This is a genomic window from Limnohabitans sp. (genome assembly GCF_044373035.1).
Taxonomy (GTDB): domain Bacteria; phylum Pseudomonadota; class Gammaproteobacteria; order Burkholderiales; family Burkholderiaceae_C; genus Limnohabitans_A.
In genome coordinates this window covers 1-46,131 of the sequence record NZ_JBILQU010000010.1, presented here as the reverse complement: position 1 = coordinate 46,131, position 46,131 = coordinate 1, and the positions used below count along the sequence as shown (strand labels likewise).

Annotated in this window: 45 protein-coding genes and 1 pseudogene; 7 read left to right on the top strand and 39 right to left on the bottom strand. The window is 60.4% G+C overall.

The window, feature by feature from the left end; genetic code table 11:
- The 12 genes and pseudogenes from ACIQ47_RS03225 to ACIQ47_RS03170 form a co-directional block, all read right to left on the bottom strand.
- On the bottom strand, positions 1-1,142 hold a 1,142-nt coding region (locus ACIQ47_RS03225; protein WP_396436821.1), incomplete at its 3' end, for an acyl-CoA dehydrogenase family protein.
- Positions 1,143-1,165: 23 nt separating this feature from the next.
- On the bottom strand, positions 1,166-2,047 hold the full coding sequence (locus ACIQ47_RS03220; RefSeq protein WP_396436820.1) for a MaoC family dehydratase N-terminal domain-containing protein: 882 nt from the start codon (positions 2,045-2,047) through the stop codon (positions 1,166-1,168).
- Between the two features lie 79 nt (positions 2,048-2,126).
- Positions 2,127-3,674, bottom strand: coding sequence for a class I adenylate-forming enzyme family protein (locus tag ACIQ47_RS03215; protein WP_396436819.1), 1,548 nt, complete (start codon positions 3,672-3,674; stop codon positions 2,127-2,129).
- Between the two features lie 3 nt (positions 3,675-3,677).
- Positions 3,678-4,661 carry a Bug family tripartite tricarboxylate transporter substrate binding protein gene (locus ACIQ47_RS03210; protein WP_396436818.1) on the bottom strand — a complete coding sequence of 328 codons (984 nt, stop codon included), beginning with the start codon at positions 4,659-4,661 and terminating at the stop codon, positions 3,678-3,680.
- 60 nt (positions 4,662-4,721) lie between these two features.
- On the bottom strand, positions 4,722-5,699 hold the full coding sequence (locus ACIQ47_RS03205) for an NAD(P)H-dependent flavin oxidoreductase (RefSeq protein ID WP_396436817.1): 978 nt from the start codon (positions 5,697-5,699) through the stop codon (positions 4,722-4,724).
- Between the two features lie 13 nt (positions 5,700-5,712).
- Positions 5,713-6,879, bottom strand: a complete 1,167-nt coding sequence (locus ACIQ47_RS03200) for an acyl-CoA dehydrogenase family protein (RefSeq protein ID WP_396436816.1) — start codon at positions 6,877-6,879, stop codon at positions 5,713-5,715.
- A gap of 18 nt (positions 6,880-6,897) precedes the next feature.
- Positions 6,898-8,082, bottom strand: a complete 1,185-nt coding sequence (locus ACIQ47_RS03195) for a thiolase (RefSeq protein ID WP_396436823.1) — start codon at positions 8,080-8,082, stop codon at positions 6,898-6,900.
- A 120-nt stretch (positions 8,083-8,202) separates the two neighbouring features.
- Positions 8,203-8,520, bottom strand: a pseudogene (locus tag ACIQ47_RS03190) (Zn-ribbon domain-containing OB-fold protein); the annotation flags it as partial.
- A 96-nt stretch (positions 8,521-8,616) separates the two neighbouring features.
- Positions 8,617-9,537, bottom strand: coding sequence for an SDR family NAD(P)-dependent oxidoreductase (locus ACIQ47_RS03185; protein WP_396436815.1), 921 nt, complete (start codon positions 9,535-9,537; stop codon positions 8,617-8,619).
- 273 nt (positions 9,538-9,810) lie between these two features.
- Positions 9,811-10,620, bottom strand: coding sequence for an enoyl-CoA hydratase/isomerase family protein (locus tag ACIQ47_RS03180; protein ID WP_396436813.1), 810 nt, complete (start codon positions 10,618-10,620; stop codon positions 9,811-9,813).
- 2 nt (positions 10,621-10,622) lie between these two features.
- Entirely contained in the window at positions 10,623-11,042 is a 420-nt protein-coding gene (locus ACIQ47_RS03175; RefSeq protein WP_396436812.1) for a MaoC family dehydratase, read from the bottom strand.
- Between the two features lie 10 nt (positions 11,043-11,052).
- Complete coding sequence (locus ACIQ47_RS03170; protein WP_396436811.1) at positions 11,053-11,496, bottom strand: MaoC family dehydratase N-terminal domain-containing protein; 444 nt, start codon at positions 11,494-11,496, stop codon at positions 11,053-11,055.
- Positions 11,497-11,772: 276 nt separating this feature from the next.
- Between ACIQ47_RS03170 and dapD the strand changes: the two genes are divergently transcribed.
- Entirely contained in the window at positions 11,773-12,750 is a 978-nt protein-coding gene (gene dapD / locus ACIQ47_RS03165) for a 2,3,4,5-tetrahydropyridine-2,6-dicarboxylate N-succinyltransferase (protein WP_396436810.1), read from the top strand.
- On the opposite strand, the gene ACIQ47_RS03160 is transcribed toward dapD, so the two are convergent.
- The 7 genes from ACIQ47_RS03160 to ACIQ47_RS03130 form a co-directional block, all read right to left on the bottom strand.
- Positions 12,673-13,152, bottom strand: a complete 480-nt coding sequence (locus tag ACIQ47_RS03160) for a BrnA antitoxin family protein (RefSeq protein ID WP_396436809.1) — start codon at positions 13,150-13,152, stop codon at positions 12,673-12,675. The genes dapD and ACIQ47_RS03160 overlap by 78 nt on opposite strands.
- Positions 13,139-13,306 (bottom strand): BrnT family toxin, encoded by a 168-nt coding sequence (locus ACIQ47_RS03155; protein ID WP_396436822.1) that lies wholly within the window; start codon positions 13,304-13,306, stop codon positions 13,139-13,141. The genes ACIQ47_RS03160 and ACIQ47_RS03155 overlap by 14 nt, the downstream gene beginning before the upstream one ends.
- Before the next feature lie 58 nt (positions 13,307-13,364).
- Positions 13,365-13,763 carry a putative toxin-antitoxin system toxin component, PIN family gene (locus ACIQ47_RS03150; RefSeq protein ID WP_396436808.1) on the bottom strand — a complete coding sequence of 133 codons (399 nt, stop codon included), beginning with the start codon at positions 13,761-13,763 and terminating at the stop codon, positions 13,365-13,367.
- Complete coding sequence (locus ACIQ47_RS03145; protein WP_396436807.1) at positions 13,760-13,987, bottom strand: hypothetical protein; 228 nt, start codon at positions 13,985-13,987, stop codon at positions 13,760-13,762. Before ACIQ47_RS03145 ends, ACIQ47_RS03150 begins: the two co-directional genes overlap by 4 nt.
- A 134-nt stretch (positions 13,988-14,121) precedes the next feature.
- Positions 14,122-16,242 carry an acetoacetate--CoA ligase gene (locus ACIQ47_RS03140; RefSeq protein WP_396436806.1) on the bottom strand — a complete coding sequence of 707 codons (2,121 nt, stop codon included), beginning with the start codon at positions 16,240-16,242 and terminating at the stop codon, positions 14,122-14,124.
- A gap of 60 nt (positions 16,243-16,302) precedes the next feature.
- Complete coding sequence (locus ACIQ47_RS03135) at positions 16,303-16,644, bottom strand: hypothetical protein (RefSeq protein WP_396436805.1); 342 nt, start codon at positions 16,642-16,644, stop codon at positions 16,303-16,305.
- A 4-nt stretch (positions 16,645-16,648) separates the two neighbouring features.
- The gene (locus ACIQ47_RS03130; RefSeq protein ID WP_396436804.1) at positions 16,649-17,215 is read right to left on the bottom strand and encodes a cob(I)yrinic acid a,c-diamide adenosyltransferase; all 567 of its coding nucleotides are present in this window, start codon (positions 17,213-17,215) and stop codon (positions 16,649-16,651) included.
- A gap of 199 nt (positions 17,216-17,414) precedes the next feature.
- On the opposite strand from ACIQ47_RS03130, the gene ACIQ47_RS03125 reads away from it, so the two are divergent.
- Entirely contained in the window at positions 17,415-18,842 is a 1,428-nt protein-coding gene (locus ACIQ47_RS03125) for an FAD-binding oxidoreductase (protein WP_396436803.1), read from the top strand.
- A gap of 31 nt (positions 18,843-18,873) precedes the next feature.
- Here the strand turns inward: ACIQ47_RS03125 and ACIQ47_RS03120 are convergent, their stop codons facing one another.
- The gene (locus ACIQ47_RS03120) at positions 18,874-20,043 is read right to left on the bottom strand and encodes a benzoate/H(+) symporter BenE family transporter (protein ID WP_396436802.1); all 1,170 of its coding nucleotides are present in this window, start codon (positions 20,041-20,043) and stop codon (positions 18,874-18,876) included.
- Positions 20,044-20,304: 261 nt separating this feature from the next.
- On the opposite strand from ACIQ47_RS03120, the gene iaaH (ACIQ47_RS03115) reads away from it, so the two are divergent.
- Entirely contained in the window at positions 20,305-21,714 is a 1,410-nt protein-coding gene (gene iaaH, locus ACIQ47_RS03115; RefSeq protein WP_396436801.1) for an indoleacetamide hydrolase, read from the top strand.
- Here the strand turns inward: iaaH (ACIQ47_RS03115) and ACIQ47_RS03110 are convergent.
- Positions 21,705-22,484, bottom strand: coding sequence for a LuxR C-terminal-related transcriptional regulator (locus tag ACIQ47_RS03110; RefSeq protein WP_396436800.1), 780 nt, complete (start codon positions 22,482-22,484; stop codon positions 21,705-21,707). The two genes, iaaH (ACIQ47_RS03115) and ACIQ47_RS03110, sit on opposite strands and share 10 nt — an antisense overlap.
- Before the next feature lie 178 nt (positions 22,485-22,662).
- Between ACIQ47_RS03110 and ACIQ47_RS03105 the strand changes: the two genes are divergently transcribed.
- The gene (locus ACIQ47_RS03105) at positions 22,663-23,619 is read left to right on the top strand and encodes a Bug family tripartite tricarboxylate transporter substrate binding protein (RefSeq protein WP_396436799.1); all 957 of its coding nucleotides are present in this window, start codon (positions 22,663-22,665) and stop codon (positions 23,617-23,619) included.
- 81 nt (positions 23,620-23,700) lie between these two features.
- Here the strand turns inward: ACIQ47_RS03105 and iaaH (ACIQ47_RS03100) are convergent, their stop codons facing one another.
- The 10 genes from iaaH (ACIQ47_RS03100) to mnmG all read right to left on the bottom strand — a co-directional run bounded on the left by iaaH (ACIQ47_RS03100) (position 23,701) and on the right by mnmG (position 35,404).
- The gene (gene iaaH / locus ACIQ47_RS03100) at positions 23,701-25,329 is read right to left on the bottom strand and encodes an indoleacetamide hydrolase (RefSeq protein WP_396436798.1); all 1,629 of its coding nucleotides are present in this window, start codon (positions 25,327-25,329) and stop codon (positions 23,701-23,703) included.
- A gap of 101 nt (positions 25,330-25,430) precedes the next feature.
- On the bottom strand, positions 25,431-26,165 hold the full coding sequence (locus tag ACIQ47_RS03095) for a response regulator transcription factor (protein WP_396436797.1): 735 nt from the start codon (positions 26,163-26,165) through the stop codon (positions 25,431-25,433).
- A gap of 113 nt (positions 26,166-26,278) precedes the next feature.
- Positions 26,279-28,021, bottom strand: a complete 1,743-nt coding sequence (locus ACIQ47_RS03090) for an ATP-binding protein (protein ID WP_396436796.1) — start codon at positions 28,019-28,021, stop codon at positions 26,279-26,281.
- Entirely contained in the window at positions 28,018-29,724 is a 1,707-nt protein-coding gene (locus ACIQ47_RS03085) for a hybrid sensor histidine kinase/response regulator (RefSeq protein ID WP_396436795.1), read from the bottom strand. Before ACIQ47_RS03085 ends, ACIQ47_RS03090 begins: the two co-directional genes overlap by 4 nt.
- A gap of 50 nt (positions 29,725-29,774) precedes the next feature.
- Positions 29,775-30,683, bottom strand: coding sequence for a ParB/RepB/Spo0J family partition protein (locus tag ACIQ47_RS03080; RefSeq protein WP_396436794.1), 909 nt, complete (start codon positions 30,681-30,683; stop codon positions 29,775-29,777).
- 2 nt (positions 30,684-30,685) lie between these two features.
- Entirely contained in the window at positions 30,686-31,264 is a 579-nt protein-coding gene (locus ACIQ47_RS03075) for an RBBP9/YdeN family alpha/beta hydrolase (protein ID WP_396436793.1), read from the bottom strand.
- A gap of 20 nt (positions 31,265-31,284) precedes the next feature.
- Positions 31,285-32,055 (bottom strand): ParA family protein, encoded by a 771-nt coding sequence (locus ACIQ47_RS03070; protein WP_396436792.1) that lies wholly within the window; start codon positions 32,053-32,055, stop codon positions 31,285-31,287.
- Positions 32,056-32,070: 15 nt separating this feature from the next.
- Positions 32,071-32,685 (bottom strand): LysE family translocator, encoded by a 615-nt coding sequence (locus tag ACIQ47_RS03065; RefSeq protein ID WP_396436791.1) that lies wholly within the window; start codon positions 32,683-32,685, stop codon positions 32,071-32,073.
- 92 nt (positions 32,686-32,777) lie between these two features.
- The gene (gene rsmG, locus ACIQ47_RS03060) at positions 32,778-33,425 is read right to left on the bottom strand and encodes a 16S rRNA (guanine(527)-N(7))-methyltransferase RsmG (protein WP_396436790.1); all 648 of its coding nucleotides are present in this window, start codon (positions 33,423-33,425) and stop codon (positions 32,778-32,780) included.
- Positions 33,422-35,404: a tRNA uridine-5-carboxymethylaminomethyl(34) synthesis enzyme MnmG gene (gene mnmG / locus ACIQ47_RS03055; protein ID WP_396436789.1), complete on the bottom strand. Its 1,983-nt coding sequence runs from the start codon at positions 35,402-35,404 to the stop codon at positions 33,422-33,424. The genes rsmG and mnmG overlap by 4 nt, the downstream gene beginning before the upstream one ends.
- Before the next feature lie 268 nt (positions 35,405-35,672).
- Between mnmG and ACIQ47_RS03050 the strand changes: the two genes are divergently transcribed.
- Entirely contained in the window at positions 35,673-36,983 is a 1,311-nt protein-coding gene (locus ACIQ47_RS03050; RefSeq protein WP_396436788.1) for a Glu/Leu/Phe/Val dehydrogenase, read from the top strand.
- Here ACIQ47_RS03050 and ACIQ47_RS03045 read toward each other — a convergent pair whose 3' ends face one another.
- Positions 36,984-37,460 carry an Lrp/AsnC family transcriptional regulator gene (locus ACIQ47_RS03045; protein ID WP_396436787.1) on the bottom strand — a complete coding sequence of 159 codons (477 nt, stop codon included), beginning with the start codon at positions 37,458-37,460 and terminating at the stop codon, positions 36,984-36,986.
- A 119-nt stretch (positions 37,461-37,579) separates the two neighbouring features.
- Here ACIQ47_RS03045 and ACIQ47_RS03040 point away from each other — a divergent pair, with 119 nt between their 5' ends.
- Entirely contained in the window at positions 37,580-41,116 is a 3,537-nt protein-coding gene (locus ACIQ47_RS03040; RefSeq protein WP_396436786.1) for an indolepyruvate ferredoxin oxidoreductase family protein, read from the top strand.
- Between the two features lie 94 nt (positions 41,117-41,210).
- On the opposite strand, the gene minE is transcribed toward ACIQ47_RS03040, so the two are convergent.
- The 7 genes from minE to ACIQ47_RS03005 form a co-directional block, all read right to left on the bottom strand.
- Positions 41,211-41,471 carry a cell division topological specificity factor MinE gene (gene minE / locus ACIQ47_RS03035; RefSeq protein ID WP_296293223.1) on the bottom strand — a complete coding sequence of 87 codons (261 nt, stop codon included), beginning with the start codon at positions 41,469-41,471 and terminating at the stop codon, positions 41,211-41,213.
- Positions 41,472-41,474: 3 nt separating this feature from the next.
- Positions 41,475-42,290 (bottom strand): septum site-determining protein MinD, encoded by an 816-nt coding sequence (minD, locus tag ACIQ47_RS03030; RefSeq protein ID WP_396436785.1) that lies wholly within the window; start codon positions 42,288-42,290, stop codon positions 41,475-41,477.
- 29 nt (positions 42,291-42,319) lie between these two features.
- Entirely contained in the window at positions 42,320-43,084 is a 765-nt protein-coding gene (gene minC, locus ACIQ47_RS03025) for a septum site-determining protein MinC (protein ID WP_396436784.1), read from the bottom strand.
- 286 nt (positions 43,085-43,370) lie between these two features.
- Positions 43,371-43,580 carry a DUF2788 domain-containing protein gene (locus ACIQ47_RS03020; protein ID WP_396436783.1) on the bottom strand — a complete coding sequence of 70 codons (210 nt, stop codon included), beginning with the start codon at positions 43,578-43,580 and terminating at the stop codon, positions 43,371-43,373.
- The gene (locus ACIQ47_RS03015) at positions 43,580-44,464 is read right to left on the bottom strand and encodes a DUF2189 domain-containing protein (protein WP_396436782.1); all 885 of its coding nucleotides are present in this window, start codon (positions 44,462-44,464) and stop codon (positions 43,580-43,582) included. The genes ACIQ47_RS03020 and ACIQ47_RS03015 overlap by 1 nt, the downstream gene beginning before the upstream one ends.
- A 125-nt stretch (positions 44,465-44,589) precedes the next feature.
- A complete protein-coding gene (locus ACIQ47_RS03010) occupies positions 44,590-45,075 on the bottom strand; it encodes a Spy/CpxP family protein refolding chaperone (protein WP_396436781.1) in 486 nt (161 codons plus the stop codon).
- A 112-nt stretch (positions 45,076-45,187) separates the two neighbouring features.
- Positions 45,188-45,385, bottom strand: a complete 198-nt coding sequence (locus tag ACIQ47_RS03005) for a heavy-metal-associated domain-containing protein (protein ID WP_396436780.1) — start codon at positions 45,383-45,385, stop codon at positions 45,188-45,190.
- A 76-nt stretch (positions 45,386-45,461) separates the two neighbouring features.
- Between ACIQ47_RS03005 and ACIQ47_RS03000 the strand changes: the two genes are divergently transcribed.
- Positions 45,462-46,131: cation transporter (locus tag ACIQ47_RS03000; protein WP_396436779.1), on the top strand; the 670-nt coding region annotated here is incomplete at its 3' end.

Sequence of the window (46,131 nt, the reverse complement as noted above, 5' to 3'; positions counted from 1 at the left end):
CCGAGGATGTGCTCGGCCACGTAGCTGAAGATCATGTTGGTGGAAACCGGGGCGACTTGGTACAGGCGGGTTTCGCGGAACTTGCGCTCGATGTCGTACTCACAGGCAAAACCAAAGCCGCCGTGGGTTTGCAGGCAGACGTTGGCCGCTTCCCAGCTGGCCTTGGCCGCGAGGTACTTGGCCATGTTCGCTTCGGCCCCGGCGTTTTGCATGGCGTCGATTTTTTCGCAGGCTTTCCAGCGCATCAGGTTGGCGGCTTCGAGCTCAATGAAAGCGTCGGCAATCGGGAACTGCACGCCCTGGTTTTGGCCAATCGGGCGGCCAAAGACCACGCGGTCCTTGGCGTATTTGGTGGCGCGGTCGATGAACCAGTAGCCGTCGCCAATGCACTCGGCGGCGATCAAGACGCGCTCGGCGTTCAGGCCGTCGAGCAGGGTCTTGAAGCCCTTGCCTTCTTCGCCCAAGAGCGCGTCTTCGGGGATTTCGAGGTTGTCAAAAAACAGCTCGTTGGTCTCGTGGTTGACCATGTTCAAAATCGGCCGCACCGTGAGGCCGTTGCCGATGGCCTGCTTCAGGTCGATCAAGAAGCAGGACAAACCTTCGGAGCGCTTGGTGACCTGGTCGGCGGGCGTGGTGCGGGCCAGCAAGATCATCAGGTCGCTGTGCTGGATGCGCGAGATCCAGACCTTTTGGCCGTTGATGACCCAGCGGCCGTCTTTGCGCACGGCGGTGGTTTTGAGCTTGGTGGTGTCCGATCCGGTGGTGGGCTCGGTCACGCCCATGGACTGGATGCGCAACTCGCCAGTGGCGATTTTGGGCAAGAGCGTGTTCTTTTGCGCGTCAGAGCCGCTGCGCACGATGGAGTTCATGACGTACATCTGACCGTGGCACGCGCCCGAGTTGCCGCCCGAGCGGTTGATCTCTTCCATGATGACCGAAGCCTCGGCCATGCTCAGGCCAGAGCCGCCGTATTCCTGCGGAATCAGCGCGGCCATCCAACCAGCCTTGGTCAGTGCGTCGACAAACTCTTCCGGGTAGCCGCGTTTTTCGTCGACCTTGCGGTGGTACTCGTCAGGAAACTGAGCGCACAGGGCGCGCACGGCGTCGCGGATGTCTTGGTACTGGTCGGGTGTGGTTTGCATGGTGGTGGTATGGGTAAAAAATCTCAGGCCAAAGTGGCTTGCGCTTGCAGGGTGAGCCAACCTTCGTGGTCGCTGGCCCAAAGGTCAATGGTTTTGCCGTCGGCAGACGGTCGGCCGTTCAGGCGGAAGGGGTGCAGGTCAAAGGTGGGGCGCACGGCACGAAACTGGAACGAGGCCAGGCGGGCACCGGGCACTTGCCTGCGCACCAAGTCCACCAACAAAGTGGCGATCAGCGGGCCGTGCACGATGAGACCGGGGTAGCCTTCTTCTTGCGTGACGTAGCTGCGGTCGTAATGGATGCGGTGGCCGTTGAAGGTGAGCGCCGAATAGCGAAACAGCGACACCGGATCGGGCACAAACTCGCGCTGCCAAGGCGCGCCGATCTCGGCCGCGATGGGCGGCACTTCCGGGGCACCAGGCACTACTGCTGCGCGGTACACGATGTCGTGCGTTTCGGTCAGGCATAAGCCCTGAGCATTGCTGAAAGCGTGCTCGACTTCGACAAACAGCAGGTCACCTGTGCGGCCCGCCTTGTGCTTGACCGAGGCGATGCGCGAATGCTTTTGAGCGGCGTCGCCCACGCGCAGTGGGTTGTCGGTTTGCCACTGCAGGCGACCGCCTGCCCACATGCGGCGCGGCAGTGGCACCGGCGGCAAAAAGCCACCGCGCACAGGGTGGCCGTCGGGCCCGATCTGGCTTTGCCGCGCTTGCGGCAAAAAGTACAGCCAGTGCCACAGGGGCGGCACTTCGCTGCCTGCGCCTTGGCGGGTGTCATCGCGGTCGAGCAAAGCGCTTTGGCCGCGAAGTGGCGCGGCCACGATCTCGTCGGTCAGCGTTTCGCTGCGGCCTTCCCAGCTGCGCAGGTGGGCCACTTGTTCGTTGTCTAGATTTGAAAAGCTCGTCATAGGCTCGATCTTCGCGCAGTTGGAGCTGGAAGGCCGTCTGTCTTTGTGAAAGTCCGCCTTTACAAGTCAAGAAGCGGGGTCATGCCTTGTGCGCCTGGGCTGCGGTCCATTGTTCAAGCAGCTCACGCTTGAGCACTTTGCCGCTGAGCGTCATGGGCATGTCGGGCACCAAGGCCATGACCGAGGGCCGCTTGTAAGGCGACAAATGTTCATGGGCATGGGCTTTGAGGGCCTGCAGGTCCAGCTGCACGCCGGTTTTGGCTTCGATGAAGGCCAGGATGTCCTCGTTGCCATCGGCCGCTTTGCGCCCGACCACCGCCGCTTTTTGCACACCGGGCCAGGCCAGCAAAATCGCCTCGACCTCGCCGGGGTACACATTGAAGCCGGAACGGATGATCATCTCTTTCAGACGCCCCACCACCTGCAATGCGCCATCGGCGTCTTGTCGGCCCAGATCGCCGCTGGCGTACCAGCCGCCAGGTTGGATGACCTGCGCGGTGATGTCGGGATCGCGGAAATAACCGGCCATCAAGCCCACGCCGCGCATCCAGATCTCGCCGGTCTCGCCTGCTGGCAAATCTTGCCCGTGTGGGCCGATGATGCGCAGCTCGGCCCCTTCGACCAAATATCCTGCGCTGGAGTCCGCACGCCGTTCGTTCAAACGGCACAGCGTCAAGGCGCCTGCGTATTCCGACAGGCCATAGCCGTGGTGCAAGACTTTGCCAAAGCGCGCTTCGATCGCTTGCTTGACGCTCAGGTCCAGCGGGGCAGCACCAGAGTAAACGTAACGCAAATCAGGCGCGACCGGATGCGCAATGCCCTGACCGTCGAGCCAGGTCAGCAAGCGGGTGAACATGGCGGGCGGGCCTTGCAGCTGGGTCAGGCCCTGATGGGCCAGCGCATCCAACACATCGGCCGGGTCAAACTGGCTGCGCATGAGCAGGCCCGAGCCCGCGTGCAGCGAGGCCATGAACACCGTGCCCAAGCCAAAGATGTGGGTCATGGGCAAATACGCGTACGACCGGTCCGACGGCCCCAACAGGCGCGACTGCGCCGAGACCCGCGCAAACTGCAGCAATCCCGCGTGCGTGAGCATCACGCCCTTGGGCTGGCCGGTGGTGCCCGAGGTGAAGATGATCGCGGCCACCTGCTCCGCCAGGTCGCCCGTCTGCGCGGTGGCCTGCGGCCTGACAGCTGCGCGCTGCAAGCCCGGCAACACGCTCGCTCGCGTGTCGTGCTGCGCCGCATGCTGACGCGCCGCCTCAGACACACCCACCGTGAAATACAGCAACCGTGCATCGGCCTTGTCGGCAAAGCCCGCGAGTTCTGACGCCGTCACGCGGGCATTGACCCCGCAAGCCCAAGCCCCCACGCGGCTGCAGGCCAACACCAAAGCCACATGCTCGGGGCAATTTTCTGCGGCCACCAGCACCCGGTCACCCACGCGCACACCAGCATCGCGCAACTCGGCTTCCAGAGCATCCACTTGCTGCGCCAACTGCACCAGCGTCATCACCCCCTGCGTCAGATACAGAAAAGGATGGTCTGGAGCCTGTGCAACGCGTTCGTCAAACAGGTGGTGAATGCGCGTATGGGTGCGGGTGTGGGGGGTCAATTGCAAAGACATGGTTTATTCGAAAGTCATGCCCTTGGTGACTTCGGCCCACAGCGCGTGTTCTCGGCGCATGCGCTCGGCCAGGTCGGCGGGCTTGGCATTCCAGATGACGTAGCCTTGGTCCACCCAGCGCTTGTTCAGCTCGGGGTCTTGCAGGGCGCGCGCTGTGGCGGTCGTGATCTTCTGGCTGAGTTCGGCGCTCATGCCCAGCGGGCCATACAGACCGTACCAGCCGCCCACGTCGTAATCACGGACGCCCAACTCGCTCATGCTGGGCAGCTGCGGCAGCGCCGGGTTGCGCTCTTTGGAGGTCACGGCCAGGGGGCGCACTTTGCCGCCGTCGATGTGGACCTTGGCACCGCCCACGATGTCAAACATCATCTGGATCTGCCCGCCCATCACGTCGGTCATGGCCGGGGCGTTGCCCTTGTAGGGCACATGCGTCATGGTGATGCCTGCACGCCGTGCAAACAACTCGCCGCTCAGGTGGTTGGATGCGCCCATGCCGGCCGAGCCGTAAGCCAGTTTGCCGGGATTGGCTTTGCCAAAGGCCACCAACTCGGGCAAGGTTTTGAAAGGCTGGTTCTGGTTGATGACCAGCACGTTGGCATAACTGAGGATGGTGGCCAGCGGGGTCATGTCCTTGAGCGGGTCAAAGGCCATGGCTTTGAGCACATGGGGGCTGATGGTCATGGTGGGGCTGGCGGCATAAAAAATTTCCAGGCTGTTGGGCGAGGACCTGACCACGGTGTTGCCTGCCACCGCGCCACCTGCGCCGGGCCGGTTTTCCACGATCACGGGCTGGCCCAGTTCGCGGCTGAGCACCGGCGCAAACACGCGCGCCGATGAATCCACAGGCCCGCCCGGGGCGTAACCCACGATGAGCTTGACGGTGTTGTTGCCTGTGGACTGGGCCCACAGGGGCAGGGCGGATGTGGTACACACCGCCCCCAAAAGGGCCATCAGCAAGCGGCGCTGGGTGGATGGGGTTTTTGTCATGGTTTGTCTCCTGGGGTTTTTAAGGTTGCTGGCTTGGGGGGTGAACAGTTGGGGCGGCGCTCAAGGGGGATGCGACCAGGCCTGCGCGCGCGCAAGCGCAGCGCGGCAGTCGGCCACCATGCGTTCGATCAGGTCGGCGCAAGTGGGCACATCGTCGATCAGGCCAATCACCTGGCCTGCTGCGACCACGCCACCGTTGACGTCGCCCGATTGCAGGGCCTGGTTGCCACGTTGGCCTGCGACCAAGTGGCGGATGTCTTCAAAGCTGCAACCGCCTTCGCGGTTTTCGGTGGCGACCACTTCTTGCGAGACGGCGTTGCTCCAGGCGCGGGTGGTGTTGCGCAGCGTGCGGAACATCAGTTTCGTGTCGCGTTCGGTGGCACCCACCAAGGCTTGTTTGATGTTGTCGTGCACCGGCGCTTCTTGTGTGACCAAAAAGCGGGTGCCCATGTTCACGCCCTCGGCCCCGAGCGCCATGGCTGCGGCCATGCCGCGCCCGTCGGCAATGCCGCCCGAGGCGATCACCGGCACACGCAGCGCCTGGCAAGCCAGCGGAATCAAGACCAGTCCGGGCACATCGTCTTCGCCAGGATGGCCCGCGCATTCAAAGCCATCGATGCTGATCATGTCCACGCCATTGCGCTCGGCGCTCAGGGCATGGCGCACCGAGGTGCATTTGTGCACGATGGTGATGCCCGCGTCCTTCATGCGGCCAATGAAGTCCTTGGGGCTGTTGCCCGCCGTTTCCACGATCTTCACGCCGCTGTCGATGATGGCCTTCAGGTACTCGGCATAGGGCGGCGGGTTGATCGAGGGCAAGATGGTCAGGTTCACACCAAAGGGCTGGTTGGTGAGCGTGCGGGTACGGGCGATCTCGAGCGTCAAGGCTTGCGGGTTGGGCTGGGTGAGGGCCGTGAGCACGCCCAGGCCCCCCGCGTTGGACACGGCCGAGACCAGCTCGGCCTTGCCCACCCACTGCATGCCGCCCTGGATGATGGGGTAACGGATACCCAATGCTGCGGTGACGCGGGTTTTCATGGTCTTGCTGGCCTCAGGCGCGCGCTTCGCGCACCATGTTGCGGCCAATGATGATTTGCTGGATTTGCGTGGTGCCCTCGTACAAACGGAACAAACGCACATCGCGGTAAAAGCGCTCGATGCCATACTCCGAGAGGTAACCTGCGCCGCCCAAGATTTGCACCGCACGGTCAGCCACGCGGCCACACATCTCGGACGCGAACATCTTGCAGCACGATGCCTCGGTGGACACGTTGCGGCCTTCGTCGCGTTTGCGGGCGGCATCGATCACCATGCACTCGGCGGCGTAAAGCTCGGCTTTGCTGTCGGCCAACATGGCCTGCACCAGCTGGAACTCGGCGATCGGCTGGCCGAACTGCTTGCGGTCGATGGCGTAGCGCAGCGCGTCATCGAGAATGCGCTGGGCCACGCCCACACACACGGCGGCCAAATGGATGCGCCCCTTCTCGAGCACCTTCATCGCGGTCTTGAAACCCTGGCCCTCTTGGTGACCGATCAGGTTGGCTGCAGGCACACGCACGTTGTCAAACATCACGTCGCAGGTGTGCGCGCCTTTTTGGCCCATCTTCTTGTCGTTTTTGCCCAAGCTGATGCCCGGCGATTGAGCGTCGACAATGAAAGCAGACACACCGCCGGCGCCCTTGTCGGCCGGGTTGGTGCGCGCCATGAGTGTGAAAATTTTGGAATGCGGCGCGTTGGTGATGTAGCGCTTGGTGCCGTTGACGATGTAGTGCTCGCCCTCACTGTCCGTGCCTCGGATGGCCGTGGTGCGCAGCGAGGCCGCATCCGAACCCGCTTCAGGTTCGGTCAAAGCAAACGAGGCCGACAACTCGCCCGTGGCCAACTTGGGCAGGTAGTAGGCTTTTTGTGCTTCGGTGCCGTCCATCAAGATGCCTTGCGAGCCGATGCCCACCGTGGTGCCGATCACCGAGCGGAAAGCGGGCGAGGTCTTGCACAGCTCAAACAAGAGACGCGACTCTTCTTCCATGGTCAGCTCCAGGCCGCCATAGGACTCGGGGATGGTCAGGCCAAACAGGCCCATCTCGCGCATCTCTTGCACGATGGCTTCGGGGATCTCGTCGGTCTCGGCCACTTCGTTTTCGGCAGGCACCAGGCGCTCGCGCACAAAACAGCGCACGGAGTCGAGCAGGGCTTCAAAGGTTTCGGGGTCTCGGATCATGGTGAATGCGAGGCGTATTTACAGGGTTTCAAAAGTGCCGAGGACGGCGGTGGACTGGCTCGACAGCGTGCCGCCGTTGCCGTGGGCCAGCGCGGTCTGCACGCCTTGCACTTGGCGCTCGCCGCCTTCGCCGCGCAACTGGCGCACGGCTTCGATCACGGTGAAGATGCCGTACATGCCGGGGTGCGTGCACGACAGGCCGCCGCCGTTGGTGTTGACCGGCAGGTGGCCACCGGGTGCGATGCCGCCGCCTTCCACAAAGGCACCGGCTTCGCCTTTTTTGCAAAAGCCCAGGTCCTCCAGAAACAGCAAGGTGTTGATGGTGAACGCGTCATACAGCTGCACCACACCCATGTCGGCAGGCGCGAGGCCCGCCATGGCAAAAGCCTCGCGGCCGGACTGGCTGGCGGCAGTGACGGTCAGGTCGTGCATGGCCGAAATCTGGCGGTTCCAGTTGGCAGTGGCGCTGCCCAGCACGTAGACCGGCTTTTGGGGCAGATCACGCGCACGGTCGGCGCGCACCAGCACAAAAGCACCACCGCCATCGGTGACCAGGCAGCAGTCGCGCACCGACAAGGGATCGGACACCATGCGGGCCTTGAGCACATCGTCGATCGACAGCGGATCGCGCATGAAGGCTTCGGGGTTGCGCTGCGCCCAGGCGCGGGCGGCCACGGCCACTTCGGCCAGCTGGCGGCGGGTGGTGCCGTACTCGTGCATGTGCCGACGCGTGGCCAACGCATACGCACTCAGCGGCTGCATCGGGGCGTAGGGGGTTTCGTGAGGCTGCGGGTCCATCACGCGGCGCGCCTGCGCGATCTCGGCGCGGCCAAAGGTGGAGGTGCGCTGCGTGCTGCCGTAGCAGACCAGCACCGCGTTGCACTGGCCCGACTGCAAAGCCATCATGGCGGGCAAAATGTGCGCCACAAAGCTGGAGCCGCCCAGCATGGTGCCATTGATGTAACGGGGGTTGATGCCCAAATACTCGGTCACGGGCATGGGCCACATGGTGGACAGCACACTGGCGGTGCACAGGCCATCGATGTCGCTCATCTTCAGGCCGGCATCGGCCACCGCTGCGCGCGCAGCGCGGGCCAGCACTTCCATCTCGGTAAAACCCGTGGCCTCCCCACAACCAAAGGTGGCCACGCCCGCAATGGCGGCGCTGCCGCGCAAGGCTTTCAGGCCCGACGAGGTGTGCACCGCTGCCGATGCGGCCGGGCCGCGGGGCACGGGCTTGGCCGCTCTGGCCGCTGCCGCCGCTGTGCTGACCGGGTCAAACACCACCAAGCCTTGGCCCTTCTCGACCACCACACGGGCCTGCACACGCTGGCCCACCTGCACGGCGTCGACAGGGTCCATGTCCACGCGGCTCATCAGGCGCACGCCTTCGTCCAGATCGATCAGACAGACGTTGTAGTCGCCACCCGCGTCCGGTTTGCGGCGCACAGTGGTCACGGAATACACCGTGCCCAAGCCTGTGGGGGCCACCAGCGCGAGGTCGTCGCTGCCGCAATGCGGGCAAACCTCACGGGGAAAGTAAATGTGCTGGTCACAGCCCTTGCAATGCTGGACCATGAAGCGGCCTTCATCAAGGGCGGCTTGGTGCTGCGCGAGCACACCTTTTGCGTTGTCGCTCATCGCTGTTCTCGGCCAGGCCGCCCCAAGGAGGACAGCACCCCCTCAGGGGGCAGTGAGTACACAAAGTGACGAACGTGGGGGCTCATGGTTATCTCCTCAGATCGGGTCCCAGCTGAACACATCGCCCGAACGCTCCAGGTCAAAGAAGCTCGACTTGAGCGCGGGCATGGCTTGGTCCAGCACCGACTGCGGCGTCCAGCCCTCGCTGCGGTGCACCGAGCGGATGGGGCGCGGCTGGCTCATCAAGAAGATTTCGTTGTTGCGCACGGCAAAGACCTGGCCGTTCACATGGGCCGAGTCGTCACTGGCCAGGGCCACGGCCATGGGCGCGATCTTGGCGGGGGTCATCTGCTTGATGCGCGCCACGCGGGCCTTCTCTTCGGGTGTCTCGGTCGGGATCGAGCCGATCATGCGGCTCCAAGCAAAGGGCGAGATGCAGTTGGAGCGCACCTTGAACTTTTGCATGTCGAGCGCGATCGACTTGGACAGTGCCGTGACGCCCAACTTGGCCGCCGAGTAGTTGGCCTGACCGAAGTTGCCCACCAGCCCCGAGGTGGACGTCATGTGGATGTAGTTGCCGCTTTCTTGCGCCTTGAAGTGCGGGGCGGCTGCGCGGCTGACGTAAAACGCGCCATACAGGTGCACCTTGAGCACCGCATCCCACTCGTCCATGCTCATCTTGTGGAAGAAGCGGTCGCGCAAGATGCCTGCGTTGTTGACCACCACGTCGATGCGGCCGAAGCTGTCGATGGCCGTCTGAATGATGCGGGCCGCGCCTGCCGCGTCAGACACGCTGTCGGTGTTGGCGGCGGCCTGACCGCCCATGGCCTGGATTTCGTCAACAACTTTTTGCGCAGGGCCTGCATCCTGGCCTTCGCCTGACACCGAAGCGCCGATGTCGTTGACCACCACCTTGGCGCCCTCACGCGCCATGGCCAGCGCGATGTCGCGACCAATGCCGCCGCCAGCGCCGGTGACCACGACGACTTTGTCCTGAACCAATCCTGTTTTGCTCATTTTTTCTCCTTCGGGTCATGGGACGAACATCCAACGAGCCAGCGTCACCCCACTGGGGGTTGATGCATCTTGCGACGTCTCGTGATTCTGAACAATCTTCGAATGCTGAACCGGGTCTTTCGGATTGCCGAACTCAGGGATTGCCCTTGGTATGGGGCCTGCCCATGCGTATGCAAGGCTTTGTTTGGTAGGCGCCCACCCGTGGGCGATGGGCGTGGAACACGTCCTGAATCCCTTCGAGCACAGGGTGGACCCCTACAGAGAACTTACTTGTCAAGTTTTGTCCTGCGCTGGCCAAGCAAACAAGGGCGGCTGTTTGTTCAGAAACCGTCCCACGGCTTCGCGGTGTTCGGCGGTGCCTGCGGCCAGAGCTTGCGCCTGCGCTTCGGCGCTCAGCATGTCTTGCAAGCCGCCGCCCAAGGCGTTGTTCAGGCTGCGCTTGATGAGCGCCACGGCAGCAGGCGATGCGCCCACAAAGCTGCGCGCCAGGGCCTGCGCACGGGGCAGCAACTGGTCCGGCGCGTGCAGCTCCATCACGATGCCCAGTCGCAAGGCCTCTTGCGCGTCGATGTCGCGGGCCGAGAGCATGATTTCTTTGGCCCGCTGCACACCCACCACGCGGGGCAGTGTGTAGAGCGCGCCCACGTCGGGCACCAGGCCGACCTTGAGGAAGGACATGTTGAACCAAGCGCGAGGCGTGGCCAGCACGAAGTCGGCCGACAAGGCGAGGCTAAATCCCGCTCCGGCAGCCGCACCATCGACTGCCGCGATCACCGGGCGGTCGAGTGTCAAAAGCACCTGTAGCCAATCGTGCAAAGTCTGCATGCGGGCCAGCCAGCCGCTGTTGTCCAGATTGGCCGCGGCGATGTTTTTCAGGTCACCGCCCGAGCAGAAGTGCCCGCCTGCCCCGGTGAGGACCAAGGCGCGGATGGTCTTGTCTTGCTGAATGTGTTGCAGGGCCACGGCCAGCTCGTCGCGCATGGCGGGCTCGAGCGCGTTGCGTTTGCTCGGGCTGTCAAAGGTGATGGTGGCGACCTGGTCGCTCACCTCGAATTGGAGCAAGGATGTGTGGGTCATGGCCATGGTCATGTCAGCGCAAGCACGGCTTCTCCGGACAATTTGATCTGGCCTTCGGCGTTCACCGTGGTCAACGACAGGCGCACGCGGCGTTCGCCATCGACTTCGAATTTCTCGGTCACCTGGCCGGTGCAGGTGATCTTTTCGTGCACCTGGGTCATGGCGGCAAAACGCACGCTGTAGTCGCGGATCGCGGTTTGTGGCACCCAGTTGGTGAGCAAGCGTGCCAGCCAGCCCATGGACAACATGCCGTGCGCGATCACGTCGGGCAGGCCTGCGAGGGCGGCAAAGTCGGTGTCGACGTGGATCGGGTTGTGGTCGCCCGAAGCGCCGCAGTACAGCGCCAGCGTCAGGCGCGAGACGGGTGGCAAATCCAGCGCGGCAATGGTATCGCCCACTTGCAGAGCATCAAAGGATGGGAAGGTCATGGGAGTTTCCTTATCCGTGGCGCAACACGGTGACGGCGCGCAGATCGGCCACATGCTCGCCACGCTGGTTGCTGACACGGGTTGTGCGGACGACAAATTCGAGTGCGCCGCCCTTTTTGTCATAGATGTCTTCGATGCGCTGCTCAAAGCGCAGCACATCGCCCGCGTAGGCCATGCGGTGAAAGGTGAAGCCCTGCTCGCCGTGCAGCAGCTTGCGGTAGTCCATGCCCAGCAGATTGCGGATCTCGGCCGGATCGGGCGACTCCATCTCCAGGCAAAACAAAAACGTGGGCGGCACGGGCAAGCCCGGGTGGCCTGCGGCGTGGGCGGCGGCTTCGTCGGTGTAGACCAAGTCGGTCTGGCCCGTGGCCTTGGCGAAAAAGCGCAGGCGGCCTTTTTCGACCAAGACCTCGAAGGGCGGCATGGTGTGGCCGATGTATTGGCGGTCGATCATGGTTCACCTCGGGATTTGTATGACGGATGACTCAGAGGAAGTGCCCAGCGCCAATACCGAGACGCTGGGTGTTTAAGGCCTCGCACAGCATCATCGATGAAGATCTGCTTCCCTACCCTGGGTGGAATCCTAAAGCAGCTGTGCGGAGCATGGTGGTCTCAGGTGTCACCAAGGTTTGGGGTCTGACCCACAACACCCTAAACACCCCCCCACTGGTCAGAACAAATGTCCTCCCCGATAATCGAGCGTTTTAAGCATTAGCAGCAAAGTACATCCATGAGCACATTCCAAACCACCGGCGCACGCGCCACGGGCCTGGCCACCATCGCCGCTGACGGCACCGTGCTGGACACCTGGTTCCCGGCCCCCGAACTGGCTGCCGACGTCGCCGCCAGCGGCAGCACCCGCCTGACCCTGGCCGAAGCCGTCGCCGCTTTGGGCGCAGACGTGGCTCAGGCCTTGGTCGCCTGCAGCGTGCGCAATGCCACCGTGGTGGCGGTTCGCACCGAGATCAAAAGCCTGGCCGACGCGCCCGCCGACACGCACGACGCCTACCTGCGCCTGCACCTGCTGAGCCACCGCCTGGTGTTGCCGCACGGTGCCAACGTGACCGGCATCTTTGGTCTGCTGCCCAACGTGGCCTGGACCAACTTTGGCCCCTGCGCCCTGGCCGATGTGCCCGCTGCCCGCCTGAAAGCCCGTGGTACCGGCCGCGTGCTCGAAATCAAGGGCTTGGACAAGTTCCCACAAATGACCGACTACGTGATCCCGTCGGGCGTGCGCATTGCCAACGCCGACCGCGTGCGCCTGGGCGCGCACCTGGCCAGCGGCACCACCGTCATGCACGAAGGCTTTTGCAACTTCAATGCCGGCACGCTGGGCGCCAGCATGGTCGAAGGCCGCATCAGCGCCGGCGTGGTGGTGGACGACGCCAGCGACATCGGCGGCAGCGCGTCCATCATGGGCACGCTGTCGGGTGGTGGCAAAGAAGTCATCAAGGTCGGCAAGCGCTGCTTGCTGGGCGCCAACGCCGGCATCGGCATCTCGCTGGGCGACGACTGCATTGTGGAAGCCGGTTGCTACATCACCGGCGGCAGCCGCGTGCAAATGCCCGACGGCTCGGTCATGAAGGCCAAAGAACTGTCCGGCAAAAACGGCATCTTGTTCCGCCGCGATTCACAGTCCGGCGCGCTGCACGCCATTCCGCGCAACAAGAGCTGGGGCGAGTTGAACGCCGAGTTGCACAAGAACTGAGTTTTCTCGTTCTTTCAAAACAAAACGGCGTGCCTGCGCAAGTGGGCACGCCGTTCGTCTTTTCCGATCACCGCCCGGCAAGGGCAATACGCAAAGAGCCAGAGACATCCAACAGTGGGTGATCGGGTGCTCGGCGATGTATTGGCGCAAGGCCAAATCCATCCGGGTCTGCCAACCCTCTCCTGTGGCGCGAAACTGCGTCACCACGTCACGGGAGAGTCGAATGGTGATGCGTTCTTTGGTCACCTCTGCCTTCGGGCGTCCGGTACGCAACGTTGGCTTGAGCGCCTCCCACTGCGCATCCGTGAACGGCAAGGCATCAGGGTCTGATATCGCTGCCGCAGTGATCGCGGCATCTTCTGTGTCGGTAACAGAAATATGGTTCGGTTTAAGTTTCGGCATAGCGTCTCACCTCACTTTGGTTCGCCTTTCGCAGGCTGATGATTCGTCGCGCCTCGCCACGGGCAACGAACACCACATAAAAAAACCGGTCGCCAATGTGGCCAACGACGCGTAGAAAGCGATACCGCGAGGATTGGTCGATTTCAACGGTCAGTCGATGGGGTAGCCATCATTTTCCAACGCGTACCTGCACGGCCTACTTCGGCGCTTTTTCAAGCGCCATCATTGCCCGCAAACAACTGCATCCACGCATTTCGGGGGCTCAGGATTTGCATGTTGCCTTCGCAGCCCCAGGACAGCACGCGCTTATCGCCGGTGACGAACACCTCGGCACCAGCCAAGCTGGCCGCTCTGACCAGCCTGACGTCGTTGTCATCTGCTGGCTCGTCCAGGTCTTGCACGCAGGTGGCTTCTGACCAGATGACGTCAAACAGTGCCTGTGATTGTGGCAAGTGCGGAAATTTACGCTTCAGCACTTCGTGGGCCTCAGCCTGCACCAATGGGGTGGTCAATAGCCCGTCGCGTTGATGGCACTCGATCAAGATCGCCTCACACAAGCCCGCAAACACCGAGGCCGACAACCAGACGTTGGTGTCGAGAAAAACCTTCACGACTCATCCTGCAGGATGTCTTCTTCGGTTAGCCAACCTGCCTGGCGGGCTGCGCCGCCCAGTTCTGTGTGTGCTTTCTGCAAGGCCTGACGAAGACGATAGCCACGTAAGGACTCTGCCAGCAAGTCACGCACGACCTCACTTTTGGTTTTGCCGGTCTGCTCGCAGGCCAGCTGCAAATCGCGTTCTTCCCGATCGGTTAAGCGCACAGTCAATGAACTCATGTCGTTACTTTCTGGGGACAAGGTTATGGCCCACCCTGTAAGACACTGTAATACATCATTGCAAAAGATGCAATGTGGCCTGCTCGAGGCCTAGGGAAGATCGCGCTTTATGTACTGGGGGTTGGGCGGGCATATCAGGCCCTGGCCAAATGCGCTTTGGCCAGAGCCACATACCAATCCAGACACCCCGGGTTGGCCATGGCGTCACGGTTGACGACCTTTTCCAGCGGTTGGCCGAGCATGAGTTTCTTGATCGGCAGCTCCTGCTTTTTGCCCGAAAGGGTGCGCGGGATCTCGGCGACTTGGAAGATCTCGTTCGGGATGAAGCGCGGGCTGAGCGCCACTTTGATGGCGTTGTTGAGTTTGGCCTTGATCGCCTCGTCAAACGCCGTACCCGGACGCAGCACCACAAACAGCGGCATGTAGCTTTCTTTGCCCAGGTATTCCAAATCCACCACCATCGAGTCCATGACTTCGGGCAGGGCCTCGACAGCGCTGTACAGCTCGCTGGTGCCCATGCGCAGGCCGTAGCGGTTGATGGTGGCGTCGCTGCGGCCAAAGATCACGCAGCCTTCGCCCACGCCTTGGGTATCGCCAATGCGCAGCCAGTCGCCATGCCGCCACACGCCGCCCATGCTGGCCGAGCCGTTGCCGCCGCCGGGTTGGCGGCCGTGGCCTGCGGGGTACATCTCAAAATAGCTGGCCAGATAGCGGGCGTTGTCCTTGTCGTTCCAGAAGTACAAGGGCATGGACGGGATGGGCTGCGCGCAGATCAGCTCGCCCACTTCGCCCAACACCGGCTCGCCCGCTTCGTTCCAGGCCTCGACCGCGCAACCCAGTTCGCGGCACTGCATCACGCCGGGCTCTTGCGGCAGCTCGCGGTGGCCGCCCAAAAAGGCCCCCGCAAAGTCGGTGCCACCCGAGATGTTGCACCACCAGATGTCGGTGCCAATGGCCTTGAATTGGTCCACACCCCAAGTTTGCGTTTCGGCCGACAAGGGCGATCCGGTGGTGCCCAAGGCCCGCACCTGAGACAAATCACCGCTGCGCGAAATGTCCAAACCGGCTTTTTGGCAGTTGGCAAAGTACGCCGCGCCTGCACCAAAAAACGTGACGCGCTCTTGTGCCGCCAAGCGCCACAAAATGCCCCAGTCCGGGTTGTCTTTGCTGCCGCCGGGGTTGCCGTCATAAATCACGCAGGTCACGCCATTCAGCAGGCCCGCCACCTGCGCGTTCCACATGACCCAGCCGGTGGAGCTGTACCAATGAAAGCGCTCGCCCCAGCTGTTGGGGTGGTAGCTGCAGCCGATGTCATTGTGCAGAATTTTGTTGGCCAAAGCCACGATCACGGTGCCGCCGTGGCCATGCACAATGGGCTTGGGCAAACCCGTGGTGCCACTGGAATAAACGATCCACAGCGGGTGGTCAAAGGGCAACCACATCGGCTCAAAGGCCTGCACGGCGGCATCGTCACGCGCGGTGATGGCCGACATCTGCACGCTGGCACCCACGTCGCATTGGGCCAGGTCCAACGTGCCCAGGTTGTCGTGCACGATGACGTGTCGCACGCTGGGCAACGCGTCGCGCAGCGCTTGCACCACCCCCATGCGGTCAAAGTCGCGCCCGCCGTAGCTCACGCCGTCCACCGCGATCAGCACCTTGGGCTCGATCTGCTTGAAGCGGTCAAGCACGGCGTGGGTGCCCATGTCGGGCGCGCAAATGCTCCACACGCCGCCCACACTGACAGTGGCCAAAAACGCCACCATGGCTTCGGGGATGTTCGGCAAATAAGCCGCCACCCGGTCCCCCGGCTGCACCCCCTGGGCTTGCAAGTGCAGCGCCATGGCGGCCACCTGGCGGCGCAGCTCGGGCCAGGTCATTTCGCGCCGCAGGCCTTTTTCGTTGTGGCTGATGACCGCCAAAAAACCCGCCGCGTGCGCGGGCTGCACATGCCGAAACACCTGGCGCGCGTAATTGGTCTGGGCCCCCGGAAACCACTTGGCCCCCGGCATGACGTTGTTCAACAGCACCGCCGTGTGCGGCATGGGGGACTGAAAATCAAAGTAATCCCAAATGCTTTGCCAAAAAGCGTCCAGCTCGGTCACCGACCAACGCCAGAGGTCGTTGTACGTGGCAAAACTCAGGCCGCGTTCATCGCGCAGCCAGTTTTGGTACAGCCTGATCTGAGGCAGATAAGGGGCAGAAGCGGAGGGTCGTGTCGCGGTGTTCATGCGTTGCAGCGTATCAGCGGCCATGCCCCGCTGTCATGCGCATCAACCCTGAAATGTGAACCTAGGTGACAGGCGGGCCGGGGTTCAACCGGGCACCGTTTCGCAGCGCCCCTGGCCTGAGGCATGCCCCCGAAAATCGCTTTGCCACTGGCGCGCGACCAGGTCAATCTGGATGCGCTCGTTGTCCACGGCCGTCATCACTCCTTGGTGAATGAGTGAGAAGCCATGGGGCTCGACACCGTCGATGCGCAAACGCCGAATGGCTTTTTTATCCCAATCGATGCGGACCTCGCGAACCCAAGTGCTGCGCTGGGGCAGGTAGGCCACGGCGCAACTCAACACCACCGAAGACGGCGCAGCCACTGCGGGGCTGAGCACGCTCAGGCTCAACACAGCCCACGCCAAGGTGTGCAAAAGCCTGCGCACGTTTTCAGGCCGCCGTTTCTTTGTTCATGCGCTGGCTTTTCCAGTACACATCGTCGCCGCCATTCATGCGGTTGAGCACGCGGGCCAGCACAAACATCAGGTCAGACAGGCGGTTGAGGTATTGGCGCGGGGTGTCGTTCAAGGCTTCTTCGTTGCCCAAGGCCACGCAGGCACGCTCGGCCCGGCGGGCCACGGTGCGGCACACATGGGCCTGCGATGCCCCCCGTGTGCCGGCAGGCAAGATGAATTCTTCGAGCTTGGGCAGCTGGGCGTTGTACTTTTCAAGGGCCTCGTCCAGGGCCGCGACGGCCTCAACTTTCAGCAACTCAAAGCCGGGAATCGACAATTCCCCCCCCAGGTTGAACAGCTGGTGCTGCACCTCGACCAGCACCTCGCGCACGTCAGCGGACATGTCTTCGCACAGCAACACACCGATGTGGGAGTTCAACTCGTCCACCTCGCCCATGGCGTGCACGCGCAAGCTGTTTTTGGACACCCGCTGGTTGTTGCCCAGGCCTGTGGTGCCGTTGTCCCCGGTGCGGGTGGCGATTTGTGTGAGTCGGTTGCCCATGGTGTTGCTCGCTTTTTTGTTCGCTCAAGTGTGCAGGATCAGGAAAATCACCCACAGGGGTGGGCTTCTGCAACGATGCGTGATTGTCGGCCAAGTGGCTGCAACGTGTCTGGCAGCGGACAGCAAGGCCTCTGATTGAGGCGTAAACTGACGTTTCGCATGTCTGGCGGACTTGGCCCGCCACCACCGGAGACACCCCATGAACGCCCCCACCCCCGCCGCCCACCTGGCCCCCGAAGTTGCGCAACGCGCCGTGCCTGAAGCCTTTTTGACGGCCCTGAAGGCCCGCTTTGGCAACAACTGCTCCACAGCCTTGGTGGTGCGCGAGCAGCATGGGCGCGACGAGTCGGCCTTCACCCATGTGCCGCCACCGGCTGCGGTGGTGTTTGCCGAGAGCACGCAAGATGTGGCCGACGCGGTCAAGCTGTGCGCCGAGCACAAGGTGCCGGTCATCCCGTTTGGCGTGGGCTCTTCGCTCGAAGGCCATTTGTTGGCGGTGCAAGGCGGCATCAGCATTGACTTGATGCGCATGAACAAGGTGTTGACCATCAACGCCGAAGACCTGACGGTGACGGTGCAGCCGGGCGTGACGCGCAAGCAGCTCAACGAAGAGATCAAGTCCACCGGCCTGTTTTTCCCGATCGATCCGGGTGCCGACGCCACCCTTGGCGGCATGAGCGCCACGCGGGCCAGCGGCACCAACGCCGTGCGTTACGGCACCATGCGCGAGAACGTGTTGGCCATGGAAGTGGTCACCTCCTCGGGTGAAATCATCCGCACCGGCACCCGCGCCAAAAAATCGAGCGCCGGCTACGACCTGACCCGCCTGATGGTGGGCAGCGAAGGCACGCTGGGCGTGATCACCGAGGTCACCGTGCGCCTGTACCCCTTGCCTGAAGCCATCTCGGCGGCCATTTGCTCTTTCCCCAGCATCGAAGCCGCGGTGCGCACCGTGATCCAGACCATTCAGCTGGGCGTGCCGATCGCACGGGTGGAATTGCTGGACCACAACAGCGTGCGCATGGTCAATGCCTACGCCAAGCTGGGCTTGCGCGAAGAACCGATGTTGCTGATGGAGTTTCACGGCTCACCCGCAGGCGTGAAAGAGCAAGCCGAGACGGTGCAAGAAATCGCCAGCGAGTTTGGCGGCAATTCGTTTGAATGGGCCACCACCCCCGAAGAGCGCACCCGCCTGTGGACGGCACGGCACAACGCCTACTTTGCGGCCATCCAGAGCAAACCCGGCTGCCGCGCCATCAGCACCGACACCTGCGTGCCCATCAGCCGCCTGGCCGATTGCCTGCTCGACTCCATCACCGAAACCGATGCCAGCGGCATTCCTTACTTTTTGGTCGGCCATGTGGGCGACGGCAACTTCCACTTTGGCTATTTGATCGACCCGAACAACCCGCAAGAGTGCGAAACCGCCGAAGCATTAAATCAGCAACTGGTCAGCCGCGCCCTGCGCTTAGGGGGCACCTGCACCGGCGAGCACGGCATTGGCCTGCACAAGATGGACTTCTTGCGCACCGAAACCGGCGAAGGCGCGGTGGACATGATGCGCACCATCAAGCGGGCACTGGACCCGCACAACATCATGAACCCGGGGAAGATTTTCTCGATGTGATGTTCAAGGGGTTTGCGCAGGCAAAGCCGCTTCAGGCTTTGCGCGCAGACCAGGCCCAAAGTGCCACGACGCCCACCAGCAGGCCCCAAAAAGCCGCCCCCACCCCCGCAATGCTCAGGCCCGAAAGGGTCACCAGAAAAGTCAGCAAGGCCGCATCACGGTGGCCCTCGTCTTTCATGGCTGTGGACAGGCTGGACGCGATGGTGCTGACCAAGGCCAATCCGGCAACGGCCAACACCAGCGCCTTGGGGAAGGCGGCCAGCAAACTGACAATCGAGGCGCCGGCCAAGCCCAACAGAATGTAAAAAATGCCAGCCGCCGCCGAGGCCGTGTACCGGCGTGCGGGATCGGCATGCGCTTCACGGCCCATGCAAATGGCCGCTGTGATGGCGGCCAAATTGAGCGCATACCCGCCAAAGGGGGCCAACAGCAAGGTCACGCATCCGGTGGCCCCGATCACGGGCGAGATGGGCGTGTTGTAACCCGCACTGCGCTGCGCCGCCACACCGGGCAAATTTTGCGATGCCATGGTCACGATGAAAAGCGGCAAGGCCACACTGACCATGGCACCCCAACGCCACTCAGGCGTCACCCACTCCGGCGTGGCCCAAGCCCAAGCAATCTGGGCCGCATTCAATTGACCCTGCAAAGCCGCCACCGCCATGCCCACGGCCAGCACACCAGGCACGGCCCATCGGGGAAAGAAGCGACGCCCCATCAGGTACGCGCCCGCCATGCTGAGCACCAAGACCGGAGCCTGACCGACCGCCCCCACCGCATCCAAAGCAAAGCGTGCCAAAACCCCCGCCAGCAAGGCACTGGCCAAAGCCAAGGGAATGCGTGCCATCCACCGCTCAAACAGACCGCTGTAACCCGCACCCATGATGAGCAAAGCACTCACGATGAAGGCCCCCGTGGCTTCCGGCAGGGTCACGCCCTGCGTCACCGCCAACACCGCCGCACCGGGCGTTGACCAAGCCGTCAACACCGGTTGCTGGTACCAAAGGCTCAACACCAAGCTGGTGCCGCCCATGCCCAAACCCAGCGCCCACATCCAGGAAGCGGTTTGCGCTTCGTTGGCACCCAGGGCCTGTGCAGCCGCAAAAACAATGACCGCCGAACTGGTGAACCCCACCAGCACGGCCACAAAGCCGGCAACCACCGCGGACAGGGAAGCATCGCTCAGCCATTTTTTCAACATGGGTGTTTTCTCACAGAAGCCTTGTACCAGGCACGAGGATTTTTGGTCCTCGTGCGCCTCACCGTCAGGCGCAGGTTTCTGCAACAAAACGGGCATCGGTGAAGTATGTCACTGCGCGGTGCGCCGTGTCACATGGTCACCCGCACCGGCGAGCACGGTATGGGCCTGCAAGCGATGGATTTTTTGCACACTGTCATTGATGGGGGTGTTCAAGTTTTCAAAGGCCCCCTAGAGTCAGCCGTTTTTGATTCTTGACGCCGTATGGACCCCCACGAACTCACGCTGCTGGAAGCGGCCGCAGCGCTGCGCACACGACATCTCGGGCACCTGGAATACGTCCAGGCCTTGCTTGCGCAAACGGACCGACTGACCGCATTGAATGCCTGGATCAGCCGCGATTCTGAAGGCTTGATCCTGCAAGCAAAGGCCCTCGATCAGGCCTCTTCTGCGCCTTCTGAACATCTGCCCTTGGCGGGCATACCCGTCGCGATCAAGGACAACATCGACACGGCAGTGCTGCCCACCAGTGGTGGCACGCGGGCCTTGCTCGCTTGCAGACCCTCGCGCAATGCCACCGTGGTCGAGCGCTTGCTGCAGTCTGGCTGTTTGATCGCAGGCAAAACCAATCTGCACGAACTGGCCTTGGGCGGCACCTCGAACAACACGGTCACTGGCGCCTGCCGCAACCCCTGGAACGCTTTTCGCATCCCGGGCGGGAGCTCTGGCGGATCGGCCGTGGCCGTGGCCGCGCGCATGGTGCCCGCCGCCTTGGGCACTGACACCGGTGCCTCGGTTCGCTTGCCTGCCGCCTTGTGTGGTGTGGTTGGGTTCAGACCCAGCACAGGCCGCTATTCATCACAAGGCATCTTGCACCTGTCACCCACCAAAGACACCGTCGGGCCCATGGCCCGCTGCGTTGCAGACGTGGCCTGGCTGGACGGTCTCTTGGCAAAAGACCGACTGCACATGCCGAACTTGTCACTCAAAGGCTTGCGTCTGGGCATTCCGCGTGGGGACTTTTTTGAAGGCGCTGACCCGCAAGTTCTGGCGGTCATTGAGCTAGCGCTGGAGACGCTGGTCTCTGAAGGCGTTGTCTGCTTGACACTGGATGTGCCAGACCTGAAACAGCACAACGAAGCCACGGGATCGACCTTGGTGATGTTCGAAATGATGCAAAGCCTGCCCGCTTATGCCAAAGCACAGGGACTGACCCTGGACGCCCTGCTGGCAGGTGTGGGCAGCCCGGATGTGGCCCTGCTTTTGTCGCGCCAATTGGGCCATGGACGCGTCACGGCCACGGCTTATGCTGCGGCACAGGCCCGTCGGCAGAAACTGCAAATCGCCTACGCCAGGCATTTTGCCGACCACCGTCTGGATGCACTGGCTTTTCCCACCTGCCCCATGACGGCCCCGCCCATAGGTCATGACGAGCTGGTTGATTTGCATGGACAAGCCGTGCCCACGTTCAAAACCTTGATCCGAAACACCGACCCCGGCAGCAATGCCGGACTGCCCGGCATCAGCCTCCCGGCGGGTTTGACGGCCGAGGGCTTGCCCGTCGGGCTGGAGCTGGACGGCGCTTTGGGCACGGATCGTCACCTTTTGGCTGTGGCTGCAGCCATTGAGCGTGTTTTGCCAGCGCTGCCGCGCCCACCGAGGGTTCAGGCTTGATGCAAAAGCAGCCCAATGTGGGCCGCCAGTTTGTTGCGACCCTGAACGCCGAGTTTTTCAAACGCGTGGCCCAGGTGATAACGCACGGTGGTAAAGCCAATGTGGAGTTGGCGTGCAATGTCCTTGTCTGAGCAACCGTTCAGGCAGAGCCGCACCACATCGGCCTCGCGCTGGCTGAGCTGACAAGGCCCGCTCAACAAGCGACGCAGCTCGGCTTCGTCATGGCCCAGCCATGCGGTCTTGGTGGCCTCCTCGGTCTCCAGTCGACTCAATGCGGCGGTGAAAACGGGCGCAAGAATGTTCAGGCAGGCCATGTCTTGACGGCTGAAGTCGTCTCGTCCCCGCGCCCGGTAAATGACCAAATCGCCCAGGCAGTCATCACCACGGTAGGCGTACAGGTTCACGCCCCAGTGAATACCGTCCTGACGCAGGTGGTCGTTGTAAAACTCGGAGCCCTCCAGCTCTTGCACTGAACACACATCGCTGACCCGCACGGGTGTGCGCATGGCCTGCAAGCGCGGCGTGATGGGGTCACAAAACTGGAAGTGCTCTTCGTAAGCCCGGATTCTGGACGGCTTGACGTTGTAAGAAGCGCAGATGGCGTAGCGACGGGTGGTGGCATTCCATTGGCGAGACACCAGATGATCGGCCTGCATGAAATGCGCCAAGGGTTGCGCCAAGGTCTGGAGCAGTTGCGCTTTTGAGACGTCCGAGGCCATCACCGCGCACAGGTCTGCCAGCATTTTGGATCGTTGTGTGTTCAGGTACATGGGGGACTTCTCACAAGCACTTGAAGTTAACAAATGCAAAGGCAAGGTCAAGAGAGATTACCCGCTGTCTGGACGTTTTCAATTGAACCAACCGTCAATTTTGAGGGTGTTCGCTGGCGGCAGAAAACCCTAAAGTCATCTCGTGTATTTTTAAACTTTTGCAACTCAAGGAAGCGCGATGAAAACGAAACTCTGGTTGGGCAGTGTGTTGCTGCTGTTGTCTGGGCTGGCGCAAGCCAACGACCCGGTGCCCCTCAAAGTGTTGGTGGGTTTTGGCGCAGGCGGCTCGGCCGATTTGGCCGCACGTCTGCTGGCCGAACGCCTCAAGGACGAATTGGGCCGCCCTGTGGTGGTTGAAAACCGCGCGGGTGCGGGTGGGCGCATCGCCGCTGAAGCCTTGAAAAATGCAGCGCCCAACGGCTCCACCGTCATGTTGGCACCGATTGTGGTGCCGGTGCTGGCACCGCTGGTGGTCAAGAAAATCAACTACGACGTGCAAAAGGACCTTGCGCCTGTGGCGCACATTGCCGACTTTCAGTTTGGGGTGTCGGTCAAGGCCGACAGCCCCATTCGCAGTATTGCTGACTTGGTGCCCGTGGTCAAAAAGAACCCCAAAACGGGCTCTTTTGGTTCACCCGCCCCGGGCAGTTTGCCGCATTTCTTTGGCGTCATGATCGGTCAGAAGACCGGGCTCGATTTGACCCATGTGCCCTACAACGGCGGCGCGCAATTGATGACGGCCCTCATCGGCGATCAAGTCACGCTGGGCATTGACACCTTGGTGGACCAAGGCGAGATGCACCGCGCAGGCAAAAGCCGCATTCTGGCCACATCAGGCCCGGGCCGCAACGCGCTGTTCCCGGATGTGCCCACCCTGCGAGAGTCGGGCTTCAAGGATTTGGTCGGCGTGGGCTGGTTTGCCCTGTTTGCACCGGGCGGCACGGATTCCGCGCAGATCACCACGTTGAACGCCGCCGTGAACCGCGCCTTGAAAAACCCGGCCCTCAAAGACCGGTTCATCAAAATGGGCCTGGAAATCGGCGGCGGCAGCCCACAAGACCTGCAAGCGCTGATCAGCACAGAAACTGCCCGCTGGGCCCCTGTGGTCAAAGCCTCTGGTTTCACGGCCGACTGAACAAGTGCTGCCAAAAAACGGCCAGGTGGGGTTTCCCGCTTGGCCATTTTTTCTTACACGCCGGCTCAAGGCCGGTCTTGCTCAGACCGCAGGTGCTTTCAGTGAGCCCCACACCGCCTCGATGCCCATGCCAATGGCCAGCAAGTTGCTGTCCGAGCCCAATGGGCCGTCGATCTCCATGCCCACGGGCAAGCCGCCAGCCGTCAGACCCGCAGGGATCGACAGGCTAGGAATGCCAGCATTGGTGCAGGGGTCGGTATGAAAGATGCAGGTGCCAAAGGTGTCGCGTGCGGTTTGTTTTGCCACACCGCCGACGGTGTAGGGGAGTTTTCCCGAACTGGAGCCCGTTACTGCATCGATCTTGGGCGCGGCCAAGAGGGTCGTTGGGAACAACACGCACTCCACGCCTTGGGCCGCAAAGTAGTCTTTGTAGAGTTTTTGCAGTTGCGCGCGACCTCCTGTCGTGGGGACCATGGCCGCGTCATAAGCGGCGGCAAACACATCACCCGCGATCGCACCAAACGCACCTTGCACGTCAGGGCTGGCCAATCCGGCCTGCACTTGTGCAACGGTGGTCACGGGCGCGCTGTTGGCGCTCAAATAGGCAGGAATCGCAGCGACGGGTTCATGCAACGCAATCGGGAAAGACATTGAATCGTTGAGCGCCATGATGCCGCTCAAGTCGGCATCGACAAACACCACGCCCGCATCTGCCAGTTTTTTCTTGGCGGCATCGGCCACCGTCTTCACACTGTCGTCCAGATCCGCCCAGAAGGCAGCTGGAATACCGATCTTCAGGCCTTTGAGCACTTTGGCGGTTGGCACTGCGCCGCCTGTGATGACCGCATCGAGCAAGGCAATGTCTGCAACGGTGCGGCCCATGGGGCCCACGGTGTCACGCGTGGTGCTGATCGGCAGCGCGTCTGATGCTGTGTCTGGGTAGCGGCGACCTTGGCCAGCGCCATCGCCCACCGAGGGGCGAAAGCCCGCAATACCGCAGAACGAGGCGGGCACGCGTGTTGAGCCACCGGTGTCGGTGCCCAAACCTGCTGGCGCAAAGCGTGCGGCCACTGCAATGGCGGTACCGCCCGATGAACCGCCGGGAATGCGGCTGGTGTCATAGGGATTTTTGGCAGGCCGGGTGGCTTCTTTGGTGATGGGGTCAATGCCCAGGGTGAAGTTGGTCGAAGTGATGCCAAAGGCCCACTCGTGCAGGTTGGATTTGCCCAAAATGATGGCGCCTGCATCCAGCAGTTTTTGTACAGAAGGGGCGTTGGTTTTGGGCTGGAAATTGCGCAGCGACGAAGTGCCGCCCGTGGTTTTCAGGCCCTTGGTATTGATGTTGTCTTTGACCACAATCGGCAAGCCGGCCAAGGCGCCCATGGTTTTGCCTGCAGCGCGGTCGGCATCGACTTGCTTGGCCGCAGCCAGGGCACCTGCTTCGTCAAGGCTGATCATGGCGTTGAGCTCAGACAAAGCCTTGGCGCGGTTGATCAAGTTGGTGATGTAAGCGGTGGCGGTCAAGCTGCCTGCTTTGTAGGCGGCCAAGGCCTGCGTGGCGGTGAGCGCCAGTTGTTCGTCTGCGCTCAATGCCGCAACGCCACTGCTGCTGCCGCCACAGGCGGTCAAGCCAGCGCCGCCCAACATGGCAGCGGCTGACACAGCGCCCGTGCTTTTGAAAAATTGTCGACGGGATGTATTGGGGGTCATGAAGGTCTCCTTGGATGTTGAAACGCCCGGATGGACGTTGTCTTCATGCTAGGCAACCCCTCTGTTTGCCACCATCCTCGGGATTGCGGAGGGTCGCGCATTCAGGCTCTCAACTTGTGCACCAGGGCCGCGCGGTTGCTCACACCCACTTTTCGAAAAGCATTTTCCAGATGCGTGCGCACCGTGGTGGTCGAGATCTGCAACGCCCGAGCGATCTCTTTGTCCGGCAAGCCCAACATCACCAAGCGTGCGGCGTCCTGCTCACGCGGTGTCAAGCGCTGAGACAAGGTGTTGAGCGGCAGGTCCAGCGTCTTTGTGGGCCGTTGCGCCCTGGCCAGTGCGGTCACAAACGCCGGTTGCAACATGTCCAACAAACGCAACTCATCGTGTGAAAAGTTCTCACGGCGCTTGTCACGCCAGATGCGCATGTCCCCCAAATTCTGCCCCTGGTACCAGGCATACAGGTTCACCCCCCAATACAGGCCGTCCTTGTTCAGGAAGTCATTGAAAAACTCCGTTTTTTTCAGCTCTACAAGGGACAAAACATCGGTCGCACGCACGGCCACTTGGTAGCGCTGCATCAGGGGCGTGATCGGGTCGTGAAACTGGTAATGGCTTTCATAGGCCCGAAGGTTGATGGGGTCCATGTTGATCTGGGTGGGCAGTGCAAAGCTCAAAGAGCCTGGCTGCCAGACGTAACTGGCGTAAAACTGCGCGCCCAGCAATTGCATGACCAAGTCACCCATGATTTCTCGGATTTCCAATTCTTCATGCGGTTCGGCCAAGGTTTGCATGATCTGGCCGAGCAGCACCGTTTGCTTTGCGCTGAGGTACATGCTCATTCCTTGAAAGCTTGCGGTTTTGATCGTGGATTAGATATCGAGCAGGACAAAATCCCTACGGGGTTTATCCCATCCTTGAAAACAAGGATTCACACCCAGGCGTTGGCTCAGGGCAGCAACAATTGCTCGATGCGCTCAAACAATTGTTCAGGCTCAAAAGGCTTGAGCATCACACCACTGAGTCCCGCCGATGTGAAGCGCGCCAGATCCAAAGGGTTCATGTTGGCCGTCAGGCCCAAAATCGGCACCTGGTTGATGCGCACAACGGGGTCTTGACGGATGAGCCGTGTGGCGTCGATCCCGTCCATGACCGGCATGACCATGTCCATGAAAACCAAGTCCACCGCTTGGTCGCGCAAAAGCGCCAAAGTCTTTTGCCCATCCCCCGTCTCCAGCACGGTGCTTTGAGGCCAGGCGTTTTGCAAAACCTGTTTGAGCAACAACCGGTTCAGCGGGTGGTCATCGGCCACCAAAAAGGTCCAAGCCCGGTCGGCACTTTGCAGCGGCTGCTGGTGCTGCTCGGGCAACTTGGCCGGCGGGGTGGCCGGCGTCAATGGCAGCTGCAACCAAAAACGTGAGCCCTGACCGGGCTCGCTTTCGAAGCCGATTTCACCACCGAGCAATTGGGCCAATTTCTGTGAAATGGCCAGTCCCAGGCCATTGCCGCCGTACAAGGTTTGCGTGTCGTTTTCAGCCTGGGTGAAGCGTTTGAAGATCTGGTCTTGCCGCGCCTTGACGATGCCAATGCCGGTGTCCTGCACGGAGAACTCCACCCCGGGATCGGTCCAACACACCTGCAAAACCACCGAGCCCTGGTGCGTGAACTTGAGCGCATTGCCGAGCAAGTTCACCAGCACCTGCATCAGACGGTGGCGGTCGGTGTGCACCCAAGCGGGCAAGGCCGGGTCCAACACCAGGCGGTACGCCAGGTCCATGCTTTCCACGCGGGGCTTGAACAACTCGAAAGCATGTTCTGCGGTAAGGCGCAGGTCAAAGGTTTCGGGCTGAATGGCCAATTGCCCAGACTGCAGTTGCGAGTAGTCCAGGATGTCATTGATCACCGTCATCAGGTGGTCGGCCGACTGGCGTGTGTGGTTGAGCACCTTGAGGGCCTCGGGCTTGTCTTGCACGCGGGACAACAACAAGGCGTTGAAGCCCAGGATGGCATTCATGGGGGTGCGCAGCTCGTGGCTTACGGTGGCAATGAAATGCTCCCGCATGGCCGAGGTGTGCTCCAGCTCCTCTCGTTTGGCCTCGAGCTCCAGTTGGTGATTGCGGCTTTTTTCAAGGGCCTCGCGGTACATGTGGTCATAAATCAAGGGCACCACCATCAACACACAGGTCACAAAGGTGTAGGTCAAATACGACGACGGCACATGCTTGATGCCCGTCTCGAACGCCTGAATCCAGCCCAAATGGTTGGAAACCGCCATGACGACCTGCAACACCAGCACCACCGACATCCAGAAAACCCCCGCCCTGCGGTTGATCACATAAAAAGGGGTCAAAGGCAAAATCAACATCCACCCCAATCGGGGTGAATAAACCCCCCCGGAGACCCAAGCCCCATAAAACAGAACCAGCGCGCCAAGGCCAGTACCCACATGAACGGCCCCGTTCAAAGAAAAGCCCTTGTTGACCAACCACAGCAGCAGCAGCAAACAAGCCGCCAAAGAGCCGAAGATCACGGAGGCAAACGGGTAGGGACTGATCGCGACGAAAATCAACAACACCACGATCGTTATGCACATGAAGAAGAAGAAATACGGCATCTTGCCGTCTTGGTAGCGCACAGGCAAATGGCTCACCAGGCGGGGCGCGCCCTGGCGCAGGCTGGCCAGCCAGTTCACAGCTTGCCCTCCCGTGCGCGACGCACATATTGGCCCACCGTGGCCATCAACACCCCCATCTCGATGGGCTTTTGCAACACCTCTTGCATGCCTGCTGCCAAGCAGCGCTCCCGGTCGACCGGGTTGGTGTTGGCCGTGAGGGCCAATATGGGCATTTGGGCTGCAATGGCCGGAAAGTGCCGACGAATTTGCTGTGTGACCTGCAGGCCATCCATGTCGGGCATGATCATGTCAATCAAGGCGACATCGAACACCTGCTGGTCCATCAGGTTCAGCGCTTTGGCAGCGCTGTCAGCGATGGTGACCGATGCATGGGGCCAACATTTTTGCAATTGCAATTGCGCCACCATCAAATTCACCTTGTTGTCGTCCACCACCAAAATACGCAGGTGTTCGTCTGACAAGTCGTCGTTGGGCACGGGCATGGACAAGTCCGTCTCCTGAGCCTCTTGCAATGGAATTTCAAACCAGAAAAATGAACCCCCACCCTCTTGGCTGTCAACGCCGATGCGGCCACCGTGCAACGTCACCAGTTTTTCGCACAGCGTCAAGCCCAAACCCGTGCCGCCGTAGGCGCGGTTGGTTTGGACATCGACATGCTCAAACCGCCTGAATATGTGCTCTTGCCGCTCAGGGGGGATGCCCCGGCCAGTGTCTTGAACCTCAAAGCGCAAACAGTGTCCGTGGGCTGTTACCGAGACCCGAACCATGCCTTGGGTCGTGAATTTGATGGCGTTGTCGATCAAGTTGTTCAGGATTTGGCGCAATCGGTTGCGATCGCCGCACAAGCGTGCAGGCAAGCTGGCATCCGACTGAAAATGCAGCATCAGGCCCTTGGCCTTCGTTTTTTCAATGTGCCGTTGTTGCAGTTCATCGAGCAAAGTCTGTAGAACAAAGTCCGCAGAATTCAAACGCAGTTTGCCTGCCTGCAGTTGCGAAAAATCCAGGATGTCGTTGACCACCTTCAACAAATGCTCGGTCGAGCGACGGATGTGGCCCACCACCAAAAGTTGCTCCGGACAATCAGACAACTCTCGCTGCAATACGCCGTTGAAACCCAAAATCACATTCATCGGGGTGCGCAACTCATGGCCAACAGCGGCCACAAATTCGTCCTTGTGCGCCTGCGCCCGAATCAAGGTCTGATGCACGGCCTCCAGCTCCTCATTGCGCTGATTGATTTTTCGCAATTGCACATTGTGCAAGTGTTCATAAATGCGAACCCCCAGGATCAGGTTCAACAACGCCAGCATATGGTTCAAAAAAGCCCAGGTCACCACCGATGAGGACACCTGGATGTGGCTGCTGATCCAGCCGACCCTGGTCAACCAGGCCAAGCCTGCAATGGACAGCAGCATGACCCCCATCCACACCATCGAGGCCGGGCGACCCAGGAACAACAACACGGGGACAGACAGAACATTGAGCCAAATCACGGCCGTGGAATTGATGCCGCCCGTCTGTGTGGCCGTGTACAACGTGAGCAGCACACAAAGCGCAGTGACGGCATGCACCAGAAAGCCAAAAAGCGCCCGGATACGGACCACGGCAAACAGGCCTAACGCCAAAGCGGAAACCACCAAATTGGCCTGCGCCACCGCCGGTATGGGCGTGAACAAAAACCCGCAAAAGGTGGTCAAGCACACCAACATCAAATAGATGGTAAGCGACTCCAGACGCAAAAAACCCTCTGGCCAGAACAAGGTCCGCCACCAGGTATTGAGCCATCCAAACAGCCGCCTTGACACAGGTCTTATCCCCGCAGCTTGTCGATCAAGCCATTGAGCTCGTCCAGCGAGCCAAACTGAATGCTCAACTCACCCAACTCCTCCATCCGTCCCAAGCGCTTGACACGTTTTTTCACCCGAACCTCCACCTCTGCGGTCAAGAGGTCGGAGAGCTCCTCTTCAATGCGGCGAATGTCCCGTGATTTTTCCTTTTTTGGTTTTTGCGTCAACAAATTGAACTCTGCGCCCAGCTTTTTGACCAGGCTTTCCGCCTCCCTGACGGACATCTTGCGCGCGCTGATCTGGTTGGCTGCGGTAATTTGCGCCGCCCTGTCCAGGGACAACAGGGCCCGGGCATGGCCCATGTCGAGATCTCCCGCCATCAGCATGGCCTGCACGGGCTCTGTCAAATTGAGCAAGCGAAGCAGGTTGCTGCCCGCGCTGCGCGAACGGCCAACCGCCTGTGCCGCCGCTTCGTGGGTGAGCCCGAACTCTTTGATCAAGCGCTGCAAACCCTGCGCCTCTTCCAGCGGATTGAGGTCTTCGCGCTGGATGTTCTCGATGAGGGCCATGGCGGCAGCGGCCTCGTTGGGCACATCGCGCACCAAAACAGGGACGGATTCCAGGCCCGCCAGGCGTGAGGCGCGAAAGCGGCGCTCGCCTGCAATGATTTCGTATTTGCCGGCGTTGGGGCCATCGGTGAGTTGACGCACCAGAATCGGCTGCATGATGCCCTGCGCCTTGATCGACTCGGCCAGTTCGTACAGAGCACCTTCGTCCATGCGGGTGCGCGGCTGGTACATGCCGGCCACCATCTGCTCGAGCTTGAGCTGGGTGGGCTGTCCGCTGTTGGCCACAATCGGCGCTTCTTCCACTTTGGGGCCCAGCAGGGCTTCGAGTCCGCGGCCAAGGCCTTTCGGTTTTTTGGTGACCATGGTCATTCCTTCATGAGGGTTTGCAAGAGCGCATGGCCTTGCGGCCAGGCGGCTAAAGATGAATCGGCGTTGATGTGCCCCGCCAGTCCCAAGTCGAGCCATTGGGCGCCCCAATCTTGGGCCAGCGCCTGGGCTCGGTCTGCGGGGCAATAGGGGTCATTCTGGCTGCCCACCAGAAGGCTTTGAAAAGGCAAGGGCTGGCGCACAATGGGCGTCCAACCGGAAAAACGGTCCCGCATCTCTGGCGCTTCCACGTCACCGGGCGCCACCAGCAAGGCGCCTCGCACGCCGGCGGTGTGGCGTGAAAATGAAGCCCAAGCCGCCACCAGAATGCACCCCAAACTGTGCGCCACCAGCACCACCGGACCTGGTGCATCGATGACCACCTCGTCCAGCCGGGCCAGCCAGTCACCACGCAGGGGGTGCAGCCAGTCGTTCTGCTCGACCACGGTGTAGCCGTACAAACGAGCCCAGTGCATTTGCCAATGATCGTGTCCGCTGCCTTGCCAGCCGGGCAAGATCAAAACACTGACCGAGGCCCCTTTCGTGCCAGGGCGTGTGTCATCGGTCAAATCGGTCATGGCGCGAAGGGTCTCTCGGCTCACAGCGTGGGCGCACGCTTGACCATTTCGCGGGCAAACTCCACATAGGCTTGGCTGCCCTTGGCCGACGGGTCAAACACCACACCGGGCAAACCATAGCTGGGGGCTTCGGCCAAGCGGACATTGCGCGGAATCACCGTGTCAAACACCTTGTTGCCAAAGTGCGCCTTGAGCTGATCGCTGACCTGCACTTGCAGGGTGATGCGCGGGTCAAACATGACGCGCAGCAAGCCGATGATTTTCAGGTCCTTGTTCAGGTTGGCATGCACCTGCTTGATGGTGTTGACCAGGTCGGTCAGGCCCTCCAGCGCGAAGTATTCGCACTGCATCGGCACGATCACGCCATGGGCCGAGCACAGGCCGTTGAGCGTGAGCATGGACAGCGACGGTGGGCAGTCGATCAACACGAAATCGTAATCGGCATCTGCTGCGGCCAAGGCATTTCTCAGGCGCTGGTCGCGGTGCTCCAGCTGCACCAGCTCCACTTCCGCCCCCGCCAATTCACGGTTGGCGCTGAGCACGTCGTAACCGCATTTGTCGGCCTTGACCACCGCCTCCTGGATGCTGGCAGACTCCAGCAACACGTCGTAAACACTCAGCGCCAGCTGCCGTTTGTCGATGCCCGAACCCATGGTCGCATTGCCCTGCGGGTCCAGGTCCACCAACAGCACCCGCTGCCCGACTTTGGCCAGGCCAGCGGCCAGGTTCACGGTGGTGGTGGTTTTTCCAACGCCACCCTTTTGGTTGGCAATGCAGAAAATCTTGGCCATGCTGCGCTTTCGGAGTTATTTGGACATGGCCAGCTTGATGCCAAAGCCGACCAGAAAAATGCCCGCCACCTTTTCCAGCACACGACCCGCCATGGGGCTGGCGCGCATGCGCTCAGCCAAGTGGTGGGTGAGCAAGGTCATGCCCAGGCCATACAAAAAAGTCAACGCGGCAATGGTCGCGGCCATGACGCCAAAGCTGATCCATCCCCGATGGGTTTGTGGGTCCACGAACAAGGGGAAGAACGCCATGTAAAAAACAATCGCCTTGGGGTTGAGCAAGGTGATGGCCAAGGCCTGCTGAAAATACTGCCGGGGCCGGATGTTCAACACAGGCGCATCGCCGGGTTTGGCCAACAGCATCTTCCAACCCAACCAAGCCAGGTACACGGCGCCCAGCCATTGGATGGCCACAAATGCCGCCGGGTATGTGGTCAACACCGCTGCCACACCCGCCACCGCCAGCCACATCAGAACCTGATCCCCTGCGATGACCCCCAACGTGGCCATGAGGCCCCCGGCCACGCCGCCCTTGCTGGTGGAGGTGATGAGGGCCAGATTGCCAGGACCGGGAATGGCCAGAAACACCACAATGGCCGCAACAAATGCGCCGTAATCGGAGATACCAAACATAGATGCACTTTCAGGGGAGTGTGGCGAGTGTAAGTGATGCGCTCAGAACGATCCACGCAGAACGGGGTGTTTCACGTGAAACGTACCCTCTTTCACACCATCTTGGGCCGCATCCACACCATGCAACGCTCCACATCCAAGCCTGGCACCGTCAAAGGTTCCACGTGAAACACTTTCACATCGTCAGGCAAGGCGTCGATTTCGCCCTGCGGGTGTTTGCCCTTCATGGCCATCCACACGCCGTCCTCGGCCAGGGCCGAACGGGACCAGGTCACAAAATCAGGCAGGGATGCGAATGCGCGGGAGCAAATGACCTGATAAGGATCGGTCAGGGATTCGACCCGTGCATGCAAGCCGCGCAAGTTGGGCAGCTTCAGGCTCACGGCCACTTGCTGCACAAAGGCGGCTTTCTTGGCCACGGTGTCCACGCAGGTCACATTCAGCTCGGGCATGCAAATGCCCAGCACCACGCCGGGCAAACCACCGCCTGAACCCACATCCAAAACATGGATCGGCTGACCTTGGATGTGCCGGGACAAAGGCGCAATGGCCGTGAGGCTGTCCAACAGGTGGTGCGTCAGCATGTCCGCCGGGTCGCGCAAAGCGGTCAGGTTGTAGACCTTGTTCCATTTCTGGATCAGCGCCGCATAGGCCAGCAAGTGCTGAATCTGCGCATCCGACAAAGCCAAACCCAAAGCCTGCACGCCGGAACGCAGGCCCGCCTCCAAATTCACACTCATGCCCGCACGCCCATCTCGGCCCGATCATCGGCGGTTTGCATGAAACCCTTGAAGCCGCCCTTCTTCAGGTGGATCAACAGCAGGGAAACGCTGGCGGGCGTGATGCCCGAAATGCGCGAAGCTTGACCCAGGGTTTCCGGGCGGTGCTTGGCCAGCTTCTGGCGTGCCTCGATCGACAAGGCCGAGACCTGCAGGTAATCCAGGCTTTCGGGCAAACGCAGGTGTTCGTAAAAAGCAGCCCGCTCCACCTCGCCCTTTTGGCGGTCGATGTAGCCGGAATACTTGGCCGCAATTTCCACCTGCTCGATCACCGGGGCGCTCAGGTCGCCCAGTGTTTCACGTGAAACATCGGCGCTGGCCATGCGGCCACCATCCAACGTCATGAGGGCTGGATAGGTCACATTGGGCCTTCGCAACAAATCAAACAGGTTGTGCTCATGCTCAATGGCTTTGCCCAACACCCGCTCAGACTCCGCTGCTGGCAAGTTGCGCGGGTTCACCCAAACCGACTTCAGACGCTCTGTTTCACGTGAAACAGCGTCGCGCTTGCGGCTGAACGCGTCCCAACGGGCGTCGTCCACCAAGCCCATTTGTCGTCCCACTTCGGTCAAGCGCGCGTCGGCATTGTCTTCGCGCAGCTGCAAGCGGAACTCGGCCCGGCTGGTGAACATGCGGTAAGGCTCGGTCACGCCTTGCGTGACCAGGTCATCGACCAACACACCCAAATAAGCTTGGTCGCGGGCAGGTAACCAGGCGGCTTCGCCCCGGCATTGCAGCGCGGCGTTGATGCCGGCAAACAAGCCCTGGGCAGCCGCTTCTTCATAACCGGTTGTGCCGTTGATCTGCCCCGCAAAGAACAAGCCGCTGATCTGCCGCGTCTCAAAGCTGTTCTTCAGTGCGCGGGGGTCAAAAAAGTCGTATTCGATGGCGTAGCCGGGCCGCAGGATGTGGCAGTTTTCCAGCCCCTTCATCGAGCGCACCAGGTCGTACTGGATGTCAAACGGCAAGCTGGTCGAGATGCCGTTGGGGTAGTACTCGTGGGTGGTCAAGCCTTCAGGCTCCAGAAAAATCTGGTGGCTGTCCTTGTCGGCAAAACGGTTGATCTTGTCTTCTACGCTCGGGCAATAGCGCGGGCCCACGCCCTCGATCTTGCCGGTGAACATGGGGCTGCGGTCAAAGCCCGAGCGGATGATGTCGTGAGTGCGTTCGTTGGTGTGGGTGATCCAGCACGGCACCTGCTGGGGGTGCAGGTCGGCCTTGCCCATGAAGCTGAACACCGGCACCCCGCCCTCGGGGTTCATGCCACCAGGCACACCATCGCCGGGTTGCTCGGAGCACTTTGAAAAATCGATGGTGCGGCCATCCAGGCGCGGCGGCGTGCCGGTCTTCAGACGCCCTTGCGGCAGCCTCAGCTCCTTCAGGCGCGCCGACAGGCTGACAGCCGGGGGATCGCCCGCACGACCCGCCGCGTAGTTTTGCAAGCCCACATGGATCTTGCCGTCCAAAAACGTGCCAGCAGTCAACACCACCGTGCGCGAACGGAAACGAATACCCACCTGCGTGACAGCGCCCACCACCCGGTCGCCCTCCACCATCAGGTCATCCACCGCTTGCTGGAACAGCCACAGGTTGGGCTGGTTTTCCAGCATTCGTCGGATGGCGGCTTTGTACAAAAAACGGTCGGCCTGGGCGCGTGTGGCGCGCACGGCCGGGCCTTTGGAGCTGTTGAGGATGCGGAACTGGATGCCGCCTTCGTCGGTGGCCAGCGCCATGGCACCACCCAAGGCATCGACCTCTTTGACCAAATGGCCCTTGCCAATGCCGCCAATGCTGGGGTTGCAGCTCATCTGCCCCAGCGTCTCGATGTTGTGGGTAAGCAAAAGCGTTTTGCAGCCCATGCGGGCTGAGGCCAGCGCCGCTTCGGTTCCGGCATGGCCGCCACCGACCACGATCACGTCGAATTCTTGAGGGTAAAGCATGAAAGTCTGCCCTTTGAAGGCCAAAAATGGGCGCCGCCTGCGCCACGGAGCCGCCCTGCCACGGGGTCGGCTGAATTTGATGATTTTACAGGCAGGGCGTTGTCCGTGGCATCCAGCGCAGACACCCGCAAAAACCACCACGGCCAGACCGGCAGCCTTATGCGTTATGCGCATAAGGTAAGAGTAAAGCAGCCTTGGACGGCGGTCCTGCTTGAACCTAAGATCCAGCGCACTGACAAGTCGTCAGCGACAAGAAAGGCAAGCACACATGTCCAACTCCGCCGCAAGCGCCAAGGCCACAAGCCAGCACGCTCTGCCCTCTTACCTGAACCCCGAACACCCCGGCCCCTGGGGCATCTATCTGCAGCAAGTCGACCGGGTCACGCCCTATCTGGGCAGCTTGTCGCGCTGGGTCGAAACCCTCAAGCGCCCCAAGCGCGCCCTGATCGTGGACGTGCCGATTGAACTGGACAACGGCACCATGGCCCACTTTGAAGGCTACCGCGTGCAACACAACACCAGCCGTGGACCCGGCAAAGGCGGCGTGCGCTTTCACCAGGATGTGACGCTGTCTGAAGTCATGGCGCTGTCGGCCTGGATGTCGGTGAAAAACGCGGCCGTCAACCTGCCTTTTGGTGGGGCCAAGGGCGGCATACGGGTCAACCCCAAAACCCTGTCTCGGGGCGAGCTGGAACGCCTGACCCGCCGCTACACCAGCGAGATCGGCATCATCATCGGCCCCACCAAAGACATCCCCGCCCCGGACGTGAACACCAACGAGCAAATCATGGCCTGGATGATGGACACCTATTCGATGAACGAAGGCGCCACCGCCTCGGGCGTGGTCACCGGCAAGCCGATTGCTCTGGGCGGCTCATTGGGCCGACGTGAAGCCACCGGGCGTGGCGTTTACACCGTGGGCCAAGAAGCCGCTCAGCACATTGGCCTGGACATCACGAAAGCCAAAATTGCCGTGCAAGGCTTTGGCAATGTGGGCGGTATCGCCGCCAAGCTGTTTGCCCAGACCGGTGCCACCGTGGTGGCGGTGCAGGACCATGGCGGAACGCTCTACAAGGCCTCGGGCCTGGATGTGCCGGCCCTGCTCAAACATGTCAGCGAACACGGCAGCGTCAAGGGCTTTGCGATGGCTGAAACCCTGCCCGACGCGCAGTTCTGGGGCGTGGATTGCGACATCCTGATCCCGGCTGCGCTGGAGCAACAAATCACCGCCTCCAACGCCGGGCAGATCAAGGCCCGCATGGTCATTGAAGGGGCCAACGGTCCCACCACGCCCGAAGCAGACGACATCCTGCACGAGCGGGGCATTCTGGTCGTGCCTGATGTGATCGCGAACGCTGGCGGTGTGACGGTGAGTTACTTCGAATGGGTGCAGGATTTCTCAAGCTTCTTTTGGAGCGAAGACGAGATCAACGCCCGCCTGGTGCGCATCATGCGCGAGGCATTTGCGGCTATCTGGCAGGTCGCGGACGAGCACCGGGTCAGCCTGCGAACGGCCACCTTCATCGTGGCCTGTACGCGCATCTTGCAAGCGCGTGAGTTGCGGGGTTTGTACCCTTGATCATCCTTTGTACCCCTGCAAAGGCAAGGCCCCGGCGGCCTTGACCTCGCCCAGCGAAAAGCTGGTGTGCAGGTCTTTCACATTGGGGAGATTGAGCAGCACATCCCGCGCAAACTGGCTGAAGGTGTTCAGGTCCTTGCTGACCACCTGCAGCTCAAAGGTGCCGGTGCCACTGATGTAGTGGCACGAAATGACTTCGGGAATCTTGCGAATCGCCTCTTCCAATTGCCGCGTCACATCACCCCGGTTGCGCTCGGCATCCAAGCGCACAAAGGCCAACACATCCAGCCCCACTTTCTGGCGGTCAATCTCGGCACGGTAGCCCTTGATGACGCCCGACTCCTCCAGCGCCCTCACCCGCCGCCAACACGGCGCGGCCGACAAACCCACGCGCTGCGCCAAATCAGCATTGGTCAGGCGGCCATTAGTTTGAAGTTCATTCAATATGGCCCAATCAAATTTATCCAGTGTTTCCAAAATAACCCTCTTCAAGCAAGATTCTTTCAAATCATAGGGCAAATCCTGTCGCCGAAAGCAAGCACTTGTCCGCTGACACGCTCTAAACTGTGCCAACCATTTCAGACGCAGGACAGAACATGAACGCCCCCTTGCCCGATTCGATTCGCCAGGCCCTTGAGACGGTGACGCTGGACGACAAATACAGCCTTGATGTCGGCCGCGCTTTCATGAGTGGCGTGCAGGCCCTGGTCAAGCTGCCCATGCTGCAGCGCCAACGCGACGCGCTGCAAGGCAAAAACACGGCGGGCTTCATCAGTGGTTACCGGGGCTCGCCCTTGGGCAGCTACGACCAGTCACTGTGGAAAGCCAAAGACCACCTGAAGGCCCAGCACATCGTGTTCCAGCCTGGCGTGAACGAAGAGCTGGCTGCCACCGCCTTGTGGGGCACACAACAACTGGGTTTTGCGCCCCCGGGCACCCACAAGTTCGACGGCGTATTCGGCATCTGGTACGGCAAAGGCCCCGGCGTGGACCGCTGCTCAGACGTGTTCAAACACGCCAACATGGCCGGCACCACGCCTTGGGGCGGCGTGCTGGCCGTGGCGGGCGATGACCATGTGGCGAAAAGCTCCACCGCCGCACACCAGAGCGACCACATCTTCAAGGCCTGCGGCCTGCCCGTGTTTTTCCCGGCCAGCGTGCAAGACATCCTCGACCAAGGTTTGCACGCCATTGCACTGAGCCGCTTTGCCGGCATTTGGTCGGGCATGAAAACAATTCAGGAAATCGTCGAGTCCAGTGCCACCGCCCACATCGACCCCGAGCGTGTGCAGATCGTGCTGCCCGAATTCGTGATGCCGCCTGGCGGCGTGCACATCCGCTGGCCCGACACCGCACTGGAGCAAGAAGCGCGATTGTTTGATTACAAATGGTACGCAGCCCTGGCCTACATCCGCGCCAACAAACTCAACCACAACGTCATTCAAGGCCCCAACGATCGGTTCGGCCTGATTGCCAGCGGCAAAGCTTTCAACGACACACGCCAGGCCCTGCTCGATCTGGGACTGGATGACGCCACCTGTCAGCGCTTGGGCATCCGGGTGCACAAAGTGGGCGTGGTCTGGCCCCTCGAATCGAACACCACCCGCGAATTTGCCACCGGTCTGCGCGAGATTTTGGTGGTGGAAGAAAAACGCCAAGTCATCGAATACCAACTCAAGGAAGAGCTGTACAACTGGCGCGACGATGTGCGCCCCACCATCGTGGGCAAATTCGACGAGACCGATGGCGACACCTCGGGCGGCGAATGGTCCATTCCCAACCCGACCGAGCGCACCTTGCTGCGTGCCAACGCAGACCTGACGCCTGCCATCATCGCCCGCGCCATCGCCAAGCGCCTGAAAAAGCTAGGCATCGACGCCGACGCCACCGCACGCATCGACGCACACTTGGCCATCCTGGAGGGCAAAGACGCGCTGATGAAGACCCGGTCCCCTGGGGCGGTAGCAGAACGCCAGCCCTGGTTTTGTTCGGGCTGCCCACACAACACGTCCACCAAGGTGCCCGAAGGCTCACGCGCCATGGCGGGCATCGGCTGCCACTTCATGACCATCTGGATGGACCGCAGTACCACGGGCTTCACCCAGATGGGTGGCGAAGGCGTGCCATGGAGCGGCCAACAACCCTTCTGCACCGACCAACACATCTTTGCCAACATCGGCGACGGCACTTACTTTCACAGTGGCATTTTGGCGGTGCGCCAGAGCGTGGCTTCGGGTGTGAACATCACTTACAAAATTTTGTACAACGACGCCGTCGCCATGACCGGGGGGCAGCCCGTCGGTGAACGAGCCGAAGGCCACAGCGTGGTGCAAATCGCCATGAGCATGAAAGCCGAAGGTGCGCAACGCATTGTGGTGGTCACTGACGAACCCGATAAATACGATGGCGTGGCTTTGGTCGAAGGTGTGCGCGTGTTCCACCGCGACGAACTTGACCGCATTCAGCGCGAAATGCGCGAGATCAAAGGCACCACCATCATCATTTATGACCAAACCTGCGCCACTGAAAAACGCCGCCGCCGCAAGCGCGGCACCCTGGTCGACCCTGCTGTTCGGGTGATGATCAACGAAGAGGTGTGTGAGGGGTGCGGCGACTGTGGCGTGCAATCCAACTGCCTGTCGGTCGAACCACTTGAAACGCCTTTGGGGCGCAAACGCACCATCAACCAAAGCACCTGCAACAAGGACACCAGTTGCCTTAAGGGCTTTTGCCCGAGCTTTGTCACGGTGGAAGGCGGCACCTTCAAAAAGAAAGCCACCGCGACCCGTGCAGCCCCAGACCCTGCCTCGTTGGGTGCATTGCCCGAGCCCAAACTGCCCCTCATCAACCAGCCGTGGGGCATGGTGGTGGCGGGCGTGGGGGGCACAGGTGTCATCACCATTGGCCAGCTGCTCGGCATGGCCGCGCACATAGAGGGCAAAGGCATCGTCACCCAAGACTCGGCAGGTCTGGCCCAAAAAGGCGGCGCCACTTGGAGCCACATCTTGGTGGCCAACACCCAAGATGAAATCCGAACCACACGCGTCAGCATGGCTGCTGCCGACCTGATCATTGGTTGCGACCCCATCGTCAGTGCTTCCAAAGAAACCACGGTGCGCATGCGTGCAGGTCGCACCCATGTGGCCCTGAACAGCAACAGCACACCCACCGCTGCTTTTGTGAAAAATGGCAATTGGCAAAACCCGGCTGACCAATGTGTGGCCGAAATTACGGCGCAAGTTGGTGTGTCGGGCGTTGGCGCTTTTGATGCCGATGCCCTGGCCAAACAACTCATGGGCGACACCATTTATGTGAACCCGATGCTGCTGGGCTACGCCTGGCAAATGGGCTGGGTGCCCTTGCATCGCGAGTCTTTGGTGCGGGCCATTGAGCTCAATGATGTGCAGGTCAAAAACAACTTGGCCGCTTTCGAGTGGGGCCGTCACGCAGCGCATCAAATCGACGCACTGATGCAAACCCTGCAGCCCGTGCAAGTGATCCAGTTCAAAAAACGTGAATCTTTGGACGACCTGATCACTGACCGCATGGCACGACTGACCGATTACCAAGACGCGGCTTATGCCCAGCTTTACCAAAACATCGTGGGCCGTGTGCAAACCACCGAAGCGCCTTTGGGTAAAACACTCTTGAGCGAAACGGTGGCGCGTCAACTGTACCGCCTGATGGCCTACAAAGACGAATACGAAGTGGCCCGTTTGCACACACAAACGGGTTTCATGGAACGCCTTCAAAACAGTTTTGAGGGCGACTTCAAAGTGCACTACCACTTGGCCCCGCCGCTTTGGTCCAAGCGCAACAGCCAAGGTGAATTGGTCAAAAGAAAGTTCGGCCCCGTCATGCTCACGGGCTTCAAACTTTTGGCCAAACTCAAGGGTTTGCGCGGCACCAAACTCGATTTCTTTGGCAAAACCGAAGAGCGGCAGACCGAACGCACCCTGATCCGCGAATACATGGCACACATCGAACGCAACTTGACGCAACTGTCAGAGCAAACCCATGCCCATGCGGTCAAAGTGGCCCAGGTGCCAGAGAACATCAAAGGCTATGGGCATGTCAAAGAACGCAATATTCGCGCAGCACGCTCCTTGTGGGCATCTTTGGACCAACCATAAAAAAACCATGGCCCTGATCAAGGGGCCATGGCATTTTGAAACACCGCATCAGAGACAAGCAAGTAACGGCTCAAAAAAGCCGCAACAACAGGACTCAGCGTGAGTCGGGCAATTCGATTTTGACTTCCAGCACCTCAAGGTTGTCCTGACGCTCCAAATTGACTTTGATGTCGTTGGGGTTGATCTTGATGTACTTGCTGATCACCGCCACCAGTTCACGCTGCAAATCAGGCAGGTAATCGGGCTCAGCGGCATTGCGGCCACTGCGCTCGTGTGCCAGGATGATTTGCAGGCGCTCTTTGGCCATGCCGGCAGTTTTCTTCTTTTCGCCCAACAGAAAGGAAAGAAACGACATGGTTCACTTGCCTCCAAACAAACGTTTGAAGAAACCGGGTTTTTCAGCTTCGGTGAAACGCATGGGCTTGTCTTCGCCCAAGAAACGATCGATCACGTCTTTGTATGCCTCGGACACATCGCTGTTGGCCATATGGATCGCAGGTGTGCCTTGGTTGGAAGCTTGCAACACATTTTCGCTTTCAGGAATGACGCCCAACAACTTGATGCGCAAGATGTCCTGAATGTCTTGCAGCGACAGCATCTGCCCTTCTTCAACCCGGTTGGGGTTGTAGCGGGTGATCAAGAGGTGCTCTTTGATCGGGTCTGCGCCGTCAATCGCACGTTTGGTTTTGCTGCCCAACATGCCCAGGATGCGGTCTGAGTCACGCACCGAAGACACTTCCGGGTTGGTCACCACCAAGGCCTCGTCGGCAAAGTGCATGGCCATCAATGCACCAGTCTCGATGCCGGCAGGCGAGTCACACACGATGTACTCGAAACCCATGCCACTCAGGTCATTCAAAACCTTTTCAACGCCTTCTTGAGACAAGGCATCTTTGTCGCGGGTTTGAGAAGCCGCCAACACAAACAAGTTGTCACATTGTTTGTCTTTGATGAGGGCTTGGTTCAAGTTGGCTTCGCCCTGGATCACGTTGATCAGGTCATACACCACGCGGCGCTCGCAGCCCATGATCAGGTCCAGATTGCGCAGGCCCACATCAAAGTCAATGACAGCAGTCTTGAAACCTTTGAGGGCCAAGCCCGTGGCGAAACTGGCGCTGGTCGTGGTTTTACCCACGCCGCCTTTGCCAGAGGTCACAACAACGATTTTTGCCATGGATAAACTTTCTTGGACAAAATAAAAAATTAAATTTTCAAAGGCGTGATCAGCAATTTATCCCCATCCGGACCTGACTGCAAAGAAACTTGTGCGGGTTTGCCCAAAACATCTTTGGACAATGGATTTTCGCTGGTGCGGTAGACCCCGGCGATGGAAATGAGTTCTGGCTCCATCACCATGGCAAAAATTTTGGCATCCCCATCGCCTCTGGCACCCGCAATGGCTTTGCCACGCAAAGAGCCATAAACATGGATGTGGCCATCGGCGATCACTTCAGCACCAGCATTGACCATGCCCATCACAATCAGATCGCGCCCTTTGGCATACACCTGTTGACCTGAACGCAGAGGCCTGTCAATGCGCATGGCACCAGCAAGTGCAGGTTGCGACGCAAGCTGTTCAACAGGGAGGGCTTGGGGTATTGGTGGCTCAGCAAGGGGGACAGAACGCCGAATGCGGGCATCCGATGCATCGACCAGGCCTACACCCTTGGCCAATTGCATAAGCGCAGGTGAAGCCCCTTTGATGGCCAAAGGGATCAGTGCGTATTCGCGTAAAACGCCCATCAAGCGCGCGAGGTCAATGGTTTCATCATCCACCAAGGTCAAACCACTGACGTCAATCACCACGGGATCTTGGTCAAAAAACCCTGGACTTTCAGCCATTTGTTGCTTCAAAGCCCGTGAAACCTCTGTGATGTCGGTGGTTTTGAGCAGCAAAGCCACCAAGGACAAATCGGCGCTTTTGATCTCGTAACAGGGATTGGAAGGGTCTTCTGAAGCGATCGCCATATTGCTGTCAGGGTGGAAAAGACACAAATTTTAGCAGCGCACTTCTTGATTGTTATCTCTTTATCGTTTTATATCTTTAAATAGTCGTAGTAGTAAGGGTGGGGTTGCGTTGTGGACAAGGCATTTTTTCTCAACTCGGACAAGGACTTGCATGCTTTTCAAGCATGTGTGTGACCTTGCTTTTGTGCTGTCACGCCAAAATGAACAACTTTTCCAAACTGGAGCAAACTGTGGATAAGTCAGGGGTTGCTCTATTTTTATCCACAGCTTTTTCCCGAGTCGCTTCTCATTTGTCAATCGCCCATTGAATGACCCCTTTGGCTACAAACCCCAGCATGCCGAAAGCCAGGCCCAGAAAGATGACAAAGGTGCCGAATTTACCTGCTTTGGACTCCCGGGCCAACTGCAAGACAATGAACAGCATATAGAGCATGAAAAAGCTCACGCCGATGGTCAGGCCAAACCAGGCGAATTGCTCTTCTGTGAAAATCCACATCACTCAGCCTCTTGTCGGGGCATGCGCTCTGGTACATCGCGGGTGTCCACCAGATCGCGGTAGGCATGCCAAGAAGCGTGGCCCAGCATGGGCACAATCACGATCAGGCCGATGAACAAGCTCAAAATGCCCAGCATGCTCAGGCCCATGATCAAAAACGCCCACAGCACCATGGGCAAGGGGTGGGTCAAGACCACCTTCCAACTGGCCAGAACAGCTTGCAAGGTGTTGAGTTGGCGATCGAGCAGCAAAGGCATCGCCACCACGCTGGAGGCAAAAACTGGCGCAGCCATCAAGCCGCCCAGCATCAGCCACAATTCAAACAAGTCACTGTCGGGGTTGAGGACCACATGGCGAATGAAATCCATGGGGGTGTGGACAGGCACTGGGGCCAACAAAAAGATCAAGGCCGACGAAGTCATCACCCAGCCCGTGCCCGCCAAGCCCAGCAACAAACCAAAACGCACTAGGCACCAGTAACTCACAGGTTCATTGTTCTGCAGCGTTTGCCATTGCGTCCAGGTTTTGAACAAAAGTCGCAGGTTTACGGGGTCGTTTCTTTCGATGGCGCGGCTCATGGCGTACAAGCTGGTGGCCAAAACTGGAGCGACAACCAGAAAGCCCGACACCGCACCGGCCAGTAACCAGAACTGGTCGTGGGCCAGCCAAGTGATCAAGCCACCACCCAGTGCCATGATCAGGCCATGCGCCAGGCTCATCCAAGGTGAATGGCCCATGTCTTTCAGACCCAAATAGAGCCAATTCAGGGGTTGCATGCCGTCGATGGGCAAAACGCCAGGCAAGTTCAAACGCCCAGGTCCAGCCGGAGGTTGTTCGGGTCGCGGGTTGGGCGATCGGTGGGGGGGAGGGGAAGCTTGTGCCATGCCATCCAGCTTATCCCCCGGGCGAATTTTGAATTTGACCTGCATCAAATGGCAAAAGGCTGCCAAGCAGCCTTTTGGATTCAGTCACACCGAGGAAAACCCGGCGGGGTGGTGCTCATGGAAACTCAATGGTGGCCGTGACCGCCTAGGTGCTTCATGGCATGCATGCCAGAGCCCTTCATCAAGCGGGCGGTTTCCTTGTCAAACACCTGCTTTTGTTCGGTGTCCAGCGTGGCGTAAAAAGCTTTGGTTGCTTCAGTGCGTTGTTGCATGTGCGCGTCGCGTTGGGCTTTCATGGCCTGCATCTGGTCCAAGCGCTCAGGTGTGGTCATTTTTTCAATGCTGGCACGTTCAGGCCGAGCCATGCGGGCAGGGTGCTGCATCGACTGCGTGAAGCTGTTCCACGCAGGTTCTTGAGCGGCTTGCAAGACCAGTTTGGACTTGAGTTCGGTCAAATGTTGGTTGTGACGCTCAGCTTTGTGCTCGCGCATTTTCTCCATGCGGCCAACACGGTTGGAATCGGTGGAGGCTGTGGTGTTTTGGGCCAAAGCCAGACCGGTCAGACCGGCCATCAAGGCCGTGGCGATCAAGGTGGTGCGAATCGATTTCATGGAAACATCCTTTGGTTGATGGGATGCCTGCAGTGTGATCTGCCCATGTATCCGGGATGTGCGCGGATTGTGCTGATTTGTAAAGATCAGGTATTTTTGTTCTGCAAAAAATTCAAGCATTGACGCGGTAACCTTCATCGGCAATGGCTTGTGCCAAAGCTTCTCGGGGTTTTTCAGAAGCCACTTGCACAGTGTTGTGTGTGCGGTCGATCACAACCTTGGCCTGTGCATCCAAAGACAATAAAGCTTTGGTGACTGCTTTTTCGCAGTGGCCACACGTCATGCCTTCAACGGTGAAAATTTGGTTCATGATGCATCCTCTTTAATGAACTGAACACGACCATTTTGGGTCAGGTCTGAGCATAGACCATCAAGGACTTCATGCCATGACACAGATCAAAATCGACTCCCCCATCACCTACGACATCGGCATCGGCGGCATGACTTGCGCATCGTGTGTGGCGCGGGTCGAAAAAGCCCTGAAAAAAACACCAGGCGTGCTCAGTGCCACGGTCAACCTGGCCACCGAATCGGCCCGCGTCGAAGTGGCATCAAATGACGTGAGCGACGCACGCCTGCGCCGCGCGGTGCGCGAAGCCGGGTACGAGCCACGCACGCCCGAAGCACAGGCCGATGCAGGCCGTGAATCACCTTGGGCAGGCTTCATGCCGGTCGGTGTGGGCCTGCTGCTGACCACGCCATTGGTCCTGCCGATGCTGGCCGAGCTGTGGGGCCAGCATTGGATGCTGCCTGCTTGGCTGCAATTTGCGCTGGCCACGCCCGTGCAGTTTGTGTTGGGCGCACGTTTTTACAAAGCCGGTTGGCACGCGCTGAAAGCGTTCACGGGCAACATGGATTTGCTGGTCGCCCTGGGCACCACCGCCGGTTGGGCTTTGTCGGTCTGGTTGTGGCTCACGGCGCACGTGGGGCACGCGCCGCACCTGTACTTTGAGGGTTCTGCCGTGGTCATCACCTTGGTGATGCTGGGCAAATGGCTGGAGACGCGTGCCAAGCGCCAAACCACCGAGGCCATCCGCGCCCTGCACGCCTTGCGCC

What these genes read in the sequence shown, in the direction of transcription:
- ACIQ47_RS03220 (WP_396436820.1), bottom strand. Translation starts at nt 2,047, where the DNA reads ATGACGAGCTTTTCAAATCTAGACAACGAACAAGTGGCCCACCTGCGC.
- ACIQ47_RS03215 (WP_396436819.1), bottom strand. Translation starts at nt 3,674, where the DNA reads ATGTCTTTGCAATTGACCCCCCACACCCGCACCCATACGCGCATTCAC.
- ACIQ47_RS03210 (WP_396436818.1), bottom strand. Translation starts at nt 4,661, where the DNA reads ATGACAAAAACCCCATCCACCCAGCGCCGCTTGCTGATGGCCCTTTTG.
- ACIQ47_RS03205 (WP_396436817.1), bottom strand. Translation starts at nt 5,699, where the DNA reads ATGAAAACCCGCGTCACCGCAGCATTGGGTATCCGTTACCCCATCATC.
- ACIQ47_RS03200 (WP_396436816.1), bottom strand. Translation starts at nt 6,879, where the DNA reads ATGATCCGAGACCCCGAAACCTTTGAAGCCCTGCTCGACTCCGTGCGC.
- ACIQ47_RS03185 (WP_396436815.1), bottom strand. Translation starts at nt 9,537, where the DNA reads ATGAGCAAAACAGGATTGGTTCAGGACAAAGTCGTCGTGGTCACCGGC.
- ACIQ47_RS03180 (WP_396436813.1), bottom strand. Translation starts at nt 10,620, where the DNA reads ATGGCCATGACCCACACATCCTTGCTCCAATTCGAGGTGAGCGACCAG.
- ACIQ47_RS03175 (WP_396436812.1), bottom strand. Translation starts at nt 11,042, where the DNA reads ATGACCTTCCCATCCTTTGATGCTCTGCAAGTGGGCGATACCATTGCC.
- ACIQ47_RS03170 (WP_396436811.1), bottom strand. Translation starts at nt 11,496, where the DNA reads ATGATCGACCGCCAATACATCGGCCACACCATGCCGCCCTTCGAGGTC.
- dapD (WP_396436810.1), top strand. Translation starts at nt 11,773, where the DNA reads ATGAGCACATTCCAAACCACCGGCGCACGCGCCACGGGCCTGGCCACC.
- ACIQ47_RS03160 (WP_396436809.1), bottom strand. Translation starts at nt 13,152, where the DNA reads ATGCCGAAACTTAAACCGAACCATATTTCTGTTACCGACACAGAAGAT.
- ACIQ47_RS03145 (WP_396436807.1), bottom strand. Translation starts at nt 13,987, where the DNA reads ATGAGTTCATTGACTGTGCGCTTAACCGATCGGGAAGAACGCGATTTG.
- ACIQ47_RS03140 (WP_396436806.1), bottom strand. Translation starts at nt 16,242, where the DNA reads ATGGCCGCTGATACGCTGCAACGCATGAACACCGCGACACGACCCTCC.
- ACIQ47_RS03130 (WP_396436804.1), bottom strand. Translation starts at nt 17,215, where the DNA reads ATGGGCAACCGACTCACACAAATCGCCACCCGCACCGGGGACAACGGC.
- ACIQ47_RS03125 (WP_396436803.1), top strand. Translation starts at nt 17,415, where the DNA reads ATGAACGCCCCCACCCCCGCCGCCCACCTGGCCCCCGAAGTTGCGCAA.
- ACIQ47_RS03120 (WP_396436802.1), bottom strand. Translation starts at nt 20,043, where the DNA reads ATGTTGAAAAAATGGCTGAGCGATGCTTCCCTGTCCGCGGTGGTTGCC.
- iaaH (WP_396436801.1), top strand. Translation starts at nt 20,305, where the DNA reads ATGGACCCCCACGAACTCACGCTGCTGGAAGCGGCCGCAGCGCTGCGC.
- ACIQ47_RS03110 (WP_396436800.1), bottom strand. Translation starts at nt 22,484, where the DNA reads ATGTACCTGAACACACAACGATCCAAAATGCTGGCAGACCTGTGCGCG.
- ACIQ47_RS03105 (WP_396436799.1), top strand. Translation starts at nt 22,663, where the DNA reads ATGAAAACGAAACTCTGGTTGGGCAGTGTGTTGCTGCTGTTGTCTGGG.
- iaaH (WP_396436798.1), bottom strand. Translation starts at nt 25,329, where the DNA reads ATGACCCCCAATACATCCCGTCGACAATTTTTCAAAAGCACGGGCGCT.
- ACIQ47_RS03095 (WP_396436797.1), bottom strand. Translation starts at nt 26,165, where the DNA reads ATGTACCTCAGCGCAAAGCAAACGGTGCTGCTCGGCCAGATCATGCAA.
- ACIQ47_RS03080 (WP_396436794.1), bottom strand. Translation starts at nt 30,683, where the DNA reads ATGGTCACCAAAAAACCGAAAGGCCTTGGCCGCGGACTCGAAGCCCTG.
- ACIQ47_RS03075 (WP_396436793.1), bottom strand. Translation starts at nt 31,264, where the DNA reads ATGACCGATTTGACCGATGACACACGCCCTGGCACGAAAGGGGCCTCG.
- ACIQ47_RS03070 (WP_396436792.1), bottom strand. Translation starts at nt 32,055, where the DNA reads ATGGCCAAGATTTTCTGCATTGCCAACCAAAAGGGTGGCGTTGGAAAA.
- ACIQ47_RS03065 (WP_396436791.1), bottom strand. Translation starts at nt 32,685, where the DNA reads ATGTTTGGTATCTCCGATTACGGCGCATTTGTTGCGGCCATTGTGGTG.
- rsmG (WP_396436790.1), bottom strand. Translation starts at nt 33,425, where the DNA reads ATGAGTGTGAATTTGGAGGCGGGCCTGCGTTCCGGCGTGCAGGCTTTG.
- mnmG (WP_396436789.1), bottom strand. Translation starts at nt 35,404, where the DNA reads ATGCTTTACCCTCAAGAATTCGACGTGATCGTGGTCGGTGGCGGCCAT.
- ACIQ47_RS03050 (WP_396436788.1), top strand. Translation starts at nt 35,673, where the DNA reads ATGTCCAACTCCGCCGCAAGCGCCAAGGCCACAAGCCAGCACGCTCTG.
- ACIQ47_RS03040 (WP_396436786.1), top strand. Translation starts at nt 37,580, where the DNA reads ATGAACGCCCCCTTGCCCGATTCGATTCGCCAGGCCCTTGAGACGGTG.
- minE (WP_296293223.1), bottom strand. Translation starts at nt 41,471, where the DNA reads ATGTCGTTTCTTTCCTTTCTGTTGGGCGAAAAGAAGAAAACTGCCGGC.
- minD (WP_396436785.1), bottom strand. Translation starts at nt 42,290, where the DNA reads ATGGCAAAAATCGTTGTTGTGACCTCTGGCAAAGGCGGCGTGGGTAAA.
- minC (WP_396436784.1), bottom strand. Translation starts at nt 43,084, where the DNA reads ATGGCGATCGCTTCAGAAGACCCTTCCAATCCCTGTTACGAGATCAAA.
- ACIQ47_RS03020 (WP_396436783.1), bottom strand. Translation starts at nt 43,580, where the DNA reads ATGTGGATTTTCACAGAAGAGCAATTCGCCTGGTTTGGCCTGACCATC.
- ACIQ47_RS03015 (WP_396436782.1), bottom strand. Translation starts at nt 44,464, where the DNA reads ATGGCACAAGCTTCCCCTCCCCCCCACCGATCGCCCAACCCGCGACCC.
- ACIQ47_RS03010 (WP_396436781.1), bottom strand. Translation starts at nt 45,075, where the DNA reads ATGAAATCGATTCGCACCACCTTGATCGCCACGGCCTTGATGGCCGGT.
- ACIQ47_RS03005 (WP_396436780.1), bottom strand. Translation starts at nt 45,385, where the DNA reads ATGAACCAAATTTTCACCGTTGAAGGCATGACGTGTGGCCACTGCGAA.